Genomic DNA, 45,697 nt, shown 5'->3' on the forward strand with positions numbered 1-45,697 from the left:
GTTGAAGGAAAAGTAGCGCAAACAGGTACTTGGATTAATGAAGGACAATTTTTAGAATTGTACGAAACTTCTGCCAATCTGCCTAAAGTATATGAATTTAAGTTAGAGGTAGTATTTGAAGACAATCATTTAGCTGTAATTAACAAGCCTGCAGGTATTTCGGTAAGTGGAAATAAATTTAAAACCATATACAATGCACTGCCTTTTAATTTAAGCAAAAGTTCTGAGATTGATGTACTTTCTTGGCCTACACCAGTGCATAGACTCGATAATCAAACATCCGGAATTCTCTTAATCGCAAAAACCAAAACAGCACAAATTGAATTAGGTAAACAATTTGAGAATCAAATAATTCAAAAAAAATATGGTGCAATTGTTATAGGTGAAGTATGCGGAAATACTTTTATAAACTCTCCAATTGAAAATAAAAATGCCGAAACAAATTTTGAGATTATTGAAACAATAAAATCTTTAAAATTTAATAAATTAACCAGTTTAAAAGTATATCCAAAAACAGGGAGAACTCATCAAATACGTATTCATTTGGCCTCAATTGGACATCAAATTTTAGGAGACAAACTCTATGGTAATAAGGAAATGATACACAAAGGGAAAGGACTATTTTTATGTGCCAATGAAATTAAATTTTTACATCCAAAAACCTTTAAACCAATTCATATTAAAATTGATATTCCAAATAAATTCAAATCAATGCTAATTCGAGAAAAAAGACGATGGAATACTTATAATTTAACTAAATAACTCATTTAAAACTTTAGCTAACCTAATTCCTCCTTTTTGTAATTGAGAACGTACTAAACCAAAATTTTCGTACATATATCCATAACCTAATTTTTCTCCAATTTCAACAGAGCCATAAACTTTTATTGCAAAAGTTTGTGTTTCGTTTACCCAATCTTCGATTGTTCCTTCTTGTAAATATTTAACTTGTTCTTTTGAAATTACATCTGTATTATCAGCTAATTCAGTATACGTCATTTGATAATGATTAATCATTTTAGAATCCCAAACTGAATGTAAATTGGTTCCATCATCAAACCAACGAACCTGAATAGTATTTCCTCCCTTATCTTCAGCTCTTCCAACATGCATAGGCTGATGCAAATCTCCAATTAAATGCACTAACATTTTCAAGTAAAATACTTTATCTTCTTTACTTGAATTTTCATCTAAAATTACTTTTTTACAGGCTTCAATTCCGGTAACCAAATCTCCTTTTGGGTTCTTTTCAGAATCTTGATATGTAACACCAAAAGGCATATTTACATAATGCCAAGTGTAAAATTCATTATATCGTTTATCAGATTTTATATCGTCAGCAAAAGTTGAAACAAATGCCAAACTTTGACCATCTAATAATTCAGCAATTTTTCTTTTTGTTTTTCCTTTTAAATAGTCTTCAGCAATTTTACCAATGGTTCTGTGTCCTGTTTGTCCCCAATCCGGATTATTATAAGCAACCATCAAATTACTAAACCCAATAAATAAAGCTGTCAAAAATATATACTTCGTTAATTTCATCTCTTTTAGTTTTCAGCTAAGTTAAAAATAAACTTTGTTAAATATTTTGTAAATTATAATTAATTTTTTATATCTTTATAATATCATTTTGATATCAATTAAAAAACCAATATCATGACACAAGAAAAAATTATTAAATTATCAAATGGCTACCTTATGCTGTTTATAATAGTATTATTAATTGCAGGTGGAGTTTACAGTTTAGTTCATTCAATTTTTTGGCTGTTTGCCATCTTGTTAGTTTTAGCAATAATTATTTTGCCGGGTTTCTTTTTAGTAAACCCAAACACTTCAAAAGTTATATTGTTGTTTGGAAAATACATAGGTACCGTTAAAGAAAACGGATTTTATTGGGCAAATCCTTTTTATACCAAAAGAAGTATTTCACTTAGAGCTAGTAATTTTGATAGTGAACGTGTAAAAGTTAACGACAAACTGGGAAATCCTATTATGATTAGCACCATTTTAGTTTGGAAAGTAAAAGACACTTTTAAAGCTGCTTTTGATGTTGATAATTATGAAAATTTTGTTCGTGTACAATCTGATGCCGCTGTTAGAAAATTAGCAAGTTTATACCCTTATGATAATTTTGAAGATGATGGTAAAGAAGAAGAAATTACACTTAGAGCCAGCGTAAACGAAGTTAGTGAGGCATTAGAAAAAGAACTTTCAGAACGCTTAGATATGGCTGGAATTGAAGTTTTAGAGGCTCGTATTGGTTATTTAGCTTATGCACAAGAAATTGCAAATGCTATGTTAAAACGTCAACAAGCTACTGCTATTATTGCTGCCCGACATAAAATTGTTGAAGGAGCAGTTAGCATGGTAGAAATGGCTCTTGATGTTTTAAATAAAAAGCAGATTGTTGATTTAGATGAAGAAAGAAAAGCCGCAATGGTTAGTAATTTAATGGTAGTGCTTTGTTCAGATAAAGACACTACGCCAATTGTAAATACAGGAACTTTAAACCACTAAAAAAATGATTTATTATATTATTAGTATTGTAATTTATATAATTACTTTAATACCTGTTTATTTATTCTTATAAATATTAAAAAGATGAAAGAATATAAAATAGTAAAGAAAAGTTTATGGAGTAAAGATGTTGATTTTACAGAAAAATTAAATCAATTAGCTCGTGAAGGATGGGAAGTAAAAAGTGCTATTAGTAATGGTCAAGGAGGCTTTTCAAAAGTACTTTTAGAAAGAAATAAAAATAGAATTTAATTTCATATTAAAAAACCAACTAATGAAAAGATATTTATCCGTACTATTTTTCATATTACCACTATTCAGTTTATTTGCACAAGAAAAAAATTACAATGAGCAGGAAGTAAGTATACCCACTAAAACTGTAAAAATAACCGGAACTCTTTTATCACCAAAAGGAATTGAAAAACCATCATTAGTTATACTTATACCAGGTTCTGGACCAACAGACAGGGATGGAAATAATTCGATGATGAGAAATAATTCTCTAAAATTTTTAGCCGAAAATTTAGCTGATAATAACATTGCATCGTACAGATTTGATAAAAGTGTTCTTTCAATAGATAAAAATGACACTATTGCTGTTAAAAAAGTAACATTTAGTTCTTTTATAAATGAAGCCAAAGAAGTAGTATCTTATTTTAAAAATTCAAATAACTACTCTAACTTAATTGTTGCAGGTCACAGCCAAGGAAGTTTGGTAGGAATGGTTGCATCTCAAAATAATGTTGATGGCTATATTTCATTAGCCGGGGCAGGAAGAACAATTGATGAAGTTTTGGTAGAACAAATTGAAAAGCAAGCTCCTTTTTTAAAAGAAGAATCCGTTAGAATTGTAACCGAATTAAAAAAAGGAAATACGGTAGAAGATTTCAATCCTATGCTAATTTCATTATTTAAAAAACAAGTACAACCATTTTTAAGTGAATGGATGCAATACAATCCGCAAAATGAAATAAAAAAACTAACTATTCCTGTTTTAATTATTAATGGCTCTAAAGATATACAGGTTAATACAACTGAAGCAGAATTATTACATCAATCAAACCAAAATTCTAAATTGTATATTATTGAAAACATGAATCATTTATTTAAAGAAGTAAAAGGTGATATTAACGAAAATATACAAACTTATAATAACCCTAATTTACCTGTAATGGTTGAATTAATAAATATAATTTCGACCTTTGTAAATGAAATAAAATAAAACATGTCTAAGAAAAAAGCATTTGCATTACGAATAAATGAAGATATGCTCAAAGCAATTGAGAAATGGGCTGCTGATGAGTTTCGTTCAACTAACGGACAGTTAGAATGGATGCTAAACAAGTGCTTAAAAGACGCAAAAAGATTACCGAAAAAAACAAACTCAGAATAATAAATGTACAAAATCGAAGAACTTGATAACGAAAATCCTCTTTTAAATCAAGTTATAATCAAAAACGATACATTGAATTTTCAAAGTTCAATCTATCCAAATTTAGGTGCCTCACTTCAAAAATTATCTTTTAGTGATGTTGATATTATAGATGGAATTGAAAACAATAACATCGGGTTAAATACTTACAGGTCAAAATTTAATTCATCGTTACTGTTCCCCTTTCCTAATAGAATTTCTAACGGAAAATACACTTTTAAAACTGTCAACTATAAATTAGCGTGTAACGAAACCGCATTAAATAACACTTTACACGGCTTTGTTTACAACAAAAGTTTTAAAGTAAAAAATACTGAAGTTTCAAAAGAAATTGCTTCTGTTATATTTTCTTATACCGATGAAGGTAAATCTAAAGGATTTCCTTTTTCGTATCAATTAGATGTAACCTATACTTTTACAAAAGAAAAAATGAGCGTTAATTTTACTGTTTTTAATAATGGTGATAAATCGTTCCCCTTTGGTATTGGCTGGCATCCTTATTTTAAAACTTCAAATTTAGGTGAGAGTATACTTAATTTTAATGCTGACAATCAATATTCTTTAGATGAAAAAATGATTCCTCAAAATGAAATTCCATTAAAATTCAAAACACCTCTTTTACTTAAAGATATGTTTTTAGACGACTGCTTTATTACAAAACAATCCACATCTTCTTTAAAAACAAATAATTACGCTATTGAAATAGACTTTTCATCAAAAACACCCAATAGTTTTTTACAAGTATATACTCCTCCTACAAGAGATAGCATAGCTATAGAGCCTATGACGTGTGCACCGAATAGTTTTAATAACAAAAACGGTTTATTGGTATTAGAGCCTAAAAAAAGTTACGACTGGAAAATTGATATGAAATATTCGTTTTAAGATAAAAAAAGGCTGTTTGAAAATTTCAAACAGCCTTTTTTATTAAAATTAAATCTTTTTTATTTCTTTGGATGAACTAATTTCATTTCATCAATTAAATTGGTTGCACCGGCGTATTTATCAATAATAAATAACACATATCGAAGATCAACCATAATACTTCTAACAATATCAGCATCAAAGTATAAATCACTCATTGTGCCTTCCCAAGTAGTATCAAAAGCCAATCCGATTAAATTACCTTCACCATCAACCACCGGACTTCCCGAGTTACCACCTGTCATATGATTTGTTGATAAAAAGTTTACAGGCATTTTACCGTTTTCGCCATATTGCCCAAAATCTTTTGCTTTATATAAATCTTGTAATTTTTGCGGTACATCAAACTCATAGTCGCCAGGTACATATTTTTCCATTACTCCTTTTAAAAATGTTTGTGTAGTATAATAAACACCATCTTTTGGCTCGTAACCTTGCACCATTCCGTAATTAACTCTCAACGTACTGTTAGCATCCGGAAAAAATCGTTTATTAGGAAAAACTTCCATTAACGCTTTCATATATTGTTTTTGTACTGCAGCTAATTGCAAATTCAACTCCTGATATTTTGGCTCTATATTATTGTAAAATATTTCGTGTAATTCTTTACCAAATACATAAGCCTTATCGTTATTCAATTTTTGAATAACCTCTTCGGCTGAACCAGACAATAATTCTTTTGCGCCTTCTAAACTTGTTAATTTAGTACTGCTGTAAATATCATTTGTTAGAGCCGTAAAGTTAACATCTTTCATATTTTGTGGAAGATATTCTTTTGGAGCCTTTTCAGCATATAAACTAACTAATTTTTCAAAAACAGGCTTATCTACCAATACACTATAGTTTTTAAATTTATCATCAAGACTTTCTAAAACATAACTTCTTCTACCTTCAAAAGCTTGTTCACTTCCTTTTAAATACGCTTGTTCTAATTGAAAAGCGTTAAATGTTACACTTAATAATTCAACATTTCTATAAGCAATCTCAATCCAATAATCACGCGCTAAGGATACACTTTCGATTTCTTTATATAATTTCTCAAAATCCGATAATAAAGTACTATAACCTACTAAATCTTTTTCTTCAACTATTTTGGTAAATTCTTTTTCTAGCTCTTTTTTCTTTTCAATAGCATTTGTTTGTTTAATTCCCTGATCTTCACCTATCCATTTCTTCCAATAATTAGCAATTGAAGCAAATTTTGAAGCATATTTTATTTTAATGTCAGCATCTTTTCTCATGAAAGAATCCACAATTTTTAAGGCATTTTCTCTCACTTCAATTTTTGCAGGATTCAATACATTTACTATTTGATCTACACCAACAGCAGGCAAATATTCATTGGTACGTCCTGGAAAACCAAATACCAAAGTAAAATCTCTTTCTTCAACACCATCTAACGAAATTGGTAAATAATGGTTTGGTTTATACGGTACATTGTCTTTTGAATAAGCGGTCGGTTTATTATTGGCATCAGCATAAATTCTAAACATCGAAAAATCTCCTGTATGGCGTGGCCACATCCAGTTATCGGTATCTGCACCAAATTTTCCTATTGATGATGGTGGAGCGCCTACTAAACGTACATCTTTAAAGGTTTCAGTTACAAAAAGTAAATATTGATTTCCTTTATAAAAAGATTTAACATTGGCTTCTTGCCATTCTTCTTTTTGAGCAGCTTTAGTTACTTTATTAATATTTTGATCTATTAATTTAGATTTAGAAACTTCATCCATTTCATCTGTTACACCTTCAAAAACTTCAGTAGTCACATCATCAATTCTTTTAATAAAAGTAGCTGATAAATGCTCGTTAGGCAGTTCTTCAGCATAACTTTTTGCCCAAAAACCATCTTTTAAATAATCGTGATCTACACTTGAATGCGATTGAATTGCACCATAACCACAGTGATGATTGGTAAGTAACAATCCGTTTGGTGAAATAATTTCTGAAGTACAACCTCCTCCAAAGTGTGCTATGGCATCTTTTAAACTTGAATTGTTAACATCATAAATATCTTTGGCAGTCATTTTACTGCCTAAAAGCTGCATTTCCTGTTCATTCATTCCTTCCAACAAAGATGGAATCCACATTCCTCCTTGTATTTTTTTGGTATCAACTTCTTTGGCAACTTGTGCAATTGAATTAAGCGATATAAAAGCTATCGCAACTAATAAGTATAATTTTAAGTATTTCATTTTAGGTGTTTATTTTATTTTTTTGGGTGTACTAAAGTCATTTCGTTAATTAAATTTGAAGCTCCTGCGTATTTATCAATAATAAAAAGCACATAACGAACATCTACCATAATATTTCTGCAAATATCCGGATCGTAATTCATATCACTCATAGTCCCTTCCCAAACACGATCAAAATTTAAGCCTATTAAATTTCCGTAAGCATCAATTGCCGGACTACCGGAATTACCTCCTGTAGTATGGTTTGTACCAATAAAACACACAGGCATTTTCCCATTTTCGGCATATTGTCCATAATCTTTAGCATTGTATAAGTCTATTAACTTTTGCGGCACATCAAACTCATAATCACCCGGAACATATTTTTCCATAACTCCTTTTAAATAAGTAGTTGTACCATAATACATACCGTCTCTTGGCTCGTAGCCTCTTACTTGTCCGTATGTTACACGTAAAGTACTATTAGCATCCGGGAAAAAACGTTTGGTTGGAAAAACTTCCATTAAGCCTTTCATATATTGTTTTTGAACTGCTTCTAACTGTAAATTCAATTCTTGAAACTTTGGTTCAATTTTATTATAAAAAACAGTATGTAATTCTTTTCCAAAAACATACGCTTTATCTTCATTCAATTTTTTAATAACTTCTTCTGCTGAACCAGATAACACTTCCTTTGCTCCTTCCAATGAAGTTAATTTTGAAGTTGCATAAATTTCATCTGTTAATTTTGAAAAATCTACTCCTTGCATATTTTGTGGAACATATTCTTTTGGAGCTTTTGCTGCGTATAAACCTACTAATTTCTCAAAAACCGGCTTATCTACTACTGCACTGTAATTTTTATACATTCCTTCCAGTCTGCCTAAAATAGATTGTTTTGCATTTTCAAATGCGGGTTCACCTCCTCTTAAATAGGCTTGTTCTAATTGAAAACCTCTAAAAGTTATTGCTAATAACTCTACATTTCTGTATGCTACTTCAATCCAATAATCACGTGCTAAGGATACACTTTCAATTTCTTTGTATAGTTTTTCAAAGTCAGATAATAACGTTTTGTAACCTGCCAAATCTTTTTCTTCTACTATTTTACTGAATTCTGATTCCAATTCTTTCTTTTTTTCAATGGCATTTGATTTTTCAATTCCTTGATTTTCACCAATCCATTTTTTCCAATAATTTGCTATGGAAGCATATTTTGAAGCATATTTTATTTTGATTTCAGGATCTTTACGCATATAAGAATCCACAATTTTCAACGCTTCTTCTCTCACTTCAATTTTTGCAGGATTCAATACATTTACTATTTGATCTACACCAACTGCCGGTAAATATTCATTGGTACGCCCTGGAAAACCAAATACCAAAGTAAAATCTCCTTCTTCAACACCATCTAACGAAATTGGTAAATAATGGTTTGGTTTATATGGTACATTGTCTTTTGAATAAGCGGCCGGTTTATTATTGGCGTCAGCATAAATTCTAAACATCGAAAAATCTCCTGTGTGACGTGGCCACATCCAATTATCAGTATCTGCTCCAAATTTTCCGATTGACGAAGGTGGCGCACCTACCAAACGCACATCATTAAAAGTTTCGGTAACAAACAATAAATATTGATTGCCTTTGTAAAACGACTTAACATTAGCATCTTGCCACTCTTCTTTTTGAGTAGCTTTAGCTACTTTATTAATATTTTGATCTATCAATTTCGATTTAGAAACCTCATCCATATCATCTGTTACTCCTTCAAAAACTTGAGATGTAACATCATCAATTCTTTTAATAAACGTAACTGACATGCTTGGGTTTGCTAATTCTTCTTCATAACTCATTGCCCAAAAACCATCTTTTAAATAATCATTTTCAACACTTGAATGCGATTGAATTGCGCCGTAACCACAATGATGATTGGTTAATAAAAGTCCGTTTGGTGAAATAATTTCTGAAGTACAACCTCCGTTAAAATGAACTATTGCATCTTTTAGGCTTGAATTATTTACATCGTAAATATCTTTGGCAGTCATTTTACTGCCTAAAAGCTGCATTTCCTGCTCATTCATTCCTTCTAATAATGAAGGAATCCACATTCCTCCTTGAATCTCTCTGGTATCAACAATTTGTTGTTTTGGTGTTCTAATCGTATTTGTTGCAGTTTCCTGTACCGTTTTACATGAAATCAACAGTAAACCTAACAATACGTAAAGTTTTATATATCTCATTTTTTTGTTAATTATTTATAAAACAAATATACACTGCTAAACTTTATTTTTTAAGTTGAAGTTCATAAAAAATGGTAAATTAGCCAAAATTCAAAAATTACATGGATACTACACCCTTTATTACACAAGATACAATCGCTTTTGGAATTTTAATGCTTACTTTAGGTTTTGTTTTTTATACTTCATCAAGTGAAAATATAGTATGGAAAAAATTTTATAAAGTTGTACCCGCATTATTAATGGCATACATGCTGCCTGCTATTTTTACTTCTGCCGGAATTATAGCTCCTGAATGGGAAACTATAAATGAAACCGGTGAAATAACCAAGCATAGCTCTCAATTGTATTACGTTGCAAGTAGATTTCTATTACCGGCCGCATTAGTTTTAATGACTTTAAGTATTGATTTAAAAGCCGTTTTTAATTTAGGACCAAAAGCATTGATTATGTTTTTAACAGGTACTATTGGTATTATTATTGGCGGTCCAATTGCTATTATGTTAATTTCAATGATTTCTCCCGATACTGTTGGAGGTGCAGGACCTGATGCTGTTTGGCGTGGTTTGGCCACATTAGCCGGAAGTTGGATTGGTGGTGGTGCAAACCAAGCTGCAATGCTTGAAATTTATGAATACAATCCTAAAAAGTACGGCGGTATGGTTTTAGTTGATATTGTTGTTGCGAATATTTGGATGGCAATAATATTAATTGGAATTGGAAAATCAGAAAAAATTGATAAATGGTTAAAATCTGATACTTCTGCTATTGAAGAATTAAAAGAAAAAGTTTCTTCATACACTAATAAAGTTACTAAAAATCCAACTTTAGCCGATTTAATTATTATTTTATCAATCGCATTTACCGTTGTTGGTTTTGCCCATTTTGGCGCTAATGAAATTTCAGCATTTTTAAAAGATAATTTTGAAGCGGTGAGCGATAAAAGCTCTGCAATGTCTTCTTTTGGATCTCAATTTTTCTGGATGATTAGTATTGCGACTATTTTAGGAATTATACTCTCATTTACTAAATTAAAAAGGTATGAAGGTGCCGGTGCCAGTAAAGTTGGTAGTGTTTTTATTTACATTTTGGTTGCCACTATTGGTATGAAAATGGATTTAGGAAAAATTTTAGAAAATCCGGGATTAATTTTAATAGGTATTGTTTGGATGACTATACACGCCGCATTATTAATATTAGTTGCTAAATTAATACGTGCACCATACTTCTTTTTAGCTGTTGGTAGTCAAGCCAATGTTGGCGGTGCCGCTTCAGCTCCGGTTGTTGCAGCAGCTTTTCATTCTTCATTAGCAACTGTTGGTGTTTTATTAGCCGTTTTTGGGTATGTTGTTGGTACTTACGGAGCCATGTTAACAGCAGAATTAATGCGTATTGTTGCTCCCTAATTAATTTTAAATTCAAATAAAAAAACTGATATTTGTTGTCTTAAATTTTAACACATGAAAAAACTATTAAGTTATCTAACTGTTGCTATTCTATTATTCTCTTGCAGTAATAATAAAAAAGGAAATATGCTGGTAAACGGTACTATTGAAGGTTTGAAAAAAGGAACAGTTTATTTACAGAAATATAAAGACACTTTATTAATCTCGGTAGATTCCGTTAAATTAGATGGTAAAAGCAATTTTACGCTTACTGATGAAATTGAAAGTCCCGAAATTTACATAATAGCTTTAGATAAAATTGCAGATGAAAAAATTTCGTTTTTTGGTGAAAAAGGAACTATATCCGTAAATTCTAAACTTTCAAAACTTTCTACTTCAGCTAAAATTGAAGGTTCTAAAAATCAGGAAATTTTTGATGAGCATTTAAAAATGGTAAAGCAATTCAACGGTAAACAGTTGGATCTTTTTAAAGAGAAATTTGATGCTCAAAAAAATAATGATTCAGAACAATATGCTAAAATTGAAAAAGAAGAAGAAAGTATTATTAAACGTAAATTCCTTTACACCACAAATTTTGCAGTTAAAAATGCAAATTATGAGGTTGCTCCTTATATTGCTTTAACTGAATTGTATAACGCAAATATCAAATTGCTTGATACCATCAACAATTCGCTATCAAAAGAAGTTAAAGCTTCTAAATATGGCAAACAGCTTCAAGATTTTATTTCAAAAATTAAAGAAACTGAAAAATAAGTTATTTTGCTTAAAAAAATTAAAAGCAACTCATTTGAGTTGCTTTTTTTATTTTTTTACTTGAACTTGTAACAAATTAAATTTTAAGTATACTTATTACTTGAAGCTAATCAAAATTTGTGAATAAAGAAATTGAACATAAATTTATTTCTGAGTTTGAACAACATCAGAATATAATTCACAAAGTATGTAGAATTTATACTACAAACCAAGAAGCTCACAACGATTTGTTTCAGGAAATTACCATTCAGCTTTGGAAAGCATACCCAAAATTTAGAGGTGATTCTAAATTAAGTACCTGGATGTACAGAATTGGACTGAATACGGCAATTACTTTGTACCGAAAATCAAAAAGAAGTGTTCAAACACAAGATTTTGAAAGTGTTTTACACAAAATTGAAGCAACCAATTATGATAATACAGAAGAAGAGCAATTAAAATTAATGTACAAAGCTATTCATCAATTATCTGATATTGAAAAAGCCTTAATTTTTTTGTATTTAGAAGATAAAAATTATAAAGAAATAGCTGAAACATTAGGTATTTCTGAAGTGAATGCACGAGTGAAAATGAATAGAATTAAGACGCGCTTAAAAACAATATTAAATCCGTAATTATGGATGAACTAGATTTATTGAAAAAGGATTGGAAAAAGCGAAGTGCTGATTATCCACAAGTCTCATATAATGAGATTTATAAAATGATACATAAAAAATCATCTTCAATAGTAAAATGGATTTTTATAATAAGTATTGCTGAACTTTTATTTTGGACACTAATTGATTTTTTAGCTCCAGAAAGCGTTTATAAAATTTATGAGAAATTTAATTTAAACTCTTTACTATATATCTCTTTAACTGTAAATTATGTTATAACTATCCTATTTATATATCTTTTTTATAAAAACTATAAATCAATTTGTATAGCAGATGATACAAGTTTATTAATGAAAAAAATTATTAAAACTCGTAAAACAGTAAACTATTATGTATTCTACAATATTGCCCTTTACATAATTATATTAATTGTGTTTAACATAGTTATGTTTTCAAAACCTGATATTTTAATTGAATTTATGAACCCAAATAACAAACCTATTGACAACGATAAGTTATTGCTTATTACATTAATTCTTCAAATTGTTTTTGGAGTTCTAATGTTAGGAGTTATTTGGCTTTATTACCGAATTATTTATGGAATTTTATTAAGAAGATTAACTAAAAACTATAAAGAATTAGAAAATATGGAGTTTTAAAATTATCTAATTATATTCGATTATCTCCATCTAATAGATCACCAATACCGCCTAAAATGCTTCCTTCACCTCGTCTTTTATTCCCTGTTTGTGGTGCTAATGCCAATACTCTTCCAGCTAATCTGCTAAAAGGCAATGATTGTACATAAACCGTTCCAGGACCTTGAAGAGTTGCAAAAAACAAACCTTCACCACCAAACACTGTGTTTTTTATTCCACCAACAAATTCTATATCATAATTTACATCTTTAGTAAAACCAACTACACAACCTGTATCAACTTTTAACACTTCACCTGCTTGTAATACTTTTTTGCTCATATTTCCACCGGCATGGACAAATGTTAATCCGTCTCCTTCTAATTTTTGCATAATAAAACCTTCACCTCCAAACAAACCTCTACCCAAACGTTTTGAAAATTCAATACCAACGGATACACCTTTAGCTGCACACAAAAAAGCATCTTTCTGACAAATAAATTTACCTCCTAATTCACTTAAATCTATAGGAATAATTTGTCCCGGATACGGTGCTGCAAATGAAACTTTCTTTTTCCCTACACTTATATTAGAAAAAACAGTCATAAATAAGCTTTCGCCTGTTAGTAACCTTTTCCCGGCAGAAAAAAGTTTACCTAAAATATCTTGGCTTTGATTAGACCCATCTCCAAAAATAGTATCCATTTTAATACCATCACTCATCATCATAAAACTTCCCGATTCCGCAACTACACCTTCTTGCGGGTCTAACTCAATCTCTACGTATTGCATTTCTTCACCATAAATATGGTAATCTATCTCATGTGCATTCATAATTATAAAGTTTTAATTATTTTTTAATTTTTAATTTCACACTCCACTCAAATTCATAGGCCGAAACTTGATCTCCGGCTTCATCAACTCCAACTGATTTCATAACAATTGTTTGTCCTTCGCCCGTTTTTATTGTTTTAGCCAAAGCCTCATTAATACGTTCTCCATCATTACATGTAAATGTAATTTTACCAACAGCTTTTTTGGTAAAAGTTCCTTTATGGTTTGTAACTAACATTGAAATACTTTTACCTGATTCTCTTATTTTATTTATAACCATAGCACCTGTAGTTAACTCTGCTGCCATTGATTGCACTGCAAAATACATAGATCTAAACGGATTCTGATTTATCCATTTATAAGTTACAGTAACAATTGTTTTTTCATTGGTTAATTCTCTTAATTTAACACCACACAAATAGGCTGATGGTAATTTAAACATCAAAAACCTATTCATTTGTTTCACAGTATCTTTCATTTATAATTTTATTATTAAGGCAACAAGTTAATTAAAATTACTCAGCGTAAAAAAACATTTTTTTGTTAAATATATGTTAAATAACAGTACTATGTTTTGCATAATACTATTTTTTATACATATATTTGCATAAGATATTACTAAAACTAATAATTATGATTACTCAAAACGATAAAAATTACAGCACAATTTTACACTTAAGTACTTTTTTTGGATGGTTTTTCCCTTTTGGAAACATCATTGCTCCACTTATTATGTGGATTGCCAAAAAAAACGATAGTGATTTTATTGATGATCATGGCAAAGCTGCATTGAATTTTCAATTAAGCCTTACTTTATATAGTTTCTTATTAGCCATTTTAATAATTCCTATCACTATTTTAACATTAGGTTTAGGATTGGTAGCAGTTATTTTAGGAATTATTCCTGCCATAATTTTAACGTTAATATTTGTAATTACTGCAAGTATTAAAGCTAGTAATGGTGAATTATATGATTACCCATTTACAATTGAATTTATTAAATAGCCTATGGCATTTAACATATTAAATCTTAACTTATGAAGATAGAAAACACAAAAGCTCAAATGCGAAAAGGAGTTTTAGAATACTGCATACTTTCTATATTACAACATGAAGATGCTTATACTTCTGAAATCTTATCGCAGTTAAAAGATGCAAAGTTATTAGTAGTTGAAGGTACCATTTATCCTTTACTTACTAGATTAAAAAATGCCGGTTTGCTCAGTTATCGCTGGGAAGAATCAACATCAGGACCACCAAGAAAATATTATGCTTTAACCGAAACAGGAAAATTATTTTTAAAAGAGTTAGACACTACTTGGAGCGAACTTGTAGAAGCAGTAAACATAGTAACTACCAATAAATCAACAGAAAAATGAACAAAACAATTAATATAAATTTAGGAGGCATCTTCTTTCATATTGATGAATTAGCTTATCAAAAACTGAAACTGTATTTAGATGCTATTAGACGATCTTTAAGTGATGATCCGCAAGGAAGAGATGAAATTTTAAATGATATTGAACTTAGAATTGGAGAATTACTTTCTGAAAGAATTAAAGATGAGCGTCAAGTTATAAATGAAAATGATATTGACGAAATAACAAAAATAATGGGGAAACCTGAAGATTATTTAGTTGATGAAGAACTTTTTGATGATGAACCAACCCAACGCCCAAAAACATCTTCAAAAAAACTATTTAGAGATGGTGAAGATAAATTTTTGGGAGGTGTATCTTCCGGTTTGGCACATTACTTTGGTGTAGACCCAATTTGGATAAGATTAGCTTGGATATTATTGGTTTTTGCCGGATTTGGATTGGGAATTCCTATTTATATTTTACTTTGGATATTAATTCCTCAAGCTGAAACAACAGCTGAAAAATTACAAATGAAAGGCAAACCTGTTAACATTAGTAATATTGAAAAAAAAATTAGAGAAGAATTTCAAGATGCTACTTCAAAAGTTAAGGAAGGCGTAAACGATGTTACCAGCAAGGTAAAAAGTTCTGAATTTCAAAATAAAGCAAAATCAGGAATGCAGGAAATAATAGACACATTAGCCAAAGTTTTTCTAGCTATATTTAATGTACTGGGTAAACTTGTTGGAGCTTTTTTAATATTTATTGCAGCAGCAACATTAATAGCTTTAATTTTTGGTTTATTTTCTTGGGGAAGTTTTGAAGTTTTAGGTTTTGGTGAAGATTATGTTCATTATCCTCCGTTCTTTTTTGACTCAATTCTTCCACCATGGTTACTGCTAATTTTAGCTTTTATTGCAATTGGAATTCCGTTTTTTGTATTATTTATGTTAGGCTTAAGAATTTTATCAAGTAATATAAAATCGTTTAACACAACAACAAAATTATCATTATTGGGTGTTTGGATAATATCATTATTAGGTTTAGGCTTTGCAGGAATCAATTTTGCCACGCAAACTGCTTATGATGGCGTTTATAATCAAACTGAAGAACTCCCAATAATAGCTGCCGATACTTTAAAAATTAAAATGGTTGCTGATGAAAATTTATCTGTCAGTAGAGAATTAAGAAAACGCTACAGTTATGAAACTGTGTATGAAAATAATACAAAAAAACTATACTCCACTAGAATTAGTGTAGATGTAAAACCTACAGATAAAGATAGTGGTTATATAAAAATAAGAAAAGAAGCCGAGGGAAAAAGTCGTTTAAAAGCAAATAACGACGCTGAAGCTATTGAATATCAATTCAATTTAAATAATAAAGATTTGCTTCTAAATGGCTACTTTTTAACTGATTTTAAGAACAAGTTTAAAGAGGAAATGATTGATATCACTATTTATTTGCCTGAAAACTCTATAATTTATCTTGACAGTTCTACAAATACTTTTTTAGATGATGTTGAAAATATTCAAAACATACACGATAGAGATATGCCTAAACATTATTATAAAATGACTGAAAATGGTTTAGAGTGTTTAGATTGTGACTCAAACGTATTTGGTGAAGATTATAAAAATGAGAACGATCATTTTAAACTTAATATTGATGATAGCGGTGTTGAAATAAAAATAAATGATGGTGAAGATAAAGCTGAAGTTAAAATAGACCAAAATGGTGTTAAAATTCAATAATTACAATTCATACATTAAATTCAACAACTCATACAATTTATTTATTAATTAAAATTTCAATAAAATACTTTTGAACTAACCTAAAATTATATATATGAAAACATTAACCAAAGTTACAGCAATATTATTACTTCTTATATCAACATCATGTTGTATTGATGGTATTACCGGAATTAGAGGTAATGGAGATGTAATAACAGAAGATAGAACAATTAGTTCTGATTTTGAAGCTATTAAAGTACAACAAGGTATTAATTTGTACTTAACTCAAGGAAACTCAACCAATATTAATGTTGAAGCCGATGAAAATATTATAGATTTACTTATAACCGAAGTAAGAAATAACGAACTAAAAGTTTATTTTGAAAAAAATGTATATAGAGCAAAAGCTCGTAATGTTTATTTAACAACCGCTAAAATTTCTAAAATTAAAACGTCAAGTGGTGCTTTTGTAAAATCAGAAAATACATTGCAAGTAAATACTTTAGATTTAGATTCCAGCAGTGGAAGCTCAATTAAAGTAAATGTAATTGCTGATGAAATAACAAGTTCTACCTCAAGTGGTGCTGATATAGATATTTATGGTAAAACTAAATTATTCTCGGCTAATGCAAGCAGTGGTAGTACTATTGATGCCGATAAACTAGAAACTGTTGATGCTTTTGCAAAAGCAAGTAGCGGAGCCAATATTGATGTAAATGTATCAGGAAAATTAACAGCTAAAGCTAGTAGCGGTGGTGATGTTGATTATGAAGGAAATCCTACTGATGTTAATAAAGATACCTCTTCCGGAGGTAGTGTTTCAGGAAGCTAATTCCAATTTATATATTTAAATTGTTAAGTCGGTTCAAAATATTTGAACCGGCTTTTTTTATGAACATAGTTAAATTTATCACAATTAAGAAGCTAAGTATAATAAAATTGATAATAATCACATTTGAAATTAATTTAATACGTTACATTGGCATTTATTAGTATTACTAATTACTAAACTTAAAACTAAAAACATATAAAATAAATGCAAATTAACAACAATCCTCATTCTTTTCACATACCGGTAATGGGACTTGCTTTTACAATTGACAGTCCTATTAAAATTGCAAAATATGGTATTTCGTCAGTAATTTCAATTGTTGATGATATTATTATTGAGAAAATGAATGAATATTATTCTAAAAAATTTGAAATTCCTTATAAATCAATTTCAAAAAAAGTTGAAGATTATAGAGCTAAAAGAATTACATCTTACTTAAATACCGTAGATACAATTGTAAAACAATCATTTGAAAATCTTAAAAAAAGTTTTGATGAAAAAAGCAGTGAATTTGAAAAGTATATTGATATGCTTCCTGATTTTTCTGATTTAAAACAAAATTTTATTAAAGCTGTTCAAAACAATACCTTAAAAGAGGATTTAAATAAATGGATTCAACATAATTTGAAACCCGGTAATATTGATGTGAATATTATGACTAAGCTTGACAAACCCAATTATAATAATAAAGAATTACTACCTCAAGAATACAATGATGCACATGCTGCATTAAGAGGTTTTGCAAATAGCAAATTAGAATCGTCTATTGTTCTTTCTGCAGGAATGAACCCAAGATTATATAGTTATTTTGAAAATTTTGATGATTTTTATCCAACTGAAAATAATATTCTGAAAAAGAAGATTATCTTAAAAGTAAGTGATTATAGATCGGCTTTAATTCAGGGCAAATTTTTAGCTAAAAAAGGACTTTGGGTTTCTGAATATAGAATAGAATCGGGTTTAAATTGTGGAGGACATGCTTTTGCAACAGAAGGTTATTTATTAGGACCAATTTTAGAGGAATTTAAAAACAACAAAATTTCATTGATAAATGATGTACATACTTTATTAGTTGAAGCTTTAAAAAATAAAGAAAAATATATACCTGACTCACCATTGTCTTTAAATATTACTGTACAAGGTGGTGTTGGTACTTCAAAAGAGCACGAATTTTTATTAGAAAACTATAATTTAAATTCTATAGGTTGGGGAACTCCTTTTTTATTGGTTCCTGAAGCTACTACAGTTGATTCAACTACTTTAAACGCATTAAAAAATGCAACAGAAAAGGATTTATATTTAAGCAATATTTCTCCTTTAGGAGTCCCTTTCAATAGTTTAAGAGGTAACACAAATGAAATAATAAAAAACAAACGAATATCAAATAATAGTGCCGGTAGTTCTTGTCCAAAAAAGTTTTTAGCATCTAATACAGATTATTCAGAAAAAGCAATTTGTACCGCTTCAAAAAAGTACCAGTCAATAAAATTAAAAGAACTTAATGATGAAGTTTTAAATTCAACCGAAAACAAACAAAAAAGAGCTCAAATTACAGAGAAAGCTTGTTTGTGTGAAGGTTTAGCAAATGCAGCACTTATAGAATATAATATTGAGCAAAAAGGTATCTCTGAAGGAGTTGCTATTTGTCCTGGTCCAAACATGGCCTATTTTTCAAAAGAGCTTTCATTAAAAGATATGATAAGCCATATTTATGGTAAAACTGATGTAATTTCAGTAAATAACCGTCCAAATATGTTTATTAAAGAATTAGAAATGTATATCAATTATTTTTCAAAAAAAGTAGATGAGTTTAACCATTCTTTTTCAATAAAACAGCAAAAATATTTAGTCAATTTTGAGCAAAATTTAAAAGATGGAATTAAATATTATCAAGAGCTGTTTTCAAATACAAAAAGTCATTTTGAAGCTAATAAAAAAACTTTGCTGGAAGAGTTGAACAATTTAAAAAATAAACTGCTAAATATTAAAGCTACCGTTGCATAAACAAAAAAAAAGGTACTTCTTTTGAAGTACCTTTTGTATAATTTTAGCAATATTTACGAACCACAATGAAAATCTTCTAACGTTTTATTTTCTAATATTCGTAAAGTACTGTCACGCACATCAGCCATAAGCCTGTTTAAACTGCATTTTTTTTCATCAACACAATCGTCACAACGTTCATAATAATTTAGACTTACACAAGGTAACATTGCTATTGGTCCTTCCAAAATTCTAATAATCGTTGAAATTTTAATTTCTTTTGGTTTTTTAAGTAAATAATAGCCTCCTCCCTTTCCTTTTTTAGACGAAAGAATGCCACTTTTTTTTAGTGTAAGTAAAATACTTTCTAAAAATTTTTTTGAAATATTTTCTGATGTGGAAATATCAGAAATTAAAACAGGTATATTTTTTTCTTGCTTTGCTAAGTAGCTTAGCGCTTTTAAACCGTATTTCGTTTTTTTTGAAATCATCCTTAAAATTACAAATTATAAAAATAACTTATAATTCTTTTGGCAAAAAAACTTCAGCCATCATACATCGTGCGCTTCCACCTCCGCAAGCCTCAATTACATCTAAAGAACTATGAAGTATTTTACTATATTTTTCTAATTTTTGAATTTGCTGACTTGTTAAACTTTTATATGCTGATGTTGACATAATAATATACTTTTCATTATCTGCTCCTAAAACTTGCAACATATTGCCGGCAAAATTAGTAACCTGATCTTCAGAAATAGTTATAATTTCTTTTCCATCTTCTTTTAAATGTTTTATAACATTCTTTCTTTCCTTTTTATCATCAATACTATCCAAACAAATAACCGAAAATGAATCTCCTAAACACATCATAACATTTGTATGGTATATTGGAAGTCTCTTATTATTTACAGTTTGAAATGCGGTAAATGGAACAGGTGTATATTCAAAATCTTCACAAAACTCTATTAATAAATCTTCGTCGGCTCTTGGAGACAATGCACAATAAGCTTTTTTATGAACTCTATCTAATACTAAACTTCCTGTACCTTCTAAAAATAAACCTTCCTCTTCAGCATCGGTATAATCAAAAATATTATCAATTATAAAGCCTATAGTTTCTAAAGTTTCAAAAACATCTTCTCTTCTTTCTAATCTTCTGTTTTCAGCAAACATTGGGTATACTGCAACATCACCATTTTTATGAAATGACACCCAATTATTCGGAAAAATTGAATCAGGAGTATCAGTTTCTTTTGTATCATTTATTACAACAATAGTAACACCAATATCTTTCAACTTTTCAACAAAAGCATCAAATTCTTGCAAAGCTTTGAACTGAACAGTCTCAGGTGTTAAATTATCTAAAACCTTTTGATAGTAATTATTTACTGCTGTCTGTTCATTCATTCTAAATGAAACAGGTCGAATCATTAATATTGTATTTGTAATTTGTTTCATAAAATTAATCTCTTATCAAAGGCATTGTAGTACATCTTAATAATCCTTCTTGCTTAGAAATTTCGGCATAAGGTACTTCTTCAACTGTAAAACCTTCTGCTCTCAACCAATTATTTAATCTTGTAAAGTTTTTTTCTGACACAACAACCTCAGGTGAAATGGAAAAAACATTTGAGTACATTTGATACATTTCATCTTTGTTTATATGAAATAAGTTTTCATTTCCAAATAGATTTACAAGGTAATTATAATCATTTACATCTCTAAAACCTTCTTTATGTATTATTGCTTTATTTTTTCCTATTGGTTGAAAACAACAATCTAAATGTAGTGCATTTTCTTTAGCATTAGTATTTGATTTTACTAAATCAAATTCTTTAACAATTTTATGAGGGAATAATTCTTTTATAAAATTAACTCCTTTCATATTTGTTCTTGCAGTAATATAATTTGCATAATCATCTCCTTTATATGTACCAACAAAAATATAATCATTCCATAGCATTACATCTCCACCTTCAAAATGAACATCTTCTGTTGTTTCAATAATTTTATTAGAATCTATCTGATTTAAAACATATTGAATTGCCTCAATTTCCTGCTCTCTATCGGGTAAAATATTCGATTTAATTAATTTATCTTCAATAACAAAAGCAATGTCTCGTGAAAAAATTTGGTTATAATCTTTAATAATTTCAGGTCTATAAACTTTAACGTTGTACTTTTCAAATACTTTGTTTAAAGCTTCCATTTCAAAAATCATGTCTTCTTCTTTAGGGTATGTTCCTGCTTTTATATATTCAGCTGATTTTGGATCGTAGGCATCTTCTAATTTGGGTACAGGTCCATTGCTAATTGCTGTACCTAAAACCACAGCCCTAAGACGAGAAGTTTCATCTTGAACATTTAATTTTATCATATAAATAAATTTGGGAATAAAAATAAAAAAACCTCATAAACTACTATGAGGTTTTTTTAAATAATTTAAATAAATTATTATCTATTTTCTTCTTTTACAAACAATCTTTCAGTTGCTCCAACATAAAGTTGTCTTGGTCTTCCAATTGGTTCTTTGCGTAAACGCATTTCTCTCCATTGTGCAATCCATCCCGGTAAACGTCCTAATGCAAACATAACTGTAAACATTGGTGTTGGAATTCCCAAAGCTCTATATATAATTCCTGAATAAAAATCTACATTTGGATATAAGTTACGCGATTTAAAATACTCATCATTTAAGGCAACTTCAGCTAAACCTTTAGCTATATCTAAAACAGGATCATCAATTCCTAAATCATTTAGAACTTCTTCAGCAGCAACTTTAATAATTTTTGCTCTAGGGTCAAAGTTTTTATATACTCTATGTCCAAATCCCATTAAACGGAAAGGGTCATCTTTATCTTTTGCTTTTTCTATATATTTTTGATAATCTCCTCCATCTTCTTTAATAGCTTCCAACATTTCTATTACTGCTTGGTTAGCTCCACCATGAAGTGGTCCCCAAAGTGCTGAAATACCTGCTGAAAGTGATGCAAATAAACCTGCATGTGAAGATCCTACAATTCTAACTGTAGATGTTGAACAGTTTTGCTCATGATCTGCATGTAAAATAAGTAATTTATCTAATGCTTCAACAATAACAGGGTTAGAAACATATCTTTCATTTGGAAGTGCAAACATCATCTTTAAGAAATTCTCGGTATAACCTAAAGAATTGTCACCATATTCAAGTGGTAATCCTTCTCCCTTTCTATATGTCCATGCTGCTAATACAGGAAATTTACCTAAAATTTTTACAATCGCTTTATACATATCTTCCTCTGAAGATACATTTACACTTTTAGGATTAAATGCTGTTAATGCACTTGTCAAAGCAGATAAAACTCCCATTGGATGCGCTGTTTTAGGAAAACCATCCAATATTTTTTTAACATCCTCATCAACCAATGCGGTTTTTTGAATATCTCTATGAAATTTTTCGTTTTGCTCTTTACTAGGTAATTCACCAAAAATTAATAAATAAGCTACTTCTAAAAAATCTGATTTATCAGCCAACTCTTCTATTGAATATCCTCTATAACGCAATATTCCTTTTTCACCATCTAAAAAAGTAACTTCACTTTCGCAAGAACTCGTATTTTTATATCCTGGATCTAAAGTAGTAATTCCTCCGGTTACACTTCTCAATGTTTTAATATCAATGGCAATTTCATTTTCAGTTCCTTTAACAATTGGAAATTCGTACTTTTTACCATCAATTTCTAAAATCGCAATATTTGACATGACTTATATAGGTATATTTTATTATTAATATAGGTTTTAAATTAAAGCTAATTTAACTATTTTTACGTTATCTTGAAAGAAATTAGCATACTGATTTTTAAATTATGTATATATTGTTACAAATGCAAAAAAGCCGAGAAAAATCTCAGCTTTTTTCATTAAAATAAAATTTTACTTATTAAATTTTAAATGCTTTCTCTTGTGGATAATATGCCACATTTCCAAGCTCTTCTTCAATTCTTAATAATTGATTGTATTTCGCCATTCTATCTGAACGAGATGCCGAACCTGTTTTTATTTGACCACAATTTAATGCTACAGCTAAATCTGCAATGGTATTATCTTCAGTTTCACCTGAACGGTGAGACATAACTGACGTATAACCTGCATTATGTGCCATATTAACAGCTGCAATTGTTTCCGATAAAGTACCTATTTGATTAACTTTTATTAAAATTGAATTAGCAATACCATTTTCAATTCCTTTAGCTAAACGTTCAACATTAGTAACATACAAATCATCACCTACTAATTGCACTTTATCTCCTACTTTTTCTGTTAAATATTTCCAACCATCCCAATCATTTTCATCCATTCCGTCTTCAATAGATATAATTGGATATTTAGAAACTAATTCCGCTAAATAATCGGCTTGTTGTTCTGAAGTTCTAATTACACCTTTATCTCCTTCAAATTTTGTGTAATCATATTTTCCATCAACATAAAACTCTGCAGATGCACAATCTAATGCTAATTTAACTTCGTCTCCAGGTTTGTATCCTGCATTTTCAATTGCTTTTAATACAGTTTCAATAGCGTCTTCTGTTCCGTCAAATGTTGGAGCAAAACCTCCTTCATCACCAACAGCAGTACTTAAACCTCTATCGTGAATTAATTTTTTTAGATTGTGAAATATTTCACTTCCCATTTTAATTGCTGCAGTAAAGTTTTTAGCTTTAATAGGCATAATCATAAATTCTTGGAAAGCAATTGGTGCATCTGAGTGAGAACCACCATTAATAATGTTCATCATTGGAACTGGTAATGTTTTTGCACTTACACCACCAACGTAACGATATAAAGGCAAATCCAATTCATTAGCTGCAGCTTTAGCAACAGCTAAAGAAACACCTAAAATAGCGTTTGCACCTAATTTAGATTTGTTTTTGGTTCCATCTAATTCAATCATTGTTTGGTCAATTAGGTTTTGTTCAAAAACAGACATACCTAAAATTTCTTCAGCAATAATCTCATTTACATTTTTAACTGCAGTTAAAACTCCTTTACCCATATAATCTTTACCTCCATCTCTTAGTTCTACAGCTTCGTGCTCTCCGGTTGAAGCTCCTGATGGAACAGCTGCTCTACCTAAAATTCCATTTTCAGTAATCACGTCAACTTCTACAGTTGGATTACCTCTTGAATCAAATATTTGACGTGCATGAACACTTAAAATTATACTCATTGTTTTATTATTTTATTTGTTAATTTTCTAGTTCAAAGTTACGAATTTAAGACTAAATGATTTTTTATTTTAAACCTTTTATACGATAACGTTTTCGTTTTTTAAATTTAATAAAAAAGCCATTAACTTACTTATTTAATGGCTTTTATATTCATTTCTTTTGATAATTTAATATTTTCAATAAATTCATCAAATAAATATGAAGAATCATGTGGACCGGGACTTGCTTCAGGATGGTATTGAACAGAGAAACAATTTTTGTTTTTCATTCTCATTCCTGCTATAGTGTTATCATTTAAATGTATATGAGTAATTTCAAAATCTTCATTTTTTTCTAATTCCTCTCTACTTACAACAAAACCATGATTTTGAGATGTAATCTCTCCTTTACCTGTAATTATATTTTTAATTGGATGATTTATTCCTCTATGTCCATTATGCATTTTATAAGTTGGTATTCCATTAGCTAAAGCAATTATTTGATGCCCTAAACAAATTCCAAACAAAGGTATATTTCTTTTAATGACTTCTTTAGCTATTTGTTGAGCATCTTTAAGTGGTTCCGGATCTCCCGGACCATTAGATAAGAAAAAACCATCTGGATTGAAAGAATTCATTTCTTCAAATGTAGCATTGTATGGAAAAACTTTAATATAGCATCCTCTTTTAGCTAAATTTCTTAAAATATTCTTTTTTATACCAATATCAAGAGCTGATATTTTAAAAGGAGCATTTTCATCCCCAAAAAAATAAGGCTCCTTTGTTGATACTTTTGAAGCCAACTCTAAACCCACCATATTTGGTACAGATTTTAACTTTTCTGTTAAAACTTCAATATCTGTATCGGTAGAAATAACAGCATTCATAGCTCCTTTATTTCTAATATAGCGTACTACTGCTCTTGTATCAATATCAGAGATAGCCATTAAATTATGTTCTTCAAAATATTTTTCTAAAGAATTTTGAGCATTATCTCTTGAATAATTAAAACTAAAATTTTTACAAACTAAACCTGCAATTTTTATTGATTCAGATTCAATCTCCTCATTATTAATACCATAATTACCAATATGGGCATTTGTAGTTAACATTATTTGCCCAAAGTATGAAGGATCTGTAAAAATTTCCTGATAACCTGTCATACCAGTATTAAAACAAATCTCCCCAAAGGCCGTACCATCTTTCCCTATAGATTTACCTTCGAAAATTGTACCATCAGCTAAAAGTAAAATTGCTTTTTTACGTTTTGTATATTTCATTTGTTTTATTGTAACTTTAAACTAGTTAGTTTTCAAATATAAAAAAAAGGATAAACTATTTTTAGTTTATCCTTTTAATATTATCAACGAATATATCATTAATTATCGTCTTTTTTCTCTTTTTTAGTTTCTACTGTTTCTTCAACTTGAGATTCAACAGTTTCAACAGCTTTTTTACTTCTACCTCTACGAGTAGTTTTCTTTTTCTTAGCCCCATTAGGGTTATATGTAGTATTATAATCAACTAATTCAACCATAGCCATTGAAGCATTATCTCCTTGACGGTTTCCTAATTTAATTATTCTTACATATCCTCCCGGTCTATCTGCAACTTTTACAGAAACTTCTTTAAATAATTCTGTAACAGCGTATTTGTTTTTCAAATAACTAAATACAATTCTACGGTTATGTGTAGTATCTTCTTTAGATTTTGTAATTAAAGGTTCAACATACTGACGCAATGCTTTAGCTTTAGCAACAGTTGTATTAATACGCTTATGCTCAATTAAAGAACAAGCCATATTAGATAACATAGCTTTTCTATGTGCTGTTTTTCTTCCTAAGTGATTAATTTTCTTTCCGTGTCTCATCGCTTATATCTTATCTTAATTAAAACCTTAGTTTTAAATTAATCTTTATCTAATTTATATTTACTTAAATCCATTCCAAAACTTAAACCTTTATTGTGAACTAGTTCATCTAATTCAGTCAAAGATTTTTTTCCGAAATTACGGAACTTCATTAAGTCATTTTTATTAAATGATACCAAGTCTCCTAATGTATCAACTTCTGCAGCTTTTAAACAATTTAGTGCTCTTACAGATAAGTCCATATCCACTAATTTAGTTTTTAACAACTGTCTCATATGTAATGATTCTTCATCATATGTTTCAGTTTGTGCAATTTCATCTGCTTCTAAAGTAATTCGTTCATCAGAGAATAACATGAAATGGTGAATTAATATTTTTGCTGCTTCTGTTAAAGCATCTTTCGGATTTATAGATCCGTCAGTAACAATATCAAATACCAATTTTTCATAATCTGTTTTTTGTTCAACACGGAAATTTTCAACAGCATATTTTACATTTTTTATTGGTGTAAAAATTGAATCTGTAAAAATTGTTCCTAATGCTACTCCAGATTTTTTATTTTCTTCTGCTGCTACAAAACCTCTACCTTTTTCAATTGTAATTTCAAAATCTAAAGAAACAGATTTTTCCATATTACAAATAACTAGGTCATGATTTAAAACTTGGAATCCAGAAATAAATTTTTGTAAATCTCCTGCTGTTAATTGCTCTTGATTAGAAATTGAAATATTAACAGTTTCTCTGTCAGTCTCTTCAATTTGCTTCTTAAAACGCACTTGCTTTAAGTTCAAAATAATTTCGGTAACATCTTCAACAACACCTTTAATTGTTGAAAATTCGTGCTCAATACCTTCAATACGAAGAGATGTTATTGCAAAACCCTCTAATGAAGATAATAACACTCTTCTTAAAGCATTACCAACAGTTAGACCAAATCCTTGCTCTAATGGTCTGAATTCGAATCTACCTTCAAAATCGGTAGAATCAATCATAATTACTTTATCGGGCTTTTGAAAATTTAAAATTGCCATAATTGAATAGGTATCTTTAAAATTATTTAGAGTATAACTCTACTATTAATTGTTCCTTAATATTTTCTGGAATTTGAATTCTTTCCGGTACACTAACAAAATTACCTTGTTTGGTTTCAGAATTCCAAGAAAGCCATTCGTAAACATCATTTCTGTTAGCTAAAGATTCTTCGATAGCTTCTAATGATTTTGATTTTTCTCTTACCGCTACAACATCACCAGCTTTTAATGAATAAGATGGTATATTTACCAACTCTCCATTTACAGTTATATGACGGTGAGACACCAATTGACGAGCTGCTCTACGGCTAGGCGCTATACCTAATCTAAATACCACATTATCTAAACGTGATTCGCAAAGTTGTAATAAAATTTCACCTGTAATACCTTTACTACTAGATGCTTTTTTAAATAAGTTTGAAAACTGTTTTTCTAAAATACCGTAAGTATATTTAGCTTTTTGTTTTTCAGCTAACTGGATTGCATATTCAGATTTTTTTCCTCTACGCTTGTTAGCTCCATGTTGTCCTGGAGGATAATTTCTTCTTTCAAAAGATTTATCATCCCCAAAAATTGCTTCTCCAAATTTACGAGCAATTTTAGTTTTTGGTCCTGTATATCTTGCCATTTTTAATAGTTAATTGATAGGGATTATGAATTAAGGCTTATCCTTCGATAATCTAATTCCTATCGGTTAAAATTTAATTATTATACTCTTCTTCTTTTTGGTGGTCTACAACCATTGTGTGGTAATGGTGTAACATCGATTATTTCTGAAACTTCAATTCCTAAGTTGTGAATTGATCTAATTGCAGACTCTCTACCGTTACCTGGTCCTTTTACATACACTTTTACTTTTCTCATTCCTGCTTCATGTGCTACTCTTGCACAATCTTCTGCAGCTAATTGAGCAGCATAAGGAGTATTCTTTTTTGAACCTCTAAAACCCATTTTCCCGGCTGATGACCAAGAAATTACATCACCTTTTTTATTAGTTAATGATATAATTATATTGTTGAATGAAGCTGTGATGTGTGCTTCACCAACTGCCTCAACAATAACTTTACGTTTTTTTGAACTTGCTTTCGCCATAATATTAGTTATTATTTAGTTGCTTTTTTCTTGTTAGCTACAGTTTTTCTTTTACCTTTTCTAGTTCTAGAATTGTTTTTGGTTCTTTGACCTCTTAAAGGTAATCCTGATCTATGACGAATACCTCTATAACATCCAATATCCATTAATCGTTTAATGCTTATTTGAATTTCAGAACGTAATTCACCTTCAATATTGAATTTACCAACCTCTTCTCTTATGTCGTGAATCTCTTGGTCAGTCCAATCTTGAACTTTAGTGTTTTCATCAACTTTTGCTGCAGCTAAAATTTCTTTAGCTCTACTTTTACCGATTCCAAAAATATATGTTAATGCAATAACACCTCTTTTATTTTTTGGAATATCAATACCTGCTATTCTTGCCATAACTATCCTTGTCTTTGTTTAAATCTAGGATTCTTTTTATTGATTACATATAATCTGCCTTTTCTACGCACAATTTTGCACTCGGCACTTCTCTTTTTTACTGATGCTCTAACTTTCATCGGTTTATACTTTAATATCTGTAAGTAATTCTTGCTTTTGTTAAATCGTATGGACTCATTTCTAGTTTAACTTTATCTCCAGGTAATAATTTTATATAATGCATACGCATTTTACCTGAAATATGAGCTGTTACTATATGTCCATTTTCCAACTCTACACGAAACATTGCATTAGACAAAGCTTCTGTAATAGTTCCATCTTGTTGTATTGCTGGTTGTTTTGCCATATTATGCTACTGATTTTCTTTTAGTTCCTTTTTTCATTAAACCATCGTAGTGACGATTTAATAAATGAGAGTTAATCTGTTGTATGGTATCTATTGCAACTCCAACCATAATTAATAATGATGTTCCCCCATAAAATAAAGCCCATGATTGAGTTAACCCAAATTTAACAACAATAGCAGGTAAAATAGCTACTGCAGCTAAAAATAATGATCCTGGGAATGTTATTAAAGATAAAACTCTATCTAATAACTCTGCAGTATCTTTTCCAGGTCTAACACCCGGTATAAATCCACCGCTTCTTTTTAAATCATCAGCCATTTTATTTGTAGGTATAGTAATTGCAGTATAAAAATAACTAAAAACAATTATTAATACAGCAAATAATAAATTATACCAAAAACCAAACATATCAGAAAATTGAATTCCAATAGCTTTTATTGTTTCATTTCCAGATCTTGCCAATAAAGCTGGTGCAAACATAATTGCTTGTGCAAATATAATTGGCATTACTCCTGAAGAATTTAATTTTAACGGAATATAATCTCTAGTTCCGGCAACGCTTTTAATATTTCCTGCTACAGTTTTTCTTGCATATTGTACAGCTATTCTACGAACTGCAGTAACAAGATAAACACATATCATAATTACAAAGAACCACATAATTACCTCAATTAAAATCATAATCAAACCACCATCAGATGCTGTAACTTTAGAAACAGCTTCTTGTATAAAAGATCCTGGAAAACGAGCTATAATACCAATCATAATTAATAATGAAATACCATTCCCAATTCCTTTATCAGTTATTTTCTCTCCAAGCCACATTGCAAAAATAGTTCCGGCGGTTAAAACTACCATTGAGCTTAACCAAAACATACTTCCACTAATGTAAAATGCTGATGAAGGAATTAATTGGTAAATATTAGTAATATAAGCCGGTCCCTGTACCATTGTTATTGCAATAGTTAACCAACGTGTAATTTGATTTATTTTTTTTCGACCACTTTCTCCTTCTTTTTGTAGTTTTTGTAAATAAGGAACAGCTATTCCCATTAACTGAACTACAATAGATGCAGAGATATAAGGCATAATACCTAATGCAACTATTGATGCTTTTGCAAAAGCACCTCCTGTAAACATATCAAGTAAACCTAAAATTCCTCCACCACTTGTTTGATTTTGAAGTGCTGTTTGTGCAGCAGCAATATCAATTCCCGGAAGTGGCACTTGAGCAGCGAAACGATAAATGGCCATTAATCCAAGTGTCAATAAAATCTTATTTCTAAGTTCTTCTATTGTCCAAATGTCTTTAATGGTTTGAATTAATTTCTTCATCTATAATACTTATTATAAAGTTTCAGCAGTTCCGCCAACACTTTCAATTGCAGCTTTTGCTGTTGCCGTAAATTTATGAACCGTTATATTTAGTTTAGCTTTCAATTCTCCATTACCTAAAATTTTAATTAGGTCACTTTTACGAGCTAAACCATTTTCTACAAGTGTATCAACAGTTACTGTATCAGTAATTTTATTATTATCAACTAACTCTTGAAGTTTATGTAAATTAACACCTACATACTCTTTACGGTTAATATTTTTAAAACCAAATTTTGGCACACGTCTTTGTAAAGGCATTTGACCTCCTTCAAATCCTACTTTTCTAGAATATCCTGAACGAGATTTTGCTCCTTTATGACCTCTTGTAGCTGTACCTCCTTTACCGGACCCTTCTCCTCTACCTACACGCTTACCTTGTGTTTTAACTGATCCCTTTGCAGGTTGTAAGTTATTTAATGTCATCATATAAAATGTTATTTAATTTCTTCAACAGAAATTAAGTGTTTAACTTTATTTACCATTCCAAGGATTGCTGGAGTAGCTTCATGTTCTACTACTTGATCAACCTTATGCAAACCTAGCGCCTCAAGTGTTCTCTTTTGATTTTGTGGACGTCTAATTTTACTTTTTACTTGTGTTACTCTTATCTTTGCCATCGTAATCCTTGTTGTTTTATCCTTTAAATACTTTTTCTAAAGAAACTCCTCTCTCTTGAGCAATCATTCTAGCACTACGCAGTTGTAATAAAGCGTCAAATGTAGCTTTAACAACATTATGAGGATTTGATGATCCTTGCGATTTTGAAAGTACGTCATGAACACCTACTGATTCAAGTACTGCACGTACTGCTCCACCAGCAATAACTCCTGTACCATGTGAAGCCGGCTTTAAAAATACTTTAGCTCCACCAAATTTACCTTTTTGTTCGTGAGGTAAAGTTTGATTGATAATCGGAATTCTTACTAAATTTTTCTTTGCATCTTCAATTGCTTTTGCAATTGCAGAAGCTACATCTTTAGATTTACCTAAACCGTGACCTACTACACCGTTTCCATCTCCAACTACAACAATAGCTGAAAAACCGAATGCTCTACCACCTTTAGTTACTTTAGTAACTCTTTGAACACCTACTAAATGATCTTGTAGTTCTAACCCGCTAGGTTTTACTCTTTCTACGTTACTGTATTTTTGATACATAATTTATTAAAATTTTAAACCTGCTTCTCTTGCAGCGTCTGCTAGAGCTTTAACCCTACCGTGATACAAAAATCCATTTCTATCAAATGCAACTGTTTCTACTCCTGCATTAATTGCTTTTTCAGCTATACTTTTTCCAACTGATTTAGCAACATCAATTTTAGTTCCTGTTGATTCGATTTCTTTATCTCTAGATGATACTGAAACTAATGTATTTCCAGTGTTATCATCTACTAATTGAGCATAAATTTCTTTATTACTTCTAAACACAGATAATCTTGGTTTAGTTGCTGTACCAAATACAACTTTTCTAATTCTATGCTTAATTCTTTGTCTTCTTTCAAGCTTTGATAATGCCATAATACTATAAATTATTATGCAGATTTACCTGCTTTTCTTCTTAATACTTCTCCTTTAAATTTAACTCCTTTTCCTTTATATGGCTCAGGCTTACGGAAAGATCTAATCTTAGCCGCCAAAGCACCTACAAGTTGTTTATCATATGAAGTTAATTTAATAATTGGATTTTTTCCTTTTTCTGAAATAGTTTCAACTTGTATTTCAGGAGCTACATCAATAATTATGTTGTGAGAAAAACCTAAAGCTAAGTCTAATACTTGCCCTTGATTACTTGCTCTATAACCTACACCAACAAGCTCTAATTCTTTTGTCCATCCTTTTGAAACTCCAATAATCATATTATTTATTAAAGCTCTGTATAAACCATGTTTTGCTTTATGGATTTTACTATCTGATGGTCGTTCTAATACAATACTACCATCTTCAGCTTTAACACTAATATCATCAGTTATTTCTTGAGTTAACTCTCCCAACTTTCCTTTAACAGTTACTACATTTTCTTTAATATCAAATGTAATACCTTCTGGTAAAGTGATTGGGTTATTTCCTATTCTTGACATTTTTCTCTAGTTCTTTATTAATATACGTAACATAAAACCTCTCCACCAACATGCTCTTTACGAGCATTTTTGTTAGTCATAACACCTTTTGATGTAGAAACTATTGCTATACCTAATCCGTTTAAAACTCTAGGCATTTCATCAGCACCAACGTATTTACGTAATCCTGGAGTACTTACACGTTGTAATTTTCTAATTACTGAAGCCTTAGTTACTTTATCGTATTTCAAAGCTATTTTAATAGTACCTTGAACTTTATTGTCTTCAAATTTATAACTTAAGATATAACCTTGATCAAATAAGATTTTAGTTATTTCTTTTTTAATTTTTGAAGCTGGTATTTCGACAACTCTATGGCCTGCCATAATTGAATTTCTAACTCTAGTTAGATAATCTGCGATTGGATCTGTGATCATATTTATTAATTTGCGGTTTTGGTTTTCAGTAGTATACTGAACCTTAAACCAATTTATAATTTTACCAACTTGCTTTTTTAACTCCTGGTATTAAACCTTGGTTTGCCATTTCACGAAATGTTACACGTGATATACCAAACTGTCTCATGTACCCCTTAGGTCTTCCTGTTAATTTACAACGGTTGTGTAAACGAACTGGCGATGCATTTTTAGGTAATTTCTGTAATGCTTCATAATCTCCGGCTTCTTTTAAAGCTTTGCGTTTATCAGCAAATTTTGAAACTAACTTTTGTCTTTTAACCTCACGGGCTTTCATTGATTCTTTAGCCATTCCTTAATTCTTTTTAAATGGTAAACCTAATTCACTTAATAATGATTTTGCTTCTTTATCAGTTTGAGCAGATGTTACAAATGTAATATCCATACCACTAATTTTGTTCACTTTATCAATATCAATTTCTGGGAAAATGATTTGTTCAGTAATTCCTAAATTGTAGTTTCCTCTACCATCAAAACCATTTGCTTTTATTCCGTTGAAATCTCTTACACGAGGTAAAGATGCTGTAACCAATCTATCTAAAAACTCATACATTTTCTCTCCACGTAAAGTAACTTTAGCTCCAATTGGCATTCCTTTACGTAATTTAAAAGTTGCAACGTCTTTCTTAGATATGGTTGATATTGCTTTTTGACCTGAAATTTTAGTCAATTCATCAACGGCATAATCAATTAATTTCTTATCGGCTACCGCTGCTCCAACTCCTTTACTAATTACAATTTTTTGTAATTTAGGAACTTGCATTACATTTTTGTAGCCAAATTCTTCAGTAAGAGCTTTTATAACTCTACTTTTATACTCTTCTTTAAGTCTTGGTATATAAGCCATAACTAAATTGCTTTATCAGATTTTTTAGAAAACCTAACTTTCTTATCGCCTTCTATTCTATAACCTACTTTTGTTACTTCTCCATTTTCAAGTAACATTAAATTAGATAAGTGAATTGAAGCTTCCTTTTTAACAATACCTCCTTGTGGGTTTTGTGCGCTAGGTTTTGTATGTTTAGATATCATATTAACACCTTCAACAATTGCTCTATTTTTGTCAGAAAAGATTTTTACAACTTTTCCTTCTTCTCCTTTATGATCACCTGCCATAACTCTAACAGTATCTCCTGATTTTATCTTTAACTTCATAATCTTACTTGTTTATTAAAGCACTTCAGGTGCCAATGATACAATTTTCATAAATTGTTTTTCACGAAGTTCTCTTGCAACAGGACCAAATACACGTGTTCCTTTCATTTCTTCAGAAGCATCTAACAATACACAAGCATTGTCATCAAATCTAATATAAGATCCATCTTTTCTTCTGATTTCTTTCTTCGTTCTAACAACTACTGCTCTAGAAACTTGACCTTTTTTTACCGATCCGTTTGGTGTAGCATCCTTAACAGTTACTACAATTTTATCACCGATAGAGGCATATCTCTTTTTTGTTCCTCCTAAAACGCGGATAACTAAAACTTCTTTAGCTCCTGTGTTATCTGCTACTCGTAATCTTGATTCTGTCTGTAACATAATTATTTTGCTCTTTCTAGGATTTCTACTAACCTCCAACGTTTTGATTTACTCATCGGACGTGTTTCCATTATTTTAACAGTATCTCCAATATTGCAATCATTTTTCTCATCGTGTGCAACATATTTTTTAGTGCTTAACACGAATTTTCCGTACATAGGGTGTTTCACTTTTTTTACTTCAGAAACAACAATGGACTTTTCCATTTTGTTACTTGAAACTACACCTATTCTCTCTTTTCTAAGATTTCTTTTTTCCATCTTTACTACTGAATACAATTATTGTAATTCTCTTTTAGTTAATTCTGCAGACACTCTTGCTACAGTTCTTCTAATTGCTCTCAATTGCATTGGAGTTTCCAATGGTGATATTGCGTGAGCCATTTTAAGATCAGTATAACTCTTTTTTAAACTTCCAAGTTTATCTTGTAACTCTTCAGTTGATAATTCTATAATTTCAGATTGTTTCATTTTGTAATCGATTATTAAGCGTTATCAAAATCTCTAGCCACAACAAATTTTGTTTTCACAGGAAGTTTTTGTGCTGCTAATCGTAAAGCTTCTTTTGCTATATTCATAGGTACACCACCTACTTCAAACATAATTCTACCCGGTTTAACTACGGCTACAAAATATTCAGGAGCACCTTTACCTTTACCCATACGTACTTCTAATGGTTTTTTAGTAATTGGCTTATCTGGAAATATTTTAATCCATAATTGTCCTTCCCTTTTCATATATCGAGTTGCAGCAATACGAGCTGCTTCAATTTGACGAGATGTAAGTAAATTCTGTTCCAAAGATTTGATACCAAACATTCCATTTGAAAGTTGGTGTCCTCTTTGCGAATTTCCACTCATATTGCCTTTCGCCTTCTGTACTTTACGATATTTTACTCTCTTTGGCTGTAACATTTTACCTTCTAAATTTTAAAAATTTATTTTCTTCTACGAGCTTGTGATTTCTTTGCTCCTCCTCTATTATCACTCTTTCCTTGTTTTTTAGAAAGACCAACTAGTGGTGACAATTCTCTTTTACCATAAACCTCGCCTTTCATAATCCATACTTTAACACCTAATCGGCCATAGGTAGTATGAGCTTCTACAAGTGCATAATCAATATCTGCTCTAAAGGTTGATAAAGGGATTCTACCTTCTTTATAATGCTCTGAACGCGCCATTTCAGCACCATTTAAACGACCTGATATTTGTACTTTAATTCCTTCTGCATTCATACGCATAGTAGCCGCGATAGCCATTTTGATAGCTCTACGGTATGAGATTCTATTCTCAATTTGTCTTGCTATACTTTCAGCTACTAAACGAGCGTCTAATTCCGGGCGTTTAATTTCAAAAATATTGATTTGTACTTCTTTACCAGTAATTTTTTTAAGTTCTTCTTTTAACTTGTCCACCTCTTGTCCACCTTTTCCGATAATAATACCAGGTCTAGCAGTAGTGATAGTAACGGTTACAAGTTTAAGTGTACGCTCAATAATTACTTTAGAAACACTTGCTTTTGATAATCGGGCATATACATACCTTCTTATTTTATCGTCTTCTGCAATTTTATCTCCGTAGTTTCTTCCTCCATACCAGTTAGAATCCCATCCTCTGATAATGCCTATTCTGTTTCCTATTGGATTTGTTTTTTGTCCCATTTCTACTTATGATTAATTGCTTACGTTTTTACTTCCTAAGATTAAAGTTACGTGATTAGAACGTTTTCTAATACGATGTGCACGACCCTGAGGTGCTGGTCTTAATCTTTTTAACATTCCTGCGCTGTCTACAAAAATTTCTTTTACAAATAAACCGGCATCTTCTATATTTGAATCCTCATTTTTTGCTTGCCAGTTTGCTATTGCACTTAGTAAAAGCTTTTCAAGGTTAATTGAAGCTTCTTTTGAATTAAATTTTAAGATCTGAAGTGCTTTTTCAACCTCAACTCCTCTAACTAAATCCGCTACTAAGCGCATTTTTCTTGGTGATGTAGGACAACCTGTAAGCTTAGCGAAAGCTAATTGCTTTTTTTCCTCTTTTATCTGCTGTGCTCTTATTTTTTTACGAACTCCCATGATTACCTACTTATTTTTTTCCTTTATTTTTTGCACCTGCATGTCCTCTATATGAACGCGTTGGTGAAAATTCTCCTAATTTATGACCTACCATATTTTCAGTTACATAAACCGGAACAAATTGACGCCCGTTATGAACTGCAATTGTTTGTCCAACAAAATCCGGTGTTATCATTGATGCTCTTGACCAAGTTTTGATAACAGATTTTTTTCCAGATTCTATATTTGTTTGAACTTTCTTTTCAAGTTTACGAAAAACGTAAGGTCCTTTTTTTAATGAACGTGCCATATCTCAATTATTTTTTTCTACGTTCTATAATATATTTATTACTCGCCTTAGTCTTAGATCTTGTTTTGTACCCTTTAGACGGTATACCGTTTCTAGATCTAGGATGTCCTCCTGACGAACGTCCTTCACCACCTCCCATAGGGTGATCAACAGGGTTCATCACTACCGGTCTTGTTCTAGGTCTTCTTCCTAACCAACGTGTTCTACCAGCTTTTCCAGAAACTAATAATTGATGGTCTGAATTAGACACAACTCCTATTGTTGCCGTACAAGTTAAAAGAATCATTCTAGTTTCTCCTGAAGGTAACTTAATAGTTGCATATTTCCCCTCTCTTGCCATTAACTGAGCAAAAGAACCGGCACTACGAGCGATAACAGCCCCTTGACCCGGATGTAACTCAATACAAGAAATTGTAGTTCCTAAAGGAATGTCTTTTAATAACATTGTGTTTCCGATATCTGGAGTAGCTCCATCACCAGAAATTACTGTTTGCCCTACTTGTAATCCATTTTGAGCTATTATATATCTCTTATCTCCATCAGCATAAGATAGCAATGCTATAAATGCTGTACGGTTTGGATCGTATTCAATAGTTTTAACAGTTGCAGGAACACCATTTTTATCTCTTTTAAAATCGATAATACGGTATTTTTTCTTATGACCACCACCAATATAGCGCATAGTCATTTTCCCTTTGTTGTTTCGACCTCCAGATCTTTTTTTCGGAGCTAATAAACTTTTCTCCGGCTTATCAGTAGTTACGGTGTCGAACCCGTTCACTACTCTAAAACGCTGACCTGGTGTTATTGGTTTTAATTTTCTAACTGACATTTTTATCTTTTCTTAGATATTGCTATAAAAATCAATATTTTCTCCTTCAGCCAACTGAACTATAGCTTTTTTATAAGCTCCAGATTTTGCTTGAACAATTCCACTTTTAGTGTATTTTGTTTTACGATTTACTGGGTAATTCATAGTTTTAACACTTTCAATTGAAACGCCATAAGCTTGTTCTACAGCTGTTTTAATTTCAAGTTTGTTAGCTTTCTTATCTACAACAAAAGCATAACGATTAAATAATTCGCTATCATTTGTTGCTTTTTCCGTTATAATAGGTTTAATTAAAATACTCATTTCTGTTACCTATTTACTTAAATTAGATTCAATTCCTTCTAATGAACCTTCTGAAAGGATCACTTTATTTGCATTTAACAATTCGTAAGTACTTAGCCCTGTGTTAGTTACAGTTTTTAAACTTTTTAAATTGCGCGATGACAAATATACATTATTATTTGGTTCAGCCAACACAAATAAAGATTTTTTGGTTTCTAAACCAAATGCTTTTAAAACTGCAGTAAAGTTTTTAGTTTTTGGAGCATCAAAATTAAAGTCTTCTACAACTATAATATTATTCTCTTTTGCCTGAATACTTAATGCAGATTTACGAGCTAATCTTTTTAAATTTTTATTTAATTTAAAAGAATAATCTTTTGGTCTTGGTCCAAATATTCTACCACCACCTCTAAAAACAGGAGATTTAATACTTCCCGCACGAGCTGTACCTGTACCCTTTTGTTTTTTAATTTTTCGAGTACTTCCAGAAATTTCAGCTCTTTCTTTAGCTTTGTGAGTTCCTTGTCTTTTATTAGCCAAATATTGCTTTACATCTAAATATACAGCATGATTGTTTGGCTCAATTCCATATACAGCATCAGAAAGTTCAACTTTTCTTCCTGTATCTTTTCCTTGTATGTCTAAAACTGATACTTTCATTATTTCTGAATAATTACATAAGCGTTTTTGTGACCAGGAACACATCCTTTAACCACTAGTAGATTTTTTTCAGCAACTACTTTTAAAACTCTTAAATTTTGAACTGTAACTTTACTTCCTCCCATTCTACCAGCCATACGCATTCCTTTGAATACTCTCGCAGGATACGATGCAGCACCAATAGAACCTGGAGCTCTTAAACGGTTATGTTGACCATGCGTTGCTTGTCCAACACCACCAAATCCATGGCGTTTAACAACACCTTGAAAACCTTTACCTTTAGAAGTTGCTGAAACATCAACAAATTCTCCTTCTTTAAAAAGCTCAACTGTAAGTTGATCTCCTAAATTATGCTCTTCTTCAAATCCTTGAAATTCGACAACTTTTTTCTTGGCAACGGTTCCTGCTTTTTTAAAGTGACCGTCTAAAGCTTTATTAGAGCTTTTTGCCTTTTTGTCATCGAAACCAAGTTGAAGGGCTTTGTACCCGTCTACCTCTTCGGTTCTGACTTGGGTAACTACACAAGGACCTGCTTCAATAACTGTACAAGGAATATTTTTCCCGTTTTCATCAAATAAGCTGGTCATTCCGATTTTTTTTCCTATTAACCCAGACATTTTAATTTAATTAAATTATTATTTTTATTTTTTATTCCAAAAAAACAGGGTCAAAATACTTCAACCCTGAATGTATTTTTTCCGTTTTTCCTTCGTCAATCGCTCCGGACATGTTATCGAAAGCTAACTTTCGATATTTAAAGTACTTAAACTTTAATTTCTACTTCAACTCCACTTGGTAGTTCTAACTTCATTAGAGCATCAATAGTTTTAGATGATGAACTATAAATGTCTAATAATCTTTTGTAAGAACTTAATTGAAATTGTTCTCTAGATTTTTTGTTTACGTGTGGTGAACGTAATACTGTAAAAATCTTTTTGTGAGTTGGTAATGGAATTGGTCCATTTACAACAGCTCCTGTATTTTTTACCGTTTTTACAATTTTTTCAGCAGATTTATCTACTAAATTGTAATCGTACGATTTTAATTTTATTCTAATTTTTTGACTCATCGTTAATAATTTAGAGATTAACCTTTAGCTTTAGTTATTACTTCTTCTGCAATGTTTGATGGAGTTTCAGCATAATGTGAAAATTCCATTGATGATGTTGCTCTACCAGATGATAATGTTCTTAAAGTAGTTACATAACCAAACATTTCTGATAAAGGTACATTCGCTTTTACAACTTTTGCACCTGCTCTGTCATCCATTGAGTTAACTTGACCTCTTCTTCGGTTTAAATCACCTACAACATCACCCATATTTTCTTCTGGAGTAACAACTTCTAATTTCATAATTGGCTCTAAGATTATAGCTTTTGCAGCTTTTGCTGCAGCTTTGAATCCCATTTTTGCTGCTAATTCGAATGATAATTGATCCGAGTCAACTGCGTGGAATGAACCATCAAATAAAGTAACTTTCAAACTATCAATCTCGTACCCGGCTAAAGGTCCGTTTTTCATAGCTTCTTTAAATCCTTTTTCTACTGAAGGAATATATTCTTTAGGAATATTACCACCTTTAATTTCATTAACAAATATTAAACCTGTTTCGTTTTCAGCAGCAGGCTCAATAGTAAATTGTATATCTGCGAATTTACCACGACCACCAGATTGTTTTTTATACACCTCTCGATGTTGAGCTTTTGCGCTTATCGCTTCTTTGTACTCAACCTGTGGTTGTCCTTCGTTCACTTCAACTTTAAATTCACGTTTTAAACGATCAACAATAATTTCCAAATGTAATTCGCCCATTCCGGAAATAATAGTTTGACCTGAAGCTTCATCAGTTTTAACAACAAACGTAGGATCTTCTTCAGCTAATTTACTTAAAGCCATTCCTAATTTATCAACATCAGCCTTTGTTTTTGGCTCTACTGCAATACCAATTACAGGCTCAGGAAAAGACATAGATTCTAACACTATAGGATGTTTTTCATCACAAAGCGTATCCCCTGTTTTAATATCTTTAAACCCTACAGCAGCTCCAATATCACCAGCTTCAATTCTTGCAATCGGCTCTTGCTTATTCGCATGCATTTGGTAAATACGTGAAATACGCTCTTTTTTACCGGAACGAGTATTCAACACATAAGAACCTGCATCCAAAAATCCTGAGTAAGCACGGAAAAATGCTAAACGACCAACAAATGGGTCTGTTGCTATTTTAAATGCTAATGCTGAAAAAGGTTCTTTGATATTTGGTTTTCTAAAAGCGGCTTCTTCAGTATCAGGATTAACACCTTCTATAGCTTCAATATCTATAGGTGAAGGTAAAAATCTCATTACAGCATCAAGCATGGCTTGAACACCTTTATTTTTAAATGCCGAACCACACATCATTGGAATGATAGACATATCTATTGTTGCAGCACGTAAAGCAGCAATAATTTCGTCTTCAGTAATAGAATCTTCATCTTCGAAGAATTTCTCCATCAACTCCTCATCATATTCTGCCACTGCTTCAACCAATTGAGCTCTGTACATTTCTACATCCTCTAACAATTCAGCAGGAATTTCAATTTCCTCATAAGTCATACCCATATCATCCTCATTCCAAACTATTGCTTTCTTTGAAATAAGATCAACAACACCCTTGAAATCAATTTCGTCACCAATAGGCACTTGTAAAGGAACAGGATTACCTCCCAACATTTCTCTAACTTGTTTACAAACATTAAAGAAATCAGCTCCCTGACGGTCCATTTTATTAACAAAACCTAAACGAGGTACTTTATATTTATCCGCTTGTCTCCAAACTGTTTCAGATTGAGGTTCTACTCCATCCACCGCACTAAACAACGCTACAACACCATCTAACACACGTAAAGAACGTTCTACTTCAACAGTGAAGTCAACGTGACCCGGTGTATCAATAATATTAACCGCATATGTTTGTCCTCTATACAACCAATTACAATGCGTAGCTGCCGAAGTAATTGTTATACCCCTTTCTTGCTCCTGCTCCATCCAGTCCATTGTTGCTGCACCATCATGTACCTCTCCTATTTTATGAGAAACTCCCGTATAATAAAGGATACGCTCTGTACAAGTTGTTTTACCTGCATCAATATGAGCTGCAATCCCAATGTTTCTTGTATATTTTAAATCTCTTGCCATTTTCTAATTATAATTAAAATCTAAGGTGAGAGAATGCTTTATTAGCATCAGCCATTTTATGAACATCAATTCTTTTCTTAACAGCAGCACCCTCTTCTTTTGCTGCGGCTAAAATTTCAGCAGCTAAACGCTGAGCCATTGATTTTTCATTACGTTTTCTTGAATATGAAATCAGCCATTTTATTGCCATAGACACCTTACGGTCAGGTCTAATCTGCATTGGTATTTGAAAAGTCGCCCCACCTACACGACGGCTACGAACTTCAACTTGAGGCATTACATTTGATAATGCATCTTTCCATATTTCTAAAGATGATTTCTCTTCATCTTGTTTCTTTTGTTCTACTATCTCCAAAGCATCATAGAACACTTTAAAGGCTACAGATTTTTTACCATCCCACATTAAGTTGTTTACAAAACGTGTTACTAATTGATCATTAAACTTTGGATCTGGTAAAAGAACTCTTTTTTTCGCTCTTCTTTTTCTCATGTCTTTACATTAAAGTTTTTTAAAATTACTTTTTAGGTGCTTTTGTACCATATTTAGAGCGACGCTGAGTTCTTCCATCAACACCGGCAGTATCTAATGCACCACGTACAATATGATACCTAACTCCTGGTAAATCTTTAACCCTTCCACCTCTAACTAATACTATCGAGTGCTCTTGTAAATTATGCCCTTCTCCAGGGATGTAAGCATTCACTTCATTACCATTTGTTAACCTTACCCTTGCTACTTTACGCATAGCTGAGTTAGGTTTTTTTGGTGTTGTTGTGTAAACACGCGTACATACACCTCTACGTTGAGGACATGAATTTAAAGCAGCCGATTTACTCTTCTTAGTTATTTTGGTTCTTCCTTTTCGTACTAATTGCGAAATTGTTGGCATACTAAAATTTGTTATTAATTACTTTTAAATTTTTTATAAGCTCTTTTCTAAGAGTTTGCAAATGTACAAATAATTTCTTGTTATTCAAATAAGTGTATATTTTATTTTTTAAAAATCTTTTGAACCTCAATATACACAACACCACGAAGCTATTTTAAACAAAAACAAGTCTCATTTAAATCACCACAAAAAAAATCACCACAAAGTCGTGTTTTAAAATAAATTATCTTTAATGTAATAACATTTTATGTGATATTTTTTTATTTTTTTATGATTTTAAACATATTATTTATATTAATTTAACATTTTTTATGTTTTTTTTTAAATAAAATTGGAGTTTTAACAAATTATTAAGATTTTTGACCCAATTAATTCAAATAATTTATAAGAATGAAAACAAAGTTTAATGGTTTTTTAACGCTGCTATTGGCGTTATCAGTGCAAATTTCATTTGCACAAGTAAAAACTGTTTCCGGTATAGTTTCCGATGCAAGCGGACCTCTACCTGGAGTAACAGTTGTAGTAAAAGGTACTAATACAGGTACTCAAACAGATTTTGACGGAAATTATTCAATTAAAGCTTCTGCTGGGGATATCTTACAGTTTAGTTTTATTGGTATGCATGTTACTGAAAAAACTGTTGAAACTGCCAATGTAATAAATGTACTTATGCAAGAAAGTGCCCAAGCATTAAAAGAAGTAGTTGTTACCGGACTTGGAATCAAAAGAGAAAAACAAGCTTTAGGTTATGCTGTTTCTAATGTTGCAACTGAAGATTTGGAGCAACGATCAGAAGGGGATGTTGCTAGAGTTTTAAGCGGTAAAGCATCTGGAGTACAAATTCAGCAACAAAGTGGTATGTCAGGGTCAGGAACAAGTATTATAATTAGAGGAATGAACTCTTTCAGTGGAAGTAACCAACCTCTATTTATAGTTGATGGAATACCTTTTAGCAGCGACACAAACGCTCAAGGAGACTTTGTTGACGGAAATAATGGCTCTAGCAGGTTTTTAGACCTTGATCCAAACAATATAGAAAGTGTAAATGTTTTGAAAGGTTTAGCTGCAGCAACACTTTATGGTACTGAAGGTAGAAATGGGGTGATTTTAATCACAACTAAATCTGGTAGTTCTAAAGGTGGACCAAAAAAGACTGAGATAACCGTTAGTAGTTCATTATTTTTAAATGAAATAGCTTCAATGCCAAATTATCAAAATGAGTTTGGTGGAGGATATGACCAAGCATTTGGATGGTTTTTTAGTAACTGGGGACCAAGTTTTGAAAAAGAGGGCCCTGCAGGATGGGGCAATAGTAGTTCATTTGACGAAAATGGTACTTTAGCACACCCTTATTCAACTGCATCTCCCGCTACAGGTATTCCTCAAGCATTTCCTGAATTTGCTGATGCCCGTTACGAATGGAAACCTTACGAAAGTGTTGAAAACTTTTTTAGAACCGGTGTTGTTAGAACAACAAATATTAATGCCAGAGGATCATCTGGCGATGGTAATATTTCATATAATGTAAACTATGGTAATTTAGACGATCAAGGTTTTACTAGAGGAAATCATTTAACACGTAATACTTTTAGTTTAGGTGGAAATGCAAAACTTTCAAATAAATTTACTGTGAACGGTACCTTAAATTATACTAGAACTGATTTTAAAACTCCTCCTGTTGCAGCCGGTTATGGTAGTAACGTTGCAGGTGAAAATGCATCTATATTTGGAAACGTTTTTTACACTCCGAGAAGTGTTGATTTAATGGGGCTTCCTTATCAAAATCCAATTACCGGAGAATCAGTTTATTACAGACAAAATAATAGTATACAACATCCTTTATGGACTGTACATAACGCTGCAAACATCCAAAAAACACATAGAACCTTTGGAGGTGCAACTTTACTTTATGAAATTAACGACAATCTAAATATTTCATACCGTTATGGATTTGATATATATAGTGAAAACAATGTGAATTATTCAAATAAAGGTGGCAAAACGGGTAGTGTAGCTAACCAATCAGGCGTATATGATACTTGGAACAATACTAAAACAATTGACGACCACAATATAACATTTAGTGGTAATTATGATTTAACCGACGATTTAGATTTAGCCTTCTCTATTGGAGGAACTTCAAGAAGAGATGTTTTCGACCAAAATGGTGTTGCAAGTACAGGTCAACAAGTTTTTGGTGACACTGTTTCACAAAGTGTGTAAGTATAAAATATCGAGGGTTTAGCTAATTATAGCTGGACCCTTTTTTCAAATATGACAAGGAACTGATTTAGGATAATGCCCCAATTTTGGATTGGCATTGACCATTTTTTGGTAGCTTCTCTCAAAGCCAAATATACGGATTTCATTACAGATTGATCAGAAGGGAATGAAAGTTTGTTTTTGGTGTACTTTCGGATTTTCCCATTCAGATTCTCAATAATGTTCGTTGTGTAGATTATTTTTCTGATTTCCAGGGGAAATTCAAAAAATACGGTCAGGTCTTCCCAATTGTCTTTCCAGCTTTTAATGGCGTAGGAATATTTATCTTCCCATGCGGCTGCAAAATCGTCCAAAGCAGCCCTGGCGGCTTCTTTTGTGGGTGCATTGTAAATATGTTTCATATCCCTTGTAAATGCTTTTTTGTCTTTCCAAACAACGTACCTGCTGGCGTTTCGGATTTGATGGACCACACAAATCTGGGTTT

At 31.0% G+C, this 45,697-nt stretch carries 60 protein-coding genes (1 of these 60 running past the window's edge); 16 read left to right on the plus strand and 44 right to left on the minus strand.

Annotated elements, in window-relative coordinates:
* On the plus strand, nt 1–762 hold the 3' portion of the coding sequence (locus tag HGB55_RS08560) for an RluA family pseudouridine synthase (RefSeq protein ID WP_371807810.1). Its footprint begins 93 nt before the window's first position; the window shows 762 of its 855 coding nt (coding positions 94–855); the start codon falls outside the window, past its left edge; its stop codon occupies nt 760–762.
* Here the strand turns inward: HGB55_RS08560 and HGB55_RS08565 are convergent.
* Nucleotides 751–1,542, minus strand: coding sequence for a S1/P1 nuclease (locus HGB55_RS08565; protein ID WP_168816481.1), 792 nt, complete (start codon nt 1,540–1,542; stop codon nt 751–753). The genes HGB55_RS08560 and HGB55_RS08565 overlap by 12 nt on opposite strands.
* A gap of 114 nt (nt 1,543–1,656) precedes the next feature.
* Here HGB55_RS08565 and HGB55_RS08570 point away from each other — a divergent pair, with 114 nt between their 5' ends.
* The 5 genes from HGB55_RS08570 to HGB55_RS08590 all read left to right on the plus strand — a co-directional run bounded on the left by HGB55_RS08570 (nt 1,657) and on the right by HGB55_RS08590 (nt 4,834).
* The gene (locus HGB55_RS08570) at nt 1,657–2,517 is read left to right on the plus strand and encodes an SPFH domain-containing protein (protein WP_168816482.1); all 861 of its coding nucleotides are present in this window, start codon (nt 1,657–1,659) and stop codon (nt 2,515–2,517) included.
* A gap of 84 nt (nt 2,518–2,601) precedes the next feature.
* Entirely contained in the window at nt 2,602–2,769 is a 168-nt protein-coding gene (locus tag HGB55_RS08575; protein ID WP_168816483.1) for a DUF4177 domain-containing protein, read from the plus strand.
* Between the two features lie 22 nt (nt 2,770–2,791).
* Nucleotides 2,792–3,739, plus strand: coding sequence for an alpha/beta hydrolase (locus HGB55_RS08580; RefSeq protein ID WP_168816484.1), 948 nt, complete (start codon nt 2,792–2,794; stop codon nt 3,737–3,739).
* 3 nt (nt 3,740–3,742) lie between these two features.
* Nucleotides 3,743–3,910 (plus strand): Arc family DNA binding domain-containing protein, encoded by a 168-nt coding sequence (locus HGB55_RS08585; RefSeq protein ID WP_168816485.1) that lies wholly within the window; start codon nt 3,743–3,745, stop codon nt 3,908–3,910.
* A 3-nt stretch (nt 3,911–3,913) separates the two neighbouring features.
* Nucleotides 3,914–4,834, plus strand: a complete 921-nt coding sequence (locus HGB55_RS08590; RefSeq protein WP_168816486.1) for an aldose 1-epimerase — start codon at nt 3,914–3,916, stop codon at nt 4,832–4,834.
* 59 nt (nt 4,835–4,893) lie between these two features.
* Here the strand turns inward: HGB55_RS08590 and HGB55_RS08595 are convergent, their stop codons facing one another.
* Together HGB55_RS08595 and HGB55_RS08600 are read right to left on the minus strand one after the other, a co-directional pair.
* A complete protein-coding gene (locus HGB55_RS08595) occupies nt 4,894–7,071 on the minus strand; it encodes a S46 family peptidase (protein WP_168816487.1) in 2,178 nt (725 codons plus the stop codon).
* A gap of 14 nt (nt 7,072–7,085) precedes the next feature.
* A complete protein-coding gene (locus HGB55_RS08600; protein WP_168816488.1) occupies nt 7,086–9,290 on the minus strand; it encodes a S46 family peptidase in 2,205 nt (734 codons plus the stop codon).
* Nucleotides 9,291–9,391: 101 nt separating this feature from the next.
* Here HGB55_RS08600 and HGB55_RS08605 point away from each other — a divergent pair, with 101 nt between their 5' ends.
* The 4 genes from HGB55_RS08605 to HGB55_RS08620 all read left to right on the plus strand — a co-directional run bounded on the left by HGB55_RS08605 (nt 9,392) and on the right by HGB55_RS08620 (nt 12,701).
* Nucleotides 9,392–10,693: a DUF819 domain-containing protein gene (locus HGB55_RS08605; RefSeq protein WP_168816489.1), complete on the plus strand. Its 1,302-nt coding sequence runs from the start codon at nt 9,392–9,394 to the stop codon at nt 10,691–10,693.
* A 54-nt stretch (nt 10,694–10,747) separates the two neighbouring features.
* The gene (locus tag HGB55_RS08610; protein WP_168816490.1) at nt 10,748–11,446 is read left to right on the plus strand and encodes a DUF4369 domain-containing protein; all 699 of its coding nucleotides are present in this window, start codon (nt 10,748–10,750) and stop codon (nt 11,444–11,446) included.
* 119 nt (nt 11,447–11,565) lie between these two features.
* Nucleotides 11,566–12,060: a sigma-70 family RNA polymerase sigma factor gene (locus HGB55_RS08615; RefSeq protein WP_168816491.1), complete on the plus strand. Its 495-nt coding sequence runs from the start codon at nt 11,566–11,568 to the stop codon at nt 12,058–12,060.
* 2 nt (nt 12,061–12,062) lie between these two features.
* Entirely contained in the window at nt 12,063–12,701 is a 639-nt protein-coding gene (locus HGB55_RS08620) for a hypothetical protein (protein ID WP_168816492.1), read from the plus strand.
* Between the two features lie 10 nt (nt 12,702–12,711).
* Here the strand turns inward: HGB55_RS08620 and HGB55_RS08625 are convergent, their stop codons facing one another.
* Nucleotides 12,712–13,512, minus strand: coding sequence for a TIGR00266 family protein (locus HGB55_RS08625; RefSeq protein ID WP_168816493.1), 801 nt, complete (start codon nt 13,510–13,512; stop codon nt 12,712–12,714).
* Between the two features lie 16 nt (nt 13,513–13,528).
* Nucleotides 13,529–13,990, minus strand: coding sequence for a DUF4442 domain-containing protein (locus HGB55_RS08630; protein ID WP_168816494.1), 462 nt, complete (start codon nt 13,988–13,990; stop codon nt 13,529–13,531).
* A gap of 155 nt (nt 13,991–14,145) precedes the next feature.
* On the opposite strand from HGB55_RS08630, the gene HGB55_RS08635 reads away from it, so the two are divergent.
* The 5 genes from HGB55_RS08635 to HGB55_RS08655 all read left to right on the plus strand — a co-directional run bounded on the left by HGB55_RS08635 (nt 14,146) and on the right by HGB55_RS08655 (nt 19,445).
* Entirely contained in the window at nt 14,146–14,517 is a 372-nt protein-coding gene (locus HGB55_RS08635; RefSeq protein WP_168816495.1) for a DUF4870 domain-containing protein, read from the plus strand.
* Nucleotides 14,518–14,549: 32 nt separating this feature from the next.
* Nucleotides 14,550–14,891 (plus strand): PadR family transcriptional regulator, encoded by a 342-nt coding sequence (locus HGB55_RS08640; RefSeq protein ID WP_168816496.1) that lies wholly within the window; start codon nt 14,550–14,552, stop codon nt 14,889–14,891.
* A complete protein-coding gene (locus HGB55_RS08645) occupies nt 14,888–16,627 on the plus strand; it encodes a PspC domain-containing protein (RefSeq protein WP_168816497.1) in 1,740 nt (579 codons plus the stop codon). Before HGB55_RS08640 ends, HGB55_RS08645 begins: the two co-directional genes overlap by 4 nt.
* Before the next feature lie 94 nt (nt 16,628–16,721).
* Entirely contained in the window at nt 16,722–17,441 is a 720-nt protein-coding gene (locus HGB55_RS08650; RefSeq protein WP_168816498.1) for a head GIN domain-containing protein, read from the plus strand.
* A gap of 204 nt (nt 17,442–17,645) precedes the next feature.
* Nucleotides 17,646–19,445 carry a hypothetical protein gene (locus HGB55_RS08655; protein ID WP_168816499.1) on the plus strand — a complete coding sequence of 600 codons (1,800 nt, stop codon included), beginning with the start codon at nt 17,646–17,648 and terminating at the stop codon, nt 19,443–19,445.
* Between the two features lie 53 nt (nt 19,446–19,498).
* Here HGB55_RS08655 and HGB55_RS08660 read toward each other — a convergent pair whose 3' ends face one another.
* The 38 genes from HGB55_RS08660 to rpsL form a co-directional block, all read right to left on the minus strand.
* Nucleotides 19,499–19,915: an Rrf2 family transcriptional regulator gene (locus tag HGB55_RS08660; RefSeq protein ID WP_168816500.1), complete on the minus strand. Its 417-nt coding sequence runs from the start codon at nt 19,913–19,915 to the stop codon at nt 19,499–19,501.
* 28 nt (nt 19,916–19,943) lie between these two features.
* The gene (gene ctlX, locus HGB55_RS08665; protein ID WP_168816501.1) at nt 19,944–20,882 is read right to left on the minus strand and encodes a citrulline utilization hydrolase CtlX; all 939 of its coding nucleotides are present in this window, start codon (nt 20,880–20,882) and stop codon (nt 19,944–19,946) included.
* Nucleotides 20,883–20,886: 4 nt separating this feature from the next.
* Complete coding sequence (locus HGB55_RS08670) at nt 20,887–21,801, minus strand: dimethylarginine dimethylaminohydrolase family protein (protein WP_168816502.1); 915 nt, start codon at nt 21,799–21,801, stop codon at nt 20,887–20,889.
* Between the two features lie 77 nt (nt 21,802–21,878).
* Nucleotides 21,879–23,165 carry a citrate synthase gene (locus HGB55_RS08675; protein WP_168816503.1) on the minus strand — a complete coding sequence of 429 codons (1,287 nt, stop codon included), beginning with the start codon at nt 23,163–23,165 and terminating at the stop codon, nt 21,879–21,881.
* Between the two features lie 178 nt (nt 23,166–23,343).
* Nucleotides 23,344–24,630, minus strand: a complete 1,287-nt coding sequence (eno, locus tag HGB55_RS08680; RefSeq protein ID WP_168816504.1) for a phosphopyruvate hydratase — start codon at nt 24,628–24,630, stop codon at nt 23,344–23,346.
* A 131-nt stretch (nt 24,631–24,761) separates the two neighbouring features.
* The gene (gene carA / locus HGB55_RS08685) at nt 24,762–25,889 is read right to left on the minus strand and encodes a glutamine-hydrolyzing carbamoyl-phosphate synthase small subunit (RefSeq protein ID WP_168816505.1); all 1,128 of its coding nucleotides are present in this window, start codon (nt 25,887–25,889) and stop codon (nt 24,762–24,764) included.
* 98 nt (nt 25,890–25,987) lie between these two features.
* On the minus strand, nt 25,988–26,479 hold the full coding sequence (rplQ, locus tag HGB55_RS08690) for a 50S ribosomal protein L17 (protein WP_168816506.1): 492 nt from the start codon (nt 26,477–26,479) through the stop codon (nt 25,988–25,990).
* 38 nt (nt 26,480–26,517) lie between these two features.
* Nucleotides 26,518–27,510, minus strand: a complete 993-nt coding sequence (locus tag HGB55_RS08695; protein ID WP_168816507.1) for a DNA-directed RNA polymerase subunit alpha — start codon at nt 27,508–27,510, stop codon at nt 26,518–26,520.
* A 22-nt stretch (nt 27,511–27,532) separates the two neighbouring features.
* The gene (gene rpsD / locus HGB55_RS08700; RefSeq protein WP_168816508.1) at nt 27,533–28,138 is read right to left on the minus strand and encodes a 30S ribosomal protein S4; all 606 of its coding nucleotides are present in this window, start codon (nt 28,136–28,138) and stop codon (nt 27,533–27,535) included.
* Between the two features lie 80 nt (nt 28,139–28,218).
* Complete coding sequence (gene rpsK, locus HGB55_RS08705) at nt 28,219–28,602, minus strand: 30S ribosomal protein S11 (RefSeq protein WP_168816509.1); 384 nt, start codon at nt 28,600–28,602, stop codon at nt 28,219–28,221.
* Between the two features lie 11 nt (nt 28,603–28,613).
* Complete coding sequence (gene rpsM, locus HGB55_RS08710; RefSeq protein ID WP_168816510.1) at nt 28,614–28,988, minus strand: 30S ribosomal protein S13; 375 nt, start codon at nt 28,986–28,988, stop codon at nt 28,614–28,616.
* 2 nt (nt 28,989–28,990) lie between these two features.
* Nucleotides 28,991–29,107 (minus strand): type B 50S ribosomal protein L36, encoded by a 117-nt coding sequence (ykgO, locus tag HGB55_RS08715; RefSeq protein ID WP_073370549.1) that lies wholly within the window; start codon nt 29,105–29,107, stop codon nt 28,991–28,993.
* 11 nt (nt 29,108–29,118) lie between these two features.
* On the minus strand, nt 29,119–29,334 hold the full coding sequence (gene infA, locus HGB55_RS08720; protein WP_068206835.1) for a translation initiation factor IF-1: 216 nt from the start codon (nt 29,332–29,334) through the stop codon (nt 29,119–29,121).
* Between the two features lies 1 nt (nt 29,335).
* A complete protein-coding gene (gene secY / locus HGB55_RS08725) occupies nt 29,336–30,670 on the minus strand; it encodes a preprotein translocase subunit SecY (protein ID WP_168816511.1) in 1,335 nt (444 codons plus the stop codon).
* Between the two features lie 12 nt (nt 30,671–30,682).
* Nucleotides 30,683–31,135: a 50S ribosomal protein L15 gene (gene rplO / locus HGB55_RS08730; protein WP_168816534.1), complete on the minus strand. Its 453-nt coding sequence runs from the start codon at nt 31,133–31,135 to the stop codon at nt 30,683–30,685.
* A gap of 11 nt (nt 31,136–31,146) precedes the next feature.
* The gene (gene rpmD, locus HGB55_RS08735; RefSeq protein WP_168816512.1) at nt 31,147–31,329 is read right to left on the minus strand and encodes a 50S ribosomal protein L30; all 183 of its coding nucleotides are present in this window, start codon (nt 31,327–31,329) and stop codon (nt 31,147–31,149) included.
* A gap of 16 nt (nt 31,330–31,345) precedes the next feature.
* Entirely contained in the window at nt 31,346–31,870 is a 525-nt protein-coding gene (gene rpsE / locus HGB55_RS08740; RefSeq protein ID WP_168816513.1) for a 30S ribosomal protein S5, read from the minus strand.
* Between the two features lie 6 nt (nt 31,871–31,876).
* The gene (rplR, locus tag HGB55_RS08745) at nt 31,877–32,230 is read right to left on the minus strand and encodes a 50S ribosomal protein L18 (protein WP_168816514.1); all 354 of its coding nucleotides are present in this window, start codon (nt 32,228–32,230) and stop codon (nt 31,877–31,879) included.
* Nucleotides 32,231–32,244: 14 nt separating this feature from the next.
* Nucleotides 32,245–32,790, minus strand: a complete 546-nt coding sequence (gene rplF, locus HGB55_RS08750) for a 50S ribosomal protein L6 (protein WP_168816515.1) — start codon at nt 32,788–32,790, stop codon at nt 32,245–32,247.
* 17 nt (nt 32,791–32,807) lie between these two features.
* On the minus strand, nt 32,808–33,206 hold the full coding sequence (gene rpsH, locus HGB55_RS08755) for a 30S ribosomal protein S8 (protein WP_168816516.1): 399 nt from the start codon (nt 33,204–33,206) through the stop codon (nt 32,808–32,810).
* A gap of 61 nt (nt 33,207–33,267) precedes the next feature.
* On the minus strand, nt 33,268–33,537 hold the full coding sequence (gene rpsN, locus HGB55_RS08760; protein ID WP_168816517.1) for a 30S ribosomal protein S14: 270 nt from the start codon (nt 33,535–33,537) through the stop codon (nt 33,268–33,270).
* 3 nt (nt 33,538–33,540) lie between these two features.
* Nucleotides 33,541–34,092, minus strand: a complete 552-nt coding sequence (rplE, locus tag HGB55_RS08765; RefSeq protein ID WP_168816518.1) for a 50S ribosomal protein L5 — start codon at nt 34,090–34,092, stop codon at nt 33,541–33,543.
* Between the two features lie 2 nt (nt 34,093–34,094).
* Nucleotides 34,095–34,403 (minus strand): 50S ribosomal protein L24, encoded by a 309-nt coding sequence (rplX, locus tag HGB55_RS08770; protein ID WP_168816535.1) that lies wholly within the window; start codon nt 34,401–34,403, stop codon nt 34,095–34,097.
* 12 nt (nt 34,404–34,415) lie between these two features.
* Nucleotides 34,416–34,784 carry a 50S ribosomal protein L14 gene (rplN, locus tag HGB55_RS08775; protein WP_168816519.1) on the minus strand — a complete coding sequence of 123 codons (369 nt, stop codon included), beginning with the start codon at nt 34,782–34,784 and terminating at the stop codon, nt 34,416–34,418.
* 2 nt (nt 34,785–34,786) lie between these two features.
* Nucleotides 34,787–35,044 (minus strand): 30S ribosomal protein S17, encoded by a 258-nt coding sequence (rpsQ, locus tag HGB55_RS08780; RefSeq protein WP_168816536.1) that lies wholly within the window; start codon nt 35,042–35,044, stop codon nt 34,787–34,789.
* 18 nt (nt 35,045–35,062) lie between these two features.
* Entirely contained in the window at nt 35,063–35,254 is a 192-nt protein-coding gene (gene rpmC, locus HGB55_RS08785; RefSeq protein ID WP_168816520.1) for a 50S ribosomal protein L29, read from the minus strand.
* A 14-nt stretch (nt 35,255–35,268) separates the two neighbouring features.
* The gene (gene rplP, locus HGB55_RS08790; RefSeq protein ID WP_168816521.1) at nt 35,269–35,697 is read right to left on the minus strand and encodes a 50S ribosomal protein L16; all 429 of its coding nucleotides are present in this window, start codon (nt 35,695–35,697) and stop codon (nt 35,269–35,271) included.
* Between the two features lie 23 nt (nt 35,698–35,720).
* Nucleotides 35,721–36,443, minus strand: coding sequence for a 30S ribosomal protein S3 (rpsC, locus tag HGB55_RS08795; protein WP_168816522.1), 723 nt, complete (start codon nt 36,441–36,443; stop codon nt 35,721–35,723).
* A gap of 12 nt (nt 36,444–36,455) precedes the next feature.
* Nucleotides 36,456–36,860, minus strand: a complete 405-nt coding sequence (gene rplV, locus HGB55_RS08800) for a 50S ribosomal protein L22 (RefSeq protein ID WP_168816523.1) — start codon at nt 36,858–36,860, stop codon at nt 36,456–36,458.
* A 10-nt stretch (nt 36,861–36,870) separates the two neighbouring features.
* Nucleotides 36,871–37,149: a 30S ribosomal protein S19 gene (rpsS, locus tag HGB55_RS08805; protein WP_168816524.1), complete on the minus strand. Its 279-nt coding sequence runs from the start codon at nt 37,147–37,149 to the stop codon at nt 36,871–36,873.
* Between the two features lie 7 nt (nt 37,150–37,156).
* On the minus strand, nt 37,157–37,981 hold the full coding sequence (gene rplB / locus HGB55_RS08810; RefSeq protein WP_168816525.1) for a 50S ribosomal protein L2: 825 nt from the start codon (nt 37,979–37,981) through the stop codon (nt 37,157–37,159).
* 12 nt (nt 37,982–37,993) lie between these two features.
* The gene (rplW, locus tag HGB55_RS08815; protein WP_168816526.1) at nt 37,994–38,284 is read right to left on the minus strand and encodes a 50S ribosomal protein L23; all 291 of its coding nucleotides are present in this window, start codon (nt 38,282–38,284) and stop codon (nt 37,994–37,996) included.
* Nucleotides 38,285–38,293: 9 nt separating this feature from the next.
* A complete protein-coding gene (rplD, locus tag HGB55_RS08820; protein WP_168816527.1) occupies nt 38,294–38,923 on the minus strand; it encodes a 50S ribosomal protein L4 in 630 nt (209 codons plus the stop codon).
* The gene (rplC, locus tag HGB55_RS08825; RefSeq protein ID WP_168816528.1) at nt 38,923–39,540 is read right to left on the minus strand and encodes a 50S ribosomal protein L3; all 618 of its coding nucleotides are present in this window, start codon (nt 39,538–39,540) and stop codon (nt 38,923–38,925) included. The genes rplD and rplC overlap by 1 nt, the downstream gene beginning before the upstream one ends.
* Nucleotides 39,541–39,686: 146 nt before the next feature.
* Complete coding sequence (rpsJ, locus tag HGB55_RS08830; RefSeq protein ID WP_070237956.1) at nt 39,687–39,992, minus strand: 30S ribosomal protein S10; 306 nt, start codon at nt 39,990–39,992, stop codon at nt 39,687–39,689.
* A gap of 17 nt (nt 39,993–40,009) precedes the next feature.
* Nucleotides 40,010–42,100 (minus strand): elongation factor G, encoded by a 2,091-nt coding sequence (gene fusA / locus HGB55_RS08835; protein WP_168816529.1) that lies wholly within the window; start codon nt 42,098–42,100, stop codon nt 40,010–40,012.
* Between the two features lie 13 nt (nt 42,101–42,113).
* Entirely contained in the window at nt 42,114–42,590 is a 477-nt protein-coding gene (gene rpsG / locus HGB55_RS08840) for a 30S ribosomal protein S7 (protein ID WP_168816530.1), read from the minus strand.
* A 25-nt stretch (nt 42,591–42,615) separates the two neighbouring features.
* The gene (gene rpsL / locus HGB55_RS08845; RefSeq protein ID WP_068206887.1) at nt 42,616–42,990 is read right to left on the minus strand and encodes a 30S ribosomal protein S12; all 375 of its coding nucleotides are present in this window, start codon (nt 42,988–42,990) and stop codon (nt 42,616–42,618) included.
* Between the two features lie 390 nt (nt 42,991–43,380).
* Here rpsL and HGB55_RS08850 point away from each other — a divergent pair, with 390 nt between their 5' ends.
* Entirely contained in the window at nt 43,381–45,213 is a 1,833-nt protein-coding gene (locus HGB55_RS08850) for a TonB-dependent receptor plug domain-containing protein (protein WP_168816531.1), read from the plus strand.
* A gap of 26 nt (nt 45,214–45,239) precedes the next feature.
* On the opposite strand, the gene HGB55_RS08855 is transcribed toward HGB55_RS08850, so the two are convergent.
* Nucleotides 45,240–45,697 (minus strand): transposase (locus tag HGB55_RS08855; RefSeq protein WP_168816532.1); only part of this gene is annotated, 458 nt, incomplete at its 5' end.

Origin of the sequence: Lutibacter sp. B1 (assembly GCF_012524075.1) — a bacterium.
In the GTDB taxonomy this organism is placed as follows: Bacteria; Bacteroidota; Bacteroidia; order Flavobacteriales; family Flavobacteriaceae; genus Lutibacter.

Excerpts from the sequence above, each read along its gene's own strand:
- HGB55_RS08565 (WP_168816481.1), bottom strand. The coding sequence starts at position 1,542 with ATGAAATTAACGAAGTATATATTTTTGACAGCTTTATTTATTGGGTTT.
- HGB55_RS08570 (WP_168816482.1), top strand. The coding sequence starts at position 1,657 with ATGACACAAGAAAAAATTATTAAATTATCAAATGGCTACCTTATGCTG.
- HGB55_RS08575 (WP_168816483.1), top strand. The coding sequence starts at position 2,602 with ATGAAAGAATATAAAATAGTAAAGAAAAGTTTATGGAGTAAAGATGTT.
- HGB55_RS08580 (WP_168816484.1), top strand. The coding sequence starts at position 2,792 with ATGAAAAGATATTTATCCGTACTATTTTTCATATTACCACTATTCAGT.
- HGB55_RS08585 (WP_168816485.1), top strand. The coding sequence starts at position 3,743 with ATGTCTAAGAAAAAAGCATTTGCATTACGAATAAATGAAGATATGCTC.
- HGB55_RS08590 (WP_168816486.1), top strand. The coding sequence starts at position 3,914 with ATGTACAAAATCGAAGAACTTGATAACGAAAATCCTCTTTTAAATCAA.
- HGB55_RS08595 (WP_168816487.1), bottom strand. The coding sequence starts at position 7,071 with ATGAAATACTTAAAATTATACTTATTAGTTGCGATAGCTTTTATATCG.
- HGB55_RS08600 (WP_168816488.1), bottom strand. The coding sequence starts at position 9,290 with ATGAGATATATAAAACTTTACGTATTGTTAGGTTTACTGTTGATTTCA.
- HGB55_RS08605 (WP_168816489.1), top strand. The coding sequence starts at position 9,392 with ATGGATACTACACCCTTTATTACACAAGATACAATCGCTTTTGGAATT.
- HGB55_RS08610 (WP_168816490.1), top strand. The coding sequence starts at position 10,748 with ATGAAAAAACTATTAAGTTATCTAACTGTTGCTATTCTATTATTCTCT.
- HGB55_RS08620 (WP_168816492.1), top strand. The coding sequence starts at position 12,063 with ATGGATGAACTAGATTTATTGAAAAAGGATTGGAAAAAGCGAAGTGCT.
- HGB55_RS08625 (WP_168816493.1), bottom strand. The coding sequence starts at position 13,512 with ATGAATGCACATGAGATAGATTACCATATTTATGGTGAAGAAATGCAA.
- HGB55_RS08630 (WP_168816494.1), bottom strand. The coding sequence starts at position 13,990 with ATGAAAGATACTGTGAAACAAATGAATAGGTTTTTGATGTTTAAATTA.
- HGB55_RS08635 (WP_168816495.1), top strand. The coding sequence starts at position 14,146 with ATGATTACTCAAAACGATAAAAATTACAGCACAATTTTACACTTAAGT.
- HGB55_RS08640 (WP_168816496.1), top strand. The coding sequence starts at position 14,550 with ATGAAGATAGAAAACACAAAAGCTCAAATGCGAAAAGGAGTTTTAGAA.
- HGB55_RS08645 (WP_168816497.1), top strand. The coding sequence starts at position 14,888 with ATGAACAAAACAATTAATATAAATTTAGGAGGCATCTTCTTTCATATT.
- HGB55_RS08650 (WP_168816498.1), top strand. The coding sequence starts at position 16,722 with ATGAAAACATTAACCAAAGTTACAGCAATATTATTACTTCTTATATCA.
- HGB55_RS08655 (WP_168816499.1), top strand. The coding sequence starts at position 17,646 with ATGCAAATTAACAACAATCCTCATTCTTTTCACATACCGGTAATGGGA.
- HGB55_RS08660 (WP_168816500.1), bottom strand. The coding sequence starts at position 19,915 with ATGATTTCAAAAAAAACGAAATACGGTTTAAAAGCGCTAAGCTACTTA.
- ctlX (WP_168816501.1), bottom strand. The coding sequence starts at position 20,882 with ATGAAACAAATTACAAATACAATATTAATGATTCGACCTGTTTCATTT.
- HGB55_RS08670 (WP_168816502.1), bottom strand. The coding sequence starts at position 21,801 with ATGATAAAATTAAATGTTCAAGATGAAACTTCTCGTCTTAGGGCTGTG.
- HGB55_RS08675 (WP_168816503.1), bottom strand. The coding sequence starts at position 23,165 with ATGTCAAATATTGCGATTTTAGAAATTGATGGTAAAAAGTACGAATTT.
- eno (WP_168816504.1), bottom strand. The coding sequence starts at position 24,630 with ATGAGTATAATTTTAAGTGTTCATGCACGTCAAATATTTGATTCAAGA.
- carA (WP_168816505.1), bottom strand. The coding sequence starts at position 25,889 with ATGAAATATACAAAACGTAAAAAAGCAATTTTACTTTTAGCTGATGGT.
- rplQ (WP_168816506.1), bottom strand. The coding sequence starts at position 26,479 with ATGAGACACGGAAAGAAAATTAATCACTTAGGAAGAAAAACAGCACAT.
- HGB55_RS08695 (WP_168816507.1), bottom strand. The coding sequence starts at position 27,510 with ATGGCAATTTTAAATTTTCAAAAGCCCGATAAAGTAATTATGATTGAT.
- rpsD (WP_168816508.1), bottom strand. The coding sequence starts at position 28,138 with ATGGCAAGATATACAGGACCAAAAACTAAAATTGCTCGTAAATTTGGA.
- rpsK (WP_168816509.1), bottom strand. The coding sequence starts at position 28,602 with ATGGCGAAAGCAAGTTCAAAAAAACGTAAAGTTATTGTTGAGGCAGTT.
- rpsM (WP_168816510.1), bottom strand. The coding sequence starts at position 28,988 with ATGGCAAGAATAGCAGGTATTGATATTCCAAAAAATAAAAGAGGTGTT.
- ykgO (WP_073370549.1), bottom strand. The coding sequence starts at position 29,107 with ATGAAAGTTAGAGCATCAGTAAAAAAGAGAAGTGCCGAGTGCAAAATT.
- infA (WP_068206835.1), bottom strand. The coding sequence starts at position 29,334 with ATGGCAAAACAACCAGCAATACAACAAGATGGAACTATTACAGAAGCT.
- secY (WP_168816511.1), bottom strand. The coding sequence starts at position 30,670 with ATGAAGAAATTAATTCAAACCATTAAAGACATTTGGACAATAGAAGAA.
- rplO (WP_168816534.1), bottom strand. The coding sequence starts at position 31,135 with ATGACATTAAATAACTTACAACCTGCAAAGGGATCAGTTAAAACACAA.
- rpmD (WP_168816512.1), bottom strand. The coding sequence starts at position 31,329 with ATGGCAAAGATAAGAGTAACACAAGTAAAAAGTAAAATTAGACGTCCA.
- rpsE (WP_168816513.1), bottom strand. The coding sequence starts at position 31,870 with ATGTATCAAAAATACAGTAACGTAGAAAGAGTAAAACCTAGCGGGTTA.
- rplR (WP_168816514.1), bottom strand. The coding sequence starts at position 32,230 with ATGGCATTATCAAAGCTTGAAAGAAGACAAAGAATTAAGCATAGAATT.
- rplF (WP_168816515.1), bottom strand. The coding sequence starts at position 32,790 with ATGTCAAGAATAGGAAATAACCCAATCACTTTACCAGAAGGTATTACA.
- rpsH (WP_168816516.1), bottom strand. The coding sequence starts at position 33,206 with ATGATCACAGATCCAATCGCAGATTATCTAACTAGAGTTAGAAATTCA.
- rpsN (WP_168816517.1), bottom strand. The coding sequence starts at position 33,537 with ATGGCTAAAGAATCAATGAAAGCCCGTGAGGTTAAAAGACAAAAGTTA.
- rplE (WP_168816518.1), bottom strand. The coding sequence starts at position 34,092 with ATGGCTTATATACCAAGACTTAAAGAAGAGTATAAAAGTAGAGTTATA.
- rplN (WP_168816519.1), bottom strand. The coding sequence starts at position 34,784 with ATGTTACAGACAGAATCAAGATTACGAGTAGCAGATAACACAGGAGCT.
- rpsQ (WP_168816536.1), bottom strand. The coding sequence starts at position 35,044 with ATGGAAAAAAGAAATCTTAGAAAAGAGAGAATAGGTGTAGTTTCAAGT.
- rpmC (WP_168816520.1), bottom strand. The coding sequence starts at position 35,254 with ATGAAACAATCTGAAATTATAGAATTATCAACTGAAGAGTTACAAGAT.
- rplP (WP_168816521.1), bottom strand. The coding sequence starts at position 35,697 with ATGTTACAGCCAAAGAGAGTAAAATATCGTAAAGTACAGAAGGCGAAA.
- rpsC (WP_168816522.1), bottom strand. The coding sequence starts at position 36,443 with ATGGGACAAAAAACAAATCCAATAGGAAACAGAATAGGCATTATCAGA.
- rplV (WP_168816523.1), bottom strand. The coding sequence starts at position 36,860 with ATGGGAGTTCGTAAAAAAATAAGAGCACAGCAGATAAAAGAGGAAAAA.
- rpsS (WP_168816524.1), bottom strand. The coding sequence starts at position 37,149 with ATGGCACGTTCATTAAAAAAAGGACCTTACGTTTTTCGTAAACTTGAA.
- rplB (WP_168816525.1), bottom strand. The coding sequence starts at position 37,981 with ATGTCAGTTAGAAAATTAAAACCAATAACACCAGGTCAGCGTTTTAGA.
- rplW (WP_168816526.1), bottom strand. The coding sequence starts at position 38,284 with ATGAGTATTTTAATTAAACCTATTATAACGGAAAAAGCAACAAATGAT.
- rplD (WP_168816527.1), bottom strand. The coding sequence starts at position 38,923 with ATGAAAGTATCAGTTTTAGACATACAAGGAAAAGATACAGGAAGAAAA.
- rplC (WP_168816528.1), bottom strand. The coding sequence starts at position 39,540 with ATGTCTGGGTTAATAGGAAAAAAAATCGGAATGACCAGCTTATTTGAT.
- rpsJ (WP_070237956.1), bottom strand. The coding sequence starts at position 39,992 with ATGAGTCAAAAAATTAGAATAAAATTAAAATCGTACGATTACAATTTA.
- fusA (WP_168816529.1), bottom strand. The coding sequence starts at position 42,100 with ATGGCAAGAGATTTAAAATATACAAGAAACATTGGGATTGCAGCTCAT.
- rpsG (WP_168816530.1), bottom strand. The coding sequence starts at position 42,590 with ATGAGAAAAAGAAGAGCGAAAAAAAGAGTTCTTTTACCAGATCCAAAG.
- rpsL (WP_068206887.1), bottom strand. The coding sequence starts at position 42,990 with ATGCCAACAATTTCGCAATTAGTACGAAAAGGAAGAACCAAAATAACT.
- HGB55_RS08850 (WP_168816531.1), top strand. The coding sequence starts at position 43,381 with ATGAAAACAAAGTTTAATGGTTTTTTAACGCTGCTATTGGCGTTATCA.